Genomic DNA, 57,671 nt, shown 5'->3' with positions numbered 1-57,671 from the left:
ACGTGGACGTGCGCGAACAGATCACCGTGAAAGCTGGCCCTGGGTGCCACGCGCCTGGACAACAAGACCGTCTTCCTGATGCCCTGCAAAGAGGCATAGGTATAAATGTGCGATAGCATAACGTGTCCGGATGTTTGTCTGTAAAGTAAAGATCATCAATTATTCAGACAATACAAAAAATCCATTATTTTACAAAATATCCAACGTTATGCTATCACACCCCATGAATTGCCGAGGGAGATAACCCACTGCACTTTTTTTTCTGTTTATTTCTCCCGGAAAGGTCCCTGGCAGCCGCCAGCCTTCCGGGCATTTTCCAGGGCGGCTGCACTATCATATCAACATCAACAAATTAAATTAAAATCATGAAAACAAATAATTCCATGAACATTCAGAACGGAGTTTCCTCCGTTCCCGTCTACCAGAGGTGGTATTCCAGCCCCAAAATGGTTCAAGCAGCCCGTGGAAGAGCCATGGTTCTGAATGAGGAACCCGAACCTGAACCCAAACCCTGGCATGTTATCTGGGATTTCTCCTCTTCCGGCAGCTACTATAAGGGAGGGCCGTCCGACAGCGGTGATCATATGGAGACCGTTGATTTCTCTTTTACGGTACCCTCCGCCCCCGTTCCCGAGCCAACAACGGAGAATCCTGTCCCCGAATCCCCGGAACCGCTGGAAGCGACGTGCAACATGACCCTTACCGTGGATGACTGGGGCAAGATGTCCGTAGGGGAACAAACCATCGACATGACTTCTGGAGGAGAAGGCCCGCAGGGAGGACATGCCAAATGGACCCAGGAAAGCGGTGAGTTCACCTTGAAATCCGGTGAATACACCTTGCATGTGGAACAGAGCAACATCGACTACGATCCCAAGGAAAAAAACCTTTCCATCTGCGATTACGATCTTAAAGCCTATATAGACAAGGAAGGCCCCGCTACCGCAGGCGGTAAGAAAAAGCCAACCTGTGATTGTTGCAATTTTGATGGTCAAGGAGGGGGCTGCCCTCCGCCCCCGGCAGGAAGATCAAGGAGCCTGGCTTCCGTTTTTGGGAACACTTCCTCCGGAGGTGAAAACGCACAGGCAATCAGCGACGCTTCCCTGATGTACTGGGGGGCTGACTTCGGCCATTTCCGCGGGCTGGGCGGCATTTCCACCGGCTCCATTGAGTTGCTGGCGACCGATTCCACCGATGGGCTGAACCATCCCCATGCCCTCTGCTACGACTCCATGCTGGCAAGCTTCCTGGATATTCCGGAAGTCGGCATTGTGGCTGGAGGCACGTTTGATATTGTCACGGGAGCCGGGCGTGTTTGCGTTCAATGTGAAGTGGACAGGGAAACGCTGACGATCGTCGGCGAGTTTACGTCTTCCGGGAACCGTGCCTTCTTCACAACGGTGGACGGTGTTTTGTGCGTCCAGTGGATGAAGACGGACAAGAGCGTTGCCGTGTATAACGCCAGAACCGGAGCCCTTGTTTCCTACACGACCAGGTGGGGCAATATTTACACAGCCGAGCAGATTGGCGCCTATCTGCGCGTCAACAGGGACAGTGCAGGAGACCTCCTCCAGGTATGGAACCTCTGGGACGGCCTGCTCAACATTGAAGCCGTCACGGCTGACGGCTATACGATTGCCCTTTACACTCCTTCCCAGATTACCGGGCAGGATGAACAGGGGCTTTACACTGTTATGGGACAACCGTTCAAGAAGTTCGTGATGGCCGGAGATGCCGCCACGGGCCGTTTCTCCGTCACCGAACAGACGCCGGGAAGGCTGGATTTCAAAACGGAATGGTGGCTTAATGGCAAAGCTTGGAACATGGCGCAGGGAACGGATGCTGAAGCCATCGTGACCCGCCGGACGCGGACGGAACTGGAGAAAGATACCTGGCAGCTCGTTACGGCGGTTTCCAGGGGAGAAGACGGAGCTGCCGCCTCCCATGTCTGCGAAGTGTACCAGACGACGGCTTATGGCGACCTGCTTCTTACCAAAGTGGATGGCTATGGCAGCGATCTTGCACAGACGACCATCTATGAATACGACTACTACGGCAGGAAGAAGAAGGAAACGCGCCCGGATGGAGGCGTATGGGAATGGTCCTACGACATGCTGGGACGCCTGACGCTGGAAAGGCAGCCCTGGTGCGGCGGCAAATCCCAGGACACGACATACCGGTATGTGACCGGGGATGGAGACAGCGAAGTAAGCAGCGATGTTGCCGAAGAACGCCGCCTCATGCGCGACGGTTCCAATAACCCCATTGAATTGTGGAAGAAAACCTACACGTACAGCCAAGCCGATCATGTCAGGCGCGTGGAAATCCGCACGACCGCTCTTGAGACGGAGACCGTCCAGCTCGAAGTGCAGGAAACGTGGCTGGGGAGCGCTCCCAACAGCTACGCGCAGGGCCGCACCAAGATGACCCAGGCCGTCAATGGCGTGCAGACCCATTATGAATATGCCGCCACGACGCAGCATGGAGCCGCTTATACGGAAACGCAGGAAACCCGCGTCAACGGAGAAGTGGTTCCGGGATTGAGCGTCAGAAAAGTCTCCTTCATTACCCCTCAGGGCAATACGGTGAGGGAAGAAAGCCATGTACTGCTTTCCGACAATACCTGGACGCTTACGGACAGCGCGGACTATGAATTTGACACAATGAACCGCTGGACGAAGCGCACCCGTGGCAACGGGCGCGTCTCCGAACAGGAATCCATCTGCGACGGACGCATCCTTTGGGAAAAGGATGAAGACGGCGTGCGGACAGACTACGGTTACGACAGTGCGAGGCTGCTGGTTGAGACGATCCGTTCCGCTACAGCGACAACTCCGGAAACCATCGTCAGTTACACGAAGGATGCCCTGGACCGGGCCACTGCGACTCGGACCGACACTGGAGCCATGAGCGTCGCCACGGAAACGGCCTACGACCTGCTGGGACGCATCACCAGCGAGACAGACTCTCTGGGACGGATAACCACTCACAGCTACAGCGCGAATGGCCTGACGGAAACCGTCACGACTCCCATGGGAGGAACGCTCATCACCCAGCGCCATGCGGATGGAACGATCCTGCGCCAGCACGGGACGGGCCAGCAGGACCTCAAGTTTGAAACCGATATGGCAAGCGACGGCCTCCGCGTGACAACGACCGTTCTCAACGGGACGGCGCGCGTTGTCCGGGGACGCGTCATTACGGACGGCTTCGGCCAGCAAATCCGTGTGGCAACGGTGCATACGAGGAATGGAAGCAATTACCGCCATCTGACTTACAACGCCAAAGGCCAGCTTGTCCGCGACCAGCTTGAAACACTGGCTCCCACCCTGTATGAATATGATTCCTTTGGCAACAAGACGAAGGAAACCGTCGCTCTTTCCGATGAACCGACCACGCTCAATTCACGGGTTATGGAATATACCTACACCCGTGAACAACGGGAAGAGGGCGTCTACGGACTTGTCACGACGACGGAATACGCAGCGGAAGGCACGCCCATTGTCCGGAAGGAAGCTACGCTGGTTTCTTCATTGAACCCCGTGCTGGAAAGCAAGGTGGTTACGACGGACGCCAGGGGGCATGACAGCGCCGATTGGACGGAATACGGGGAACCTGCCGCCAGGGTGCGGAAAGTGACCCAGCCCGGAGTATCGGATGCAGCCGTGATTCATACCGTGGACGGTTTTACCACCACTGTGACCGATTATGCAGGAATTTCCACCAGCCAGAGCCACTCCTATACGGCCCAAGGCATGACGATGGCCTATACGGACAGCCGCGGCAATACCACGACGGAAGTGTACGATACAGCCCTGCGCCTCCTTTCCGTGACGGATGCCGCGGAAAACAGCACGTCCTATGCCTACGGGCAGCCGCTGGACCAGCCTACCTGCATCACCGACGCCATGGGCAAGACGGCTTGTTATGCCTATGACGCCAGGGGACGCAAGGAGGCCGAATGGGGAACGGCGATTCAGCCAGCCGTGTTCTCTTACAACGATGCGGACCAGATCACCGGCCTGACGACGTTCCGCGGTTCCTCGGAAGCTATCACGACTGATCCGCGAGAACGAACGGATGGAGACATGACGGCCTGGACTTACAACGCCGCTACGGGGTTGCCCACCCGCAAGACTTATGCGGATGAAACCCACGAGGACACAAGCTACGATACGCTCAACCGTGTTTCCACCTTTACGAACGGAAGAGGAAACGTCATGACGCGTAGCTATGACGTCCTGACCGGGCTGCTGACAGGCGAGACTTATGGCGACGGCACTCCCTCCATCACGGCGGCCTATAACCATCTGGGCCAGCTCACCGGCATTACCGATGCCAGCGGGACGCGCATCTTCACCTACAACCAGTACGGGGAAGTGGAAGGGGAAAGCACGCTGGGACTTGTAGAAAGTTCCCTAGCGGCAGTGAAGGACGCCTACGGGCGAGCTTCAGGCTACAGCCTGCAATACGGAGGCAGTACTGTTCTGCAAACGGGCTGGGGGTATGATTCCGCAGGAAGGCCTTCCACGGTTTCCCTCAACGCGGTGGCGACTCCGTTTACCTATGGCTACAATGCCGCCAACGGATTGCTGGAGACGCTGAACTATCCCAATACGCTGAAGAGATGGTACACGCTGGAAGAGAAGCGGGACCTGGTGGTCAAGATGGACTACCTGCGCCCAGGAAGTCAGAACTACCCGGCCAAGGTGGATTACACGTATGACGCACTGGGACGCCCGGCGACGAAGAAGGATTATTTCAATACTCCTACTCCGGATCTTGTTCATACCTACACTTACAATGACCGCAGTGAAGTGATTTCCGATTCGTTGGGCAGCGGCAGAAGCTATAGCTACCATTATGACAACATGGGCAACCGGACCACATCCCTGGAACATGGCAACATGGTCATCTATGTAACCAATCCGCTCAACCAATACACGTCCGTCCGTCCTCACGTCATCATCAACTCCATTCCCGATGCGGCACCTGCCTCCCTGCCGGGAGAATTTTTCCCGGAATATGATGCAGACGGCAACGAGACCCTGGTAAAAACCGCAACCGGAATTTGGACGGTAGCTTACAACGCTCAGAATCAGGCTACAGCCTTCACCAAGGACACTAAACGCATTGAATGCGTGTACGACTACCTGAACCGACGTGTAGAGAAGACCGTCTACGACGGGAACACGTTGGTGTCCAGGAAGCGTTTCATCTACGTGGGCTATTTGCAGGTAGCGGAACTGGACGCCACCAATGAGACGGAGACGGCCTCTCCCATCCTGCGCAAGACCTATCTGTGGGACCCGATGGAGTCCGTAGCGACTCGCATCCTTGCCATGAGTGTCTTTGACGAAGCCGGTGTTTATCAGGAAGACCTGTACTACACGCACGACTTGCTCAAGAACACGACGGCCTTGTTCGGCATCCAGGGAGGAAGGCGCGCCTTGTATGAATACAGCCCCTATGGAGACATCATCAAGATGGAAGGAAACGCGGCGGAGATCAATCCGTTCCGATTCTCCAGCGAATATCTGGATGACGACCTTGGGCTGGTTTACTACAATTACCGCTACTACAACGTACTTGATGGACGCTGGATCAACCGCGATCCGATGGCGGAAAATGCCGGGTTCAATCTCTACTGCTTTGTAAGTAATAAGTTGTCGATAGATTATCTTGGATTAATTGAGCTTGATAATGTCTTGAAGCAACTTAAAGAAAGACTGGAGAAGAAGGCTCGGGCAGAAGCCCAGCAGAGATGTATTGCATTTTGTAAAAAGCATGCTCCCAAAGGAACTCCGGATGAAGTTTGTACCCAAATCGGCAAAGATCTGGAAAAGAAACTGGAAGAAATTGCCATGATGATCGCCAAAAAGGCGGAAGATAGTTTGGGGAAGACTACTTCAAAAACTGGAGGAACAGATAAGGGAAAAGGTGGCGGTGATGGCTCTGGAGACCAAGGGACTAAAATTAGTTTCACTGGCACTTTTACACACCCTATCGGAAATTCTGGATGGGGGGGATCTGCAACTGGTACCGTGAACATAGGTTCAAACGGGATTACGACAGGAGGAAATGTCAGCCCAGTCCAAGGAGCCATCCCAAGCGTTGGGTTCGGGGCAAGTGCCAGTGGTTCTTTTGGCAGTAGAGGTGGTTCATGGAGGGTTGGTGGAAATGTTAACATTCCAACTAATGGAGGACATGTAGGATATACGTTTTTTGGAGGGATAAGTATTACTTTCTAAAAAATGCTTGATATTTTGGTGTTATGATATATGTATATCGTAATGTCAAATTATCCTGATGCTATTCCATTTCTTAATCTCCCTTCTCTGTTGAAGCGAAGGGAGATTAAATTTTATATATATAACATATTTGCATGTCTTTTTTTGACTTCGGTTGCATATCCTTCCCAGGAAGCGGCTCTTCCTTCTGCCATGTCTCAGACATCTTCTTGTTCTAGTATTGCGCAGATAGATTCAATAAAAAAGTCGGCTCAACAGGGAGATGCTAAAGCCCAGTGTAATCTTGGAATCATGTATTCACAAGGACAGGGGATTGCAAAAGATGATAGGGAAGCATTCAAGTGGCTTTCAAAAGCTGCGGAGCAACAATATGCTCCGGCTCAACTTGAGCTTGGCGTGTTGTATTCTCAAGGTCGAGGGATTAAAGAAGACTTGAGAAAAGCATTTGAATTGTTTTTTTCTGCGGCCCAGCAACAATGTGCTCCGGCTCAGTACAATCTGGGCGCTTTTTATGAAAAAGGAACAGGAGTGGAGCAAAATTGGAAAGAAGCCGTGAAATGGTATACTGCTGCGGCCCTGCAGCAGTTTGCTCCAGCGCAACACAATCTTGGAGTATTGTATGCGCAAGGTCAGGGCGTTGAACAGGATTGGCGGGAAGCTTTCAAGTTGTTTTCTGCTGCGGCTAGGCAACAATATGCTCCGTCCCAAAATAATCTGGGTACTTTGTATGTCCAGGGAAAAGGAGTTGAAAAAGATTTAAAAGAAGCGGTCAAATGGTTTTCCCTTGCGGCTCAACAGGGATTCGCTGATGCCCAAAATAACTTGGGAATGTTGTATTTTCAAGGAAATGGTATTCCCCAAAACGCTCAGGAGGCTGTGAAATGGTTTTCTGCCGCGGCTCAACAAGGGCATGTGGATGCTCAATATAACCTGGCATGGATGTACCAGGAAGGCTCCGGAGTAGAACAGAATGATCAGGAGGCATTCAGATGGTATGGAAGAGCGGCCAGATCAGGGAATGCTAACGCGCAATTTCGATTGGGTGTGCTTTATCAACTAGGAAGGGGAACGGAAGAAAATGAGGCAGAAGCCCGGAAGTGGTTGGAAAAAGCGGCCCAGCAAGGGCATGAGCAAGCCCGGGATTTGCTTAAACTACTTGATAACCCTTTGTAGAGATAATTTTACATAAGCGTCGAATTAGAATATCAATGAGAGATCGGTATCATTTTCATGGTGGATTTTCTTGGAATAAATCAGTAGGATTAGGGACTGTTTCCCTGTCTCTCCATGAATATGCCTCTTCATTGCTTGCTGCTCCAGACGCCGGGAGAACTCCTGGAAGGTGAAAAAGACTTCCTCCGGCTGGGGTATGCCGTGGAAGCCTTTCCTTTCATGCAGGACGCCTCCTGCCTGGATGATGCGGAACCGGAAGAACTTCCGCTGCATGCCTATGCCCCCGGCTGGCGCCATGGCGACCTGCCGGAGGTCCGATCCCGCCGTGCTTCTCTGGTCCGGATGCTTGCCGATCCCCGCTGGCAGAAGGAGGATCATGCCCGACAATGAACCGGCACAAGTCCGCAGGAACATTCGCCAGACGCAGAACAGTAACTGCCGTTGCGCGCAGACTGTGGAAACTCAGAGGTGCAAGTCTCCGCCTGTTTCCTTTCGCTGCTGGAGGATTCTTTTCAATGTATCCGAATTTCTTCAGCAGAGCGTTGAATTCGATGGAAAGTTTGCTCGACGTATGATCCGCCTGCGCGTGACGCATTGCCGCTACCGGAAATACGTAATCGCTCGCACGGTTGGCAAGTCGTCTGTCCAGCACTTCCTTCAAAGGCAAGATGATGGGGTTGTTCATGTGTCTCTTGGTTTTTTGGGTCGTCATCGAAATGATTCCACCCTCCATGTCAATTTGCTTCCATTGGAGGGTAGCGATGTCGCCCAAACGCTGGCCTCCCGTATAAAGGCAGACGCGTATCATGTCGGGCCATTCTCCCGGCAGGATTTCGGTCAATCGTTGAGCTTCCTCGACTGTGAAAGCGCGCCTTTCGGTAGCATCGGCACGGTTGATCTTGCTGGGACGCACCCCCTTGAAAGGATTGTACGGAAAAAGCCGTTCGTTGACTGCCTGTTGAAAGGCCGCATTCAAACCGTATAGGTAAATGCTTACCGTCTTGGAACTCAGCAATTCCAAATATTTTTCCATGAACCTTTGCGCCTGGGCCTCCGTCACCGTGTCCAGGGGCATTTCCTGTTTGGGTCCCAGAAAGTCGAGAAAACACCGGATAGCCTTCCCGTAACGAAGATTGGCGCGTCGGTTGGGACGGTTCGCCAGCCATTGATGCAGATGATCCTTGACGCTGGGCATGTATTTTTTGTTTCGCAGGACGGACTTGGCCTTGTTCCCGGCGAGTGAAACGATAACATCGGCATTTAGAAGTGCCCCTTTTGCTTCCTTCTCCAGCTCTTCTGCAATGATGCGCGCCTGAAGTTCAGCTTCTTTCATGGCGGCGTTCTTCAATTTGCCTGGAGTAACCAAGGGAGTGATCTTGATGCCGGTGGTACGAACCTTGAGTTTGCCTCCAACTCGGAAACAGGCGTACCAAGTGTCTTTTCTTTTGATAATTCCAGCCATAATGTTGTGGTGTTAGCGGTTTTGAATCTGCTATGCACCGAAAAGTCGATGTATAGCATAGTGCATAACAAAACCATGTAATAGGACTGAATATCACACAATCTGCTACCAAGGGAGGCCTTGTAAAATGAGGGGTTTGCAATAACCCCGAAGGCAAAAAATGGAGCGGATGATGGGTTTGTGATAAATTACAATCAGATATTTACGTCAATCTGTAACACTTCTGTAATGCCTGTATGACAAAAAAGATGCCTGCCGGGATGCTTCGATTTCAATAACCCTTACGCGAATTGTCAAATCTACAACTGAATTGACACTCGGCAACTTGCAAAAGTCCTGTCCATGCCTCCTGATGGAGACATGCCAAATAATTACACCCTTCCCATCTCCGATCTTTATCAGGAGACCTACGACAACCAGTGGCAGGAGCAAATCCAGCAGGCCACTTCCCGCCTGGAACGCTTCTGCGTTATCAAGTCCGGTCTAACGGGCAAGCTTCAGGAGTTCAGCTTCGTGGGCACCACGGAATTGGACGAGAAGCAGGGGCGCATGCAGGACATTGTTCTGGATGAACTTGACTACTTCAAGCGTCGGATGCTTCCGGTGAGCTTCTCCAAGCACCTGGGCTACGATGAAGACGACGATATTTTCCTGCATGGTCTGGATGCCCCCGTCACCCAAACCATCAATGCCCTCAAGTATGCCGCGGCCCGCAAGATGGACGACGTACTGTTCGGCCTGAAAAAGCAGGGCGGCCTTTACGTTCCCTCCAAGGGCGGCATTTTCGGAACGGCGTTTGCCGGCAACGACGGCATGGACAAGCTGGAACTGCTGGCTGAAAATGTCGTGCCTGTCAACCACACCGGAAGCACGGCCAAGGAATGCCCGATGACGATTGAAAAGCTCAACCGGGGCATTACGCTCCTGCAGGAGAACGGTATCCTCGACGACGCTTCCAACGCCTATGGCGACCAGGTGTGCTGCGCCATCACTCCCCGCATGCGTGAAGCCCTGATCAATGACGAGCGCCTGCAGAAGACCGATTTCGGCTTTGCATCCCTGCGTAAAACGAACGGCACCCTGGACCCCATCATGGGCATTCAGTTCGTCATCGCTCCCAATCTGCCGATTGACGAGGAAGGAAACATCATCTGCCCCATGTGGATGAAGAATTCCCTGTATTTCGGCTCCTGGAAGCAGAACAAGGTGACGGTGGAGAAGCGAACCGACAAGGAAGATACCATTCAGATCGGCCTCAAGACCATCATGGGGTCCACTCGCATGCGCGAAGAAGCCTTCCTGCAGATCAAGTGCAAGCCCCTTGTTTAAAACATTCAATCCTACATTAAATCATCATGGCAACGTATCAAACAACCATTGCTGAAAAACAGCTCGCCCTGGCGGACCGCATCGGTCTGCCAACAGTTCCGCAGCTTGCGGCCATCCATACCAGAGCCGGGGTCCATGTGGCTACGGCGGAATTCACGATGCCCGCATCCGTGGCGGCCGATGACCTGATCGCCATCTGCAATGTTCCCTGCGGCGCCCGCGTGCTCCCCCAGCTTTCCCACATTATTTCCGAAGGTGTGGGGACGCTGCAGCTGACCGTAGGCACGCAGGACATGGCGGATGCTTATTCCGCCTCCCTGACCGTAACCGCGGCCGGAACCTACCAGCTGACGAAGGGTTCCCTGGCGGTTTCCGGCAAGCCGATGGATTCCACGACGATGCTTTATGCGAAGGTGGGCGGCACGCCGGCAGTAACCGCCGGCAAGAAGCTTGTCTTTGCCATTGCCTACGGCATTCAGTAATTCTTCCTCGTTGGTTTGTCCATAGGGCCGTCCCTGCAAGGGGGCGGCCCTTTTTCGCTCTCCCCGGCAAAAAGTAGTGACACTCGGCAACTTGCGCCAGCTTTCACCCTCCATTTATATTGGAAGGCAAATGAAGAGGATTTCCTTCAACGGGGGCGAGGTTTCGCCTGGGATTGCCGCGCGTCCGGATTTGGATGTATATCATCGGGGGGCGTCGGTATTGGAGAATGTGGATGTCTCCCAAACGGGTGGAGTTTCCCGCCGGCACGGCATGAAGAGGGTGATGGCCGCGCTGGAAGGGTCCATGATGGTGTCCTACGTGTATTCCGCCAGTGATCGTTATCTTGTCGAGGTAAGTCCAGCCCTGCTCCGCGTCTTGTCCGTCGATGGCGATGTGGTGGCTTCCCTTCCTTCCGTTTGGACGGCGGCCGACATTGCATCTCTGCGGCACAAGCAGGTCAACAGCATGCTGTTTCTGGCTTGTCCCTCACACGAGCTCATGGTTCTCAAGCGGGATGACGACGGCACGTTTTCCCTGGCTCCCTATGAGTTTAAGGCCCGCCCCTGGCGGTATGAGGAGTACCGGGATTTCCCGGTTCGGCTGACGCTGGATGACGGATGCTACAGGATTTCTTTCGGTGATCATTCCGAGGATCCCGATGCCGTCACCAACGAAGGGGACGTGATGCGCATCCAGGTGACGGTGCCCCAGCAGACCGGGTACAGTACAGGGGCGGTCATCCGCCAGGGCTGGGTGATTGCCAAGGCTTTTACCACGGCCAGTGCCTTCACCGCCGGCAAGAAGCTGTGCGTGAATGAGGGGAGTTACTGGTCCTGGTGGACATGCGACAAGGATTTCAACGGGGCAACCCACTACGTGGACGGCCTCACCTCTCCGGCGGATTACCCGGACCATTTCCACAAGGGTGTCATTTGCCATTCCAACACGATTACCTGCAAGGGCACGTGGAAGTTCTGGTGCAATAAAGAATGGTACGGAACCTACGCTATAGAGCGCCGCTATCCGGAAGAGGACTGGCAGCTGCTCGGTTCCTCCACTTCCAGGATTGGAGCGGCATCCAATTTACAGATTACCGGGGACGAGGCGGGCGAAGAATGCTACCTGCGCCTGATGCTCTATGAGTCCCAGCTTTCCAACGCTTCCGACCCCAGCCAGGGGTTCCCCGCTGACGCCTGCGGCAATAAGCTGGTGGTGGACGCCTACCGCAAGGACGTGGTGCTGCAGCTGCGTTCCGGCGCCCGTCCGGCCACCGTGCAGCGGTTCACGATTCCGGCAACTCCGACGCTGCGGCATTACCTGACAAGTACGGCATCCTCCATCAAGGCAAGCCGCGTGTGGGTGGATGATGTGGAGATGACGGGAGCTTCCGCCGTGCTGACGCTTGGCAAGGCCGGCATTGATGTGACGCCCAGGGGGATTCCTGCGGATGATCTCGCCGACGGGCAGACGGTCCGCTTTGGGTGGACGGAGCCACGCAAGACCGGGCGCATTGCCCTGGACGCCCGCGGGATGCGGACGGTTTACCTTCCTGCAGGAGCAAAATTTGACGTGAACCTGGGGGCGGACATCTACAACAGGGGACGCGGCGCGGTGGTCAAGCTGACGGCTTATTCCGCTGCGGATGTGCAGTACACAACGCTATGGGAGAGCAAGACAGATGTTTATACCACGCCTTCCAGCGGGTTTTATACATTTCGGATCACCCTCAATAATGGGAGCACCCTGGAGGCTGCCGAGTGCCAGGCCGAGCTTTCCGGCGTGGCTTCCGGCGTCGTCAAGCCGGAGGTCCAGGAGGATGCGCCCGCTCCGGCTTCCGTGTCCACCTGCGACGTGCTGCGCTTTTCTCTGCCCCTGGAGCCTACCGCCAAGGCTCATTTTTCCAAGTCCGGGGTGCCCTCCATCAAGGCGCTGGTGATGGATCAGGGCCGCTGGACGTTCCAAGGTTCTGTCCTCGTGGATGGAGATAACCTGGTCATCAAGCCCAAAGGGCTGACAACGGACGATCTGGTCAAAGGGCAGACTGTCCGTGTCGAGTGGGATGTGGCCGCCGAGAATTTTTCCATCGGAGCCAACCAGCAGACCGGCTCCCGATGGGTGACCCGGTTCTTGCCGGCAGGGACGGTCGTCAAATTGAAAGGGTACATCTGGATGTACGCCGGCCAGCGCAACGAGCAGGCCGCCATGGTCGGTAAGTATTTAAGTTGGACCCCCAACAGCGGTTCTCACAGCATTTCCACGCACACGACCCTTGCCGGTTCCTGGACGGTTCCGGAGGATGGCTTTTACCTGGTTTACCTCCCCTTTGTCAATGCGTTTTCCAGCGTCATCCAGTGGCCGGCGGCTTCCGCAGCGATTCCTGCTTGTGTAGGACACTTGGAGGGAGAGGTAACGGACTTGACGGCCTCCGCGGAGTATTCCTTGTGGGACAATGTGTCCACGATTCCGGAGGGCGTCCCCCCATCCGGGGAGTCCCTGATGTGGAGTTTTGCCGCGTTCCGGGACGTCTACGGGTTCCCTTCTCTGGTGGATGTATTCCAACAGCGCCTTGTCCTGGCTGCCACACAGGCCCAGCCGCAGACGGTGTGGTTGAGCAAGACCGATGACCTTAACAATTTCGAGGTGGGCAAACAGGATGACAGCGCCTTGGCTCTCACGCTTTCCACGACGACGCAGAACCGGATTTGCTGGCTGATGGCCCAGTCCAGCCGCCTGTTGCTGGGAACAGCGGATGCCGAGTGGGCTGTTTCCGGTGGTCAGGGCGTGATGACTGCCACCAACGCGCGGGCGGACAACCACGGCTTTGTGGGATCCTCCGACGTTCCGGCCATGATGGCGACTGACAAGGTGCTGTATATTGAGCGCGGTGGTGGCCGCGTGTACCAGTACGGGTACGATTACGAGTCCGACGGGTACGTTTCCCGTGACCTGACCGTGTTTGCCGATCATGTGCTGGCCCAGGGCGGCGGCGTTACTTCCGGAGATTTCATGAGAAAGCCCCATCCGCGTGCCGTGATGACTCTGGCGGACGGCACGATGGCCTTGATGACCTACAATTCCATGCATCAGGTTCATGCCTGGCACCGGCACAGGACCGAAGGCAGGATGTCCAACGCCGTGGTGCTGCCCAACGGGACCGGGGAGGATTTGCTGTTCGTCATTGCGGAACGCGAGGACGGCCGGTTTATTGAGGTGTTTGACCCGGACGGCCCGTTCGTGGATGCAGGGAGCTGGGATTACACTTCTACCGTGGTGACGAACGCGCTGGATGTAGTGGAGTCCATGGGCAAGGACAGGCAGGCTGCAGCCGTGCGCGTATTTTTTGCTTCCGACACGGCGCCGGCGGGAATTGAGGTTTCCAATGACGGCTCCACCTGGGATCGGCTGGGAAAGACCAGGACGATGGAACGCGGATGGCATGAATTGCTCCCCGCTTCCCTGTGGCGGCGCGGCGTGCAGTTTGGCATCCGGGTTTCCGGGGACCGCCCCCTTGAGTTTTTAGCTATTGATACGCAATGACAGAGCCTGTTGAGACAAGACCTGACTGGAAGGAGCTGCTGGCCGACCGGTGGTGGAGGCTGAATCATCTTTACTGGATTGAGGACAAGGACGGGCAGATGGTGCGCTTCCGCCCGAACTGGGCCCAGGAGGAGCTTTTCAATAACCTCTGGTATCGCAATACTATCCTGAAGGTGCGCCAGCTGGGGATTTCCACGTTTTGCGCCATTTACATGCTGGACCTTTGCCTGTTCGGAAAGAACCAGCATTGCGGGATTATCGACAAGACGCTTCCGGATGGACAGGCAAAGCTGCGCAAGATCGCTTTCGCGTATGAGCATCTGGATTATTTGCCGGATAATCCGACGATGGAAGACCGGGCATTGGCTGCCTTGGGAAAGAAGATCAAGGAGAGCTGCCCGCTGGTGGAGAGCCGGACCCAGCGCATGGCCTGGTCTACGAACGGCTCCGTGGATGTGGGTACGAACCTGCGCGGTTCCACCCTCCAGTTCCTTCACATTTCCGAGTTTTCCTATACGGCCCTGCACGATCCGGCCCGGGCGAAGAAGATTCGGACAGGGGCTTTGAATGCCGTCGGGAAGAATAGCGTGGTGGTGATGGAGTCCACCCACGAGGGTGGCAAGGCTGGACTGGCCTACCAGTTGATGGAACAGGCCATGGAGGTGGTGGGCAAGCCTCTTTCCAGCCTGGATTTCAGGTTTTTCTTTTTCTCCTGGCTCCAGCATCGGGAGTATTCCCTGGACGGGGTGGAGCCGAGGCTGGACGATTTTTTGAGGGAGTATTTTGCCGATTTAAAGAAGCGCTACGGCATTGAGTTGACCGAGGGGCAGAAGGCTTGGTATGCCACCCAGTACAGGGCCAACGGGCCGGAGGTGAAGCAGGAGTTTCCGACGGTTCCGGAAGAAGCCCTTCAGACTTCCGTGGAGGGCGCCATTTACGGCAGGTGGATTTCCACCCTCCGGGCCGAGGGGAGGGTAGCCGCCGAGTTTGAAGCGGATGATGTGGCCCCGATTTATGCTTCCTGGGATTTGGGATTGAGCGATTTCATGGCTATTTGGCTCTGGCAGGTGATTGGCGGGAAGTATTACGTGCTGGATTACATTGCCGGGAATAACCAGGCGATTGATTATTACGTGGGGCAGATACGGATGAGGGAGAAGGAGTACGGCCCCATTACCCTGCACCTGCTTCCCCATGATGCGTCCAGGCGGGATTATTCCAAGACTTCCTTTGATGCCGTGCTGCAGAAGGCGGGGTTCCGCACGGCAATCGTGCCGCGTACGTCCGATATATGGACCGGGATTAACGCCCTGCGCAATATGCTGCGCTACTGCACGTTCCACGAGCGGTGCAGCCGGCGCCCGGAGATCGACGGGCAGAAGTATCCTTCCGGGATAGGTTCCCTGGAGTATTACCGCAGCCTGCCGCCGGGTTCCAACGGGTGCGTGAGGGAGATGCCGTTGCATGACGCCTGCTCCCACGGCGCGGATGCAGCCAGGACGTTTGCCGAAGCGGTGAGCCACGGGATGGTTTCCGGACATGCCGGGGTGGCGGAGAAGGTGAGGAGGCCGCATAAACGCCCTGATGCTCTGAGGGGAATGCTTTATTGAGAGAAGGGTTACTTCTTTCTGGTTCGAAATACGCTTTTAGGCAATCGCTCTGGTTTACAAAAGAAGCATTTACAGTATTTTCTGCTCGTGTAGTGCCTTACTCCAACCAAATCCGAACCAACACGATCTATTCTGGATAATAAAGGCTTTAGAAGAGCGTCTTCTCCAGTTTCTGCGTATCGTTTTAACGCATAAGCACACAAGTCAGCGATTTGCACCATACCTGTCAGGGTGCTGTCGACAAAGAGAGGTGTTTCTATGATATGATGAACTCCTGCCAGGAAGGTTCCTTTTTTATGGTAGGAATTCATGTTTTTCGTGTGTTGCTGAGCCACACTTGGGTTGTTGTCATGGATAATGAGTCCACGACGTTTACCCCTTCCGTCGTCCCTGTTTGAGATGCTTTTCAGGTATTTTTCTATACGAATAACTATTTGCTCAAATGACTGTGTTTTAGGAGTCAGGGCGGGCTTTCTCGGAGTGTATTCGTTTTTATCAATTATTTCAGCAAATATTCTGGCAGACGACCATTTCCCAACCATGCAGGATAATTCCTGAAGAAACCTCTGTCGCTCATAGTAAGTAAGGTGTATATAGGATTCCGTTTGAGAATAGTTCTTTTTATATTGCTTGTAGTCCTTTCCTTCAGATTTGCGTTTTTGAATGATTTTTTCACGCATAACTGTGACAGCTTCTCTTCTTTCTGCCGGTGTCATTTTCTCAAAATCCGCTATTTCCTCCTGCTCCTGGTAGTGGCGAACCATCCACCCGACATGGATCTCAGCTTCCGAAAGGCTGTAACTGGTCTTTAGTTGATTGATTTGCTTATCACATTTTGTCCATTTATCCACCGGAATGCCGATGGCAGCCAATACAAAATGATCGGAAACTCCCGGTATTTCCGGTGTTCCGGATTCATCAACGTAAAAGAGGAACATTGTTCTGAGAGATTTTTTAAGGACTGTAATTTTACAAAAAAAAAGCGACCAGGGTGGCCTGCCTAAGCAGGCGGCGAGTCGAACCGACTCTTCCCGGACGCACATTTATTTATACATACCAATTAGTTTTTGTCAACTATTCTACTCGGGTGTATGACGCGCGCATGAGATGCCTGTAAATCACCTCCGGCAAAAAGTAGTGACACTCGGCAACTTGAACGAAGTGCGCCCTCATGCGATTTTTGAGGGATGGACAAGCTGACGTTTTTTTCACAGTGCCTTTCCCTGCTGGGGGAACAGGAGTATGTGCTTGATTCTCCTGCGGCCAGAACGTGCGATTTGTGGTTTCCCTCCGTGATGCTGGAGGCGGTGTCTTACGGGCCGTGGTCGTTTGCCACGAAGGAAACCGTATTGGAATGCCCGGAGAAAGATGGACGGTTTACAGTGCCGGAGGATTGCCTGAAGCTGTTGAAGGTGGATGCCAGGCATTGGCGCATGTCCGGCCGCACGGTAATTTGCGAGGAGAGCCATTCTCTCCTCTATGTGTGGTATTTGTCCAATGATTTGGCCCTGGCGGAGACGCTGCCGGACAATGCGCCAATGTTTGTGGAGGCCGTGAAGTGCCTGCTGGCCGCCAAGATGGCTACGACGGTGACGGGCAAGCCGCAGAATGTGGGCGTGTTCCTGGATTTGTACAGGCGCTACATTGCCGACGCCCTCCACCACGACGTGAGCCAGCGGGGAAGCAATGACCAGCATCCGTTGATGGATATTTTAAACCGTTCCATTTTATAGGGTTATGGGAAGCATTGGTTCATACGCGACGAATAAGGGCAACGCGAAGAGCGCCCTGGCGCAGGGACGTGCGGCGAGGGATGCCGCTTACGTGAACGCAGCCAATACGGAAGCCGAGTCCGCTTCCGCTCTGCGTCTCACTGCCGAGAATATGGCTACGGCCAGGCGCAACCAGACGGCCGCCACTGCTTCGGTGCGCGCCGCCCGCGGGGCGTCCGGCCTGACGACGGAGGGAAGCGGACTGCAGGCGGAGCTTACGACCGCAGAGATTTTGGAAAAACAGATTTCCGATATGTCCCTGGGGGCGGCTATCAATGACCAGAACAAGCGCCATGAGGCGGCCATGCAGCGCTGGGAGGGAGACGCCACGTTGGTGAGTGCGCAGAACCAGGCGGCGGCTTACAGGTCCGCGGCGAATGGAGCCCTGGTTTCCACGGGGATTCAGGGGTTGGGCGCGCTGGCCGGAGGCATTGGCGCCGGGATGGGAGCGTTCGGTTCCACGACAGCCGCGCAGGGAGCTTTTGCCGGGTTTAACCTGGGAGGGCTGGCCGGCAGCGTGTTTCCCGGTTCCACGGCAGACCCGCGCCTGGGCATGATGGAGCTAGGGGCCTGGGCGGCGAGTCCGGCCAAGAGTGATTTCAGTTTTTATAACTATACACAGAAGTGGAATCCTTACCGGAGCATGGGATTATGAATGCTTTTGATGCGACCGTGACCGCTTATGCGGAGGTGGGCCGGGATTTGTGGACGGATGTGAAAGATTGCGCTTCCCTGGGGCTGGCGTTTGTTTCCCCGGATGAAGTGTGCCTGGCCCTGCCTGCCGACCAGCTGGAAGAGTTGAGTTTCCCTCCCGAAGAGGTTCCTCCACTTCCGGAAGGGTGCCTGTTTGTATGGTGGGCCGCCGGGAAGCCGCGGGAACTGGCCCGCCTGGCTCGGCAGTTTGCCGGGAGAGGGTTCACGCATGTGGCCTGGCAGCGTTTTTTGCGCGGCCCGAAGGTGCATGTTTTTCCCATTGATCAACTTACCAATAACACGAAACGATGAAAGAGATTCCTTTATACGGAGGGCCGTCCCTGCAGGCGGCCAAAGCGAACCCCGGAACTGCGGCTAATGCCGCCAACGGGGACCAGGGTCAAATGCTGGGCGCCTCCATCCACAAGGCCGAACAGGGCTTGCAGGGAAGCGCCGAGGCGTTTTCCAGGATTTCCGATTTCGGAGAGATGCAACGGCAGGAGGTAGAGCTACGCCGCATACGGGACGAGTCCGACGCCGAGTTTTCCAAGTTGCTTTCCTACGCTCCAGGGACCAAGGATAGTGTTTTTGACAAGGATGGCTCCATTATCAAGGGACGTCTGGATGATCTGGCTTACAAGTTCGGACAGCGGATTGAGAATTTGGGCGGGACGTTTTTCAACCCGGAGAGCGCCATCAAGGCACGGGGTATGATGGAGTCCGTGAAGGCGAGTCTGCCGGAACGCTATTGGGGGCTGGCTGCCAAGCACCAGTTGAGTGTTGCCAGGCAGGCTTTTGATACCAATTTGAAGCTGGCCGAAGAGAAGGAAGATTGGGGTGGGTATGAGTCTTCCATTTCAAATGCAGAGCACTCCAACACCATTTCCCCTGAAAAAGCAGAACTTCTGCGTGTTAAAGGGAGCAAGGTCAGATATGAAAAGCAACAGGAGAATTTAAAGACGGCCTTGTTTTCCAGCGTTGCCGCCGACCCTGTTCATGCAGCGTCTTCCGTCAACAAGGGGCTCTACAATGACCTGAATCCTCTTGACCTGGACCGGGCCAAACGCGAGATACGCCGCCGGCTGGCCGATATAGCTACACCCGCCCCTCTAACCGCAGAGGACCGCCGCAATATTCAGGAGAAGAATATTGACGCCCTGAAAAAACAGCTTCCCAACGGAGCCACCGAACAGATGTGGAAGTGGGCCCGCAATGCTCAAAAGAACGGAGGCCGGATCACGGAACAGGACAAGGTGGAGATACGGGGAGCTTTCAGCATGGAGCTGGATAAACTGCCTGTCCCCAAGGACCGGGATGAGGCAAGACAGATTGCCACCCGAACCATACAGAAGTGGTCCAAGCTTGGCGCTTATGATGGAAATGAGGAATACATCCGCGCCGTGGTGATGGATAAGCTGGATTCCCGGCTGGATGCCGCCAAGGGAGCCCGCAGGAATGACATCGGGCTGGTGCTGCGCCATATTCCGGACGGGGCGTATATCCCGAACAGGTCCGCATCTGTTGAGGATGCGTACAAGAAAGGCGACCGAAAGAAGATTCAGGAGAAGGAGGCTGCCAGAAATTTGGTGGAAAGCCAGATTGAGGAACATGTCCGCGTCCAGATGGCATATTGGCGAGAACGGAATCCTGAAGCGAGCATTCATGATGACCGGATGCAGATTTTCCTGCTTGCCGCCGAGAAGGCCAAGGATCTGAACGAATACGATCAGCAGAAGAATTTGAGTATCGTAGATAAGTCCAGGGAGATTTCACGCGCTTTCGACAGCGAAGCACAGGTAGGAGATACCAGAGAGAGGGAACCGGATTCAGGGCAGGATTTCATCGACCGGAAGAACAAGGAGTGGAAGGACTACCAGGAGAATCAGGTTCCCTACACGCCGCAGGTGGAGGTCGGGAAAGACAGCGCTCCCCTGGCCGTGCCCATGTCCTTTGTGGCTGGCAGGCGCGCCGGGGCCTATGTGCCCAGGGAGATGTACCAGAAGCTTGTCCAGAAGTATGGAAGCCGCCCCTGCCTGAAAGCCACCATGGACCAGTCCAAAGCCTATAATGAGGTTCCGGTGGTAGGGTTTTACGAAGGCCCCAACAGGGGAATTGAGCTTTCCGGCGACGAGTACGGCAACCGCCTGATCATGCTCGCAGGAGACAAGGGGAATGCGACCGTCCGTTTCGCCCCCGAAGAGGTGCCCGGCATGATCGAGCCCGGCAATATTGATTTGAGCGCCCGCCCCGTCGTCCGCCATGCCGACGGCTCCATCAGCACAGTGCGTTCCATTTCCGTGGAGATGGACGGGAAGGAGTACCTGATTCCTACCGTTTCCGAGGACGGCAAGGTTCTTTCCGAAGACGATGCCGTGAAGCAGTTCAAGAAGACGGGTAAACACCTGGGCGTGTTCGATTCTCCGGAGGATGCCACCGCGTATGCCCGACAGCTTCACGAGGACCAGGAGAGTCTTTATGCTCCGCAGCAGGGGGCGGCCGATGTGCTGAACCAGCCCGTTTCCTCCCCGCAGAAGGCCGCCCAGGTTCTTTCCCCGGCTCTTCAGCAGTACGAGTCCGCCTTCCGGCGGGCCGGGGAGAAGTACGGCGTGGACCCTGATTTGCTGATGGCTATTGCCATCCATGAAACGGGCAACGGAACCAGCTCCGCTTTCCGGAATAAGAAAAACGCCATGGGCGTGAGTCCGAACGGTGGAGGTCCGCGGTCATTTGAGACGGTCGAGGCCGGTATTGACTACATGGCCCGGCAGCTCGCCCGCAATTATCTGGGCCAGGGGCTGACGACGATTGCCGCCATCGGCAAGAAGTACGCCCCGCCCGGAGCGTCCAATGACCCCAGAGGACTGAATTCCCACTGGGTGAAGGGAGTTTCCGAATATTATTTCCAACTTAAAGCTTAACTAATTACTATGTTTGAAACAGACTTTTTCCCACTGGCGCAGGATGCGAAGCATTCCAACCTGCTTCCCGATTCCCTTGACCATTTACAGGAGAATACCGCTTCCCCTTCCTTGCAGGATTGGGGACAGGCGCCGAGTTCTCGGAAGCTTCCGGAGTTCAGGCCCGATGAAAGCCGCCTGAAGGTATTTTCAGCATTGGCCCTGGGGGATGACGCCGATGACGAATCCAAAAGGCTGGTGAAGGCGGAAGGCTACCAAGCCCCGGCCACGCCGGACGAAGAAGCATGCCTGGGGCTGGATGTGTGCGTTTCGCTGTTTGGTCTGGACCAAGCCGCCGACCCGTATTTGTATTGGGCCCGGCAAGGCAAGGAAGCGCCGCGGTTCAAGGATATGGGGGGTGCCCACCGCGCTGTGTGGCAGGATTTTTCCGAGAGAACACGCGTGGAGGATGCCGCCTACAAGGAACGGGTGAAAAGAGTCCAGCAGGAACAGGAAGAAATTTCCCGCCGGATGGTGGATTGCGTAGCCGGGAAGGAAGGCAACTGGGATGCGTGTCCTGCTGATTTGTTGAAGTATGCCGAGAGGCCGCAGGAGGCTGCCGATTCCATCATGCGGGCGCGGCGGGCGTATGCTTTTGTCGAGAGGCGCGGGTTTGAGGATGTCTGGCGTTCCGACGCTCTGGACATGGCCGATCTGCTGACGGTGAATGTCAACGGAAATGAGGTGCTGGACCAGCAGGCGTTGAGGCTGCTGATGACCGCGGTTGACCGGAAGGTTCAGGAGAGCCAAACAGACTCCACTTCTTTCTGGCGCAATTTGTACGGGAGCTTTGCCGATACAGTACGCGGCGTGGAAAGCCTGGGCATCAAAACGGTCCAAGCCGTGCGTGATGCGCCGGGCATGGAAGGCATGGAGAACCTGTATTCCAACACCGTGGCATCCGCACTGGGCATGAAGGGGACGTTTGATGGGCAAAGGCAGCTCTACGACCGTTACGAGCAAAGACGCGGGGCGCTGAATACGATGCAGGACATCATGCACGAGTTCGGCCAGCGGATGCGAGGCACGAGTCCCGATGCGTCCTGGTATGTCAAGGCGATCAATGGATCCGGGAATATTACCGGGCAGAGCCTTTCCTATATGGCTCCCGGAGGCTGGGCCCTGGCCATGGCCGGAGATATGGGGCATGCCGGGAATACCGCCGCCCGCAACGGGGATTCCCTGGTGGATGTGACTATTAACGGACTGCGGAATACGGTGGAAGAAAAAGGGTTCGGGGTGTTTTCCGTGTTTGGGCGCATGGGCGCCATCAACAAGCTGCTGACCAAGACGGGCACCGGCACTCTTGCAAGACTGGCCGCGAAGGTACCGGGGCGCACGTTTTTTGCCGGGACGAGAACCGGCAAGATGCTTTCTGCCCCGGCATTTGCCTACGTGGAAGAAATGGGAGCGGAACCCCTGGCTGGAGAGGTGTTCGAGTGGACGGCCCGGAAGTTGTCCGGGATGACGGGAATGGAGGTGAAGCCGAAGGATTTCGAGGTGGTGGGGCCCGTGCTTCAGGCAATGGGGGATGTGGAGCAGTCCGGCGGGTGCGCGTTGTTTGTGGCGGCCATGGCCGCCGGCCACGCTCCGAGGATGAAGCAGGAGGTGGCGGCGTTCGTGACGGATGCCCAGCAGGCCCAGCTGGCCGGGTACACGAAGAAGCACGCCGAAGAGATGGCGTCTTTTTCCACCGTGGAGCACAAGGCGGCTCTGGCCCAACGTTATTTCGAGACTGATATTTTGAAGGATCCCGAAGGAGCCGCCGAACGGGCGCAGAAGGCCGGCGCCGAGCTGGCGGACCGGCAGGAGGCCCGGCTGTACCAGATGTCCGGCGCTCTGGACAAGGTGCTGGAGAAGGCCCACATTGGCCGCATCCGCAAGCTGGAGGGAACGGACAGGTACGAAGTGAGCTTGCGGGAGGGCGCTGTAGTGAACGGCGTGGAGATGGAGGAAGACAGGACCGTGGAGATGAGCGAGGAGCAGACGGATGCTCTTGTTCAAGTAGTGCTGCAAGGAGCCTATCTGAATGGGGTTCGCATGATGCAGGATGCCGTGCTTGGGAATGCCGTCGTTTCAGAAGCCGGGAAGATGGATTTTATTGAGACGCTGGATATGCTTTCCGAGGAAGCGCCTGCGGAGTACCGAAGAGCGGCGGCCGAAACCGGAGGGATGACCGTTCCCGGGTTCATGGATGTAGCCGCCCGTGCCCAAGCACGGATTGACGCGATTGTCCGGGAAGAGGGCGTGTCCCTCCAGGAGGCCAGAAGCAGGACGGATGCCGAAGTGATGGGGAAAGTACAGCTTGGTTCTATTGCCGATTTGGCGGCGGCTTTTGAGAGGCGTCTTGAGCAGGGGGTGCGTTCCGGTGAGATAACGAGGGAAAGGTCCGAGGAGATCAGGAGCGGCACGACGGCGGCCAGCGCCGCCCACCGGTTCACGATGGCGGCCGACCCGGGAAGTTCCCTGCTGCTTTACGCCGGAGGCCATGCCCGGACAGCCAACGTGATGGAGGATGTGCAGGAGTCCGCCCTGGTCCATTACATGAACCTGACCGGGAAGGACTGGCAGGATTTGTGGGAGCATTTGCAGGCGGCGGACGCCGTGCTGGGAAGGTATGGCGTGAGTCTGGGGACGTATGAAGGTCCTGCGCATGATGCCTCGGACGTGGTGGAGAGTTTTTCCAGCCTGTCCCTGTCTTCCTCTCTGGCGGATATTGAGAACCTGCCCGTGCCCCAGTGGGTGAAGGACACCGCAGAGTTCGCTCTGAAAAATCTGGAGGATTCCGCCCGCATCATGCGCGTTGGAGAACAATGGAATGAGTTTGCAGCTACAGACGAGGGAAAGAAGTTCATGGAAGAACATGGAGGTTTGGCAGACGCTCTAAAAGCTGTGGGCGTGAGTACGGAGAGCGTTTTCCGCCAGGCGCGGATGGATGCCGCGCAGGGGCTGGATGTGGAGATGGTGCACGCGGACCTTGCTTCCCGCAGGGCTCCGGGGGATTTCACGATGACGCTGGGTGAGCTGGAGGCGCTGGAAGAGTCCATGGCGCAGATGGATGCCGCGGAGGATGTGGAAGATACCGCGGAAGAGGAGGCGGGAACGGATCCCGTGACTGGCATTACCGGGAATCCAGCATCCCCCGCTCCACTGGTGGAGGATGCCGGAGGCGCCCTAGAAGGGGTGGGAGAAGAGGCCGAACACGATGAAGAGGCTGGCGCTGGGTTCCGCGACCATGCGTTTGTGCGGGTGGCGCCGGATTGCGTGTTTGCCCAGGTGCGGGTGGATTCCCTGGCCCTGGCTCCGGACGTGGAACAGTTCAAGCAGGGAGATCATAATGAACGCGGAGCCGTGAAGGGGCGCGAACTCCAGGGACGGTTCCGGGAAGATGCCCAGCCCATTTCCGTCTGGCGGCGCAGGGATGGAGCCCTGCATGTGATTACCGGACGGCACCGGTTTGATCTGGCCGCACGCGACGGGGTGGAGTTTATTCCGGCCTATGTGTATCAGGAAGATGAGACGCATGACGCCACCTGGGCAAAGATGCACGACGTCGGCCAGAATATGCTGGACGGCCAGGCGTCCGCGCTGGAAGTGGCCTTTTTTGTCAGGAATTCCGGAATGAGCCGGGAGGAGATGGAGGCGCAGGGGTATTTGCGCCCCGGGTCGGCCAATGTGATGGGCTGGGATATTGCCACCCTCGCCGGAGATGAAGTGTTTACCCGCCTGAAAAACGGGGTGATTACGGATAACGAAGCATGGAAGGTATGCCACTTGTCCGGAATGGAGGCGGGGCAGATGCTTGCCATGCAGTTGCGCGAGAAGGGGAAGTCGTGGGATTACGTGGCAGCCTATGTGAAGGAGGCTGACCGGGTGGCTGCGGAGAAGTCCCGGGAGGGTGAGGCGTTTGATCTATTCGGCAACGATACGTCCTGGCAGGAGGATTGCGAGAAGGTAGCCCGCTTTACGGCCCGGGGGATTGCCCTGATTACCGAACGCCTGTCCCTCCTGAAGAAGTCCAGAGGAATCAGCCGGCGGAAGGATTTGGCGGGCAGGATGGGCATCCGTCTGGAGACGGACGCAGACTTGAATGCGGCCATTCATGATTTGGAAAGAGCCAAGGGGGCATGGCAATCCCATGACCCGGCGCTGCGCCTTCATGACCGCGCCCTTGCCTGGGACGGCACGAGTGAAGTGAATCCGTTCGAGCATGTGCCCGTTTCCGGGGCGACGTTTTCCGTGGTTGCCATGGACAGTTCCGGATCTGTCCTGGGGCCGGAGACGTTCGTCACCCGGGAAGACGGAAGTCCTGATTGGTTTGTGGTTCCGCGTCGTAAGGGGCAGCCCGCCATGCCGGTGCGGCTGCTGGTGGGGTCCGATGTTGGGGAACACCGCGGTTATGGACTGACCCATATCCTGGCTTCCCGCGGGTTTTCTTTCTGGCAAGACCGTTCCCCGGAACGCTATATCAGTTCCATTCTGACGAATGTGAGCGAGCTTTACGAGGTGGCGCCCGGTCGTGAGCTACTGGTCAAGGGCAGGCAGCCTTCTTCATGGATGCTACTGCAATTGGACCGGAAGGACGGGTTTTATTCCATTGTCTCGGCTTATCCAGTGCGGCAGGGCAAGAAGCCACTCGGAAAGAAGCTCCCCCTTGCAGAGCGACAACCTGCAAACGCGAATAGCGGCACCGCGCGCCTAGGTCCAGGATCAGCAAGCAAGGCCGCTCTGCCGTCCCAATCCGCTGGCGGGGGAGATGTTTCTTCCTTACCACAAGGGGCCAAGGTTGTCAACGTGAATGAAGTGGAATGCCGGTTTGACGACGGCGCCATTGTTCCGGCAACGTTTTCCGTGGTTGGTTCGAATGCCAAGACATGGATCAAGTACACCAACCGTGCTTTTGAAGGGCGTGACGACGGCAAGATGCGGGCGGAGATTGATGCGAGTCAGGCAAGCTTGAAGACTCCGGAGGGTTTTTCGTTCTTGAGCATGTTTGATGAGTGGTCCAAGGGAATGGGGTACAGGAAGAATCCCGTATGGCGCGGGCGCCTTGAGGATGTACTGAATTTTGATGAGCTGTATGAGGCTTATCCATCTTTGCGGAAGATGTATATTTTGGCGTACAAGAATAGAAAGGATTCAGCCCGTGGTTATTATGATTCCGAAGAACGCTCCATTGCGATCAATCTGGCCCACATCGGGCCGATAGGGACGCAGCTTTCCACTCTTTTGCATGAGGTTCAGCACGCCATTCAGGATATTGAAGGCTTTGCCAGAGGGAGTAGCCTGGATGAGAGTGGGAGCCTTGATGGCTATGCGCGTTCCGCTGGTGAGATTGAGAGTCGGAATGTGCAGAGGCGTATCCTGTGGGACGGAGAACGCAGGGAGTCAAAGCCGTTCAATGAAACACTGGAATATCCTGGTGAGGCGATTGTGTCTTTCTCTATCGCGAATGCGCAGGAGCAGGGTCTGTTCCGGGATGGGCATCTGGAAGCAGGAAATGCAGTTATTACAGAACCGGGTGTGACGTTTTCCATTACCGCCCTGCATGCCTCCCCTTATTCTTTTCGGAAGTTCACCACGGAGGAAATGGGGAGAGGCGAGGGAGCACAGGCGTATGGATGGGGGCTGTATTTTGCAGAGCATCAGGAGGTAAATAAAGCCTACATGAACCAGTTTGCGCAGGATGTGGCGACATGGAGGTTCAAGGATTTGGAGGCTTCCAACGTGGATGATATGGCACGAGGATTACGCGATAGAATCAAACTTCCGGAGAATATCAGTCGTGTAGCTATGGATAGTGCACTAGATACGGTGTATGCCGTTCTTGGCGATTTATCTGATGCCAGAGGAGACAAGAAGAAGATAGATGCCATTAAGGATAAATTGAGGGAGGATATACGCGTTAATGAGAATTATACGAAAAATTACCCCGATACGAAAAACCTGAACGATGCAGAAAATGTAGTTTGTCAGTTTTTGGTTGACCATCTGGATGAAATAGAAGTTGCTGCTGGCAGTCCGTCCAACTACCGAGTAGAACTGAATGTTGATGAGGGTAGTTTGCTGGGCTGGGAGTACATGGAACGCGACATTGAAGAGTTGTTGAGTTCCTCTCCGGTGGAGGCGGTGAGGTACGCCGTTGAATATGCCAGAAATGTGGCCGGTGCCCGTGGCGAGGATGTAAGCGGCAAGGGTATTTATGTCGCGCTGGTTGACGCTTTCTGGGATGGAGGGGATGATACTAAACAGGATGCTAAAAAGGAGGCGAGTCTTGCTTTGCTGGAGGCCGGAATCAAAGGGATTAAATACGCAGACAGTCTATCCCGCGGAAAGTTGCAACAGACGTATAACTATGTGATTTTTGACGAGAATGACATCAAGATCACGGAGTTTGCGGATGAAAGTACGGGTGGCGCGTGGAAGGGTTACACAGATCCGGAGGCAACTTTCTCTCTTGCTACAGAAGAGAGTATTTGGGTGACGCTGGAACGGGAAGCGCGGAAGAACCGTCTGGAGGTGCTGTGCAGCCAGACGGCAAAAGCACTGGAGACATGGCGCCGGGTTTGTGCGTCCAACAAGTTGAAGCCAGGCGACGGAGCGGAGGCTTTCGGGAAGGTGATGGCCGTGGTGGCGTCCATTTACAAGACGTTGCCGGAGGGGTACAGGTTCGGCCTTTATCCCTACATGAAAGCCGCCGAGAATCTTGCCACCCGTCTGGAGGACGGACAGACATGGCTTTCCGATGAGCTGAAGAAGGAGACGCTGATGGACGATACCAGCGAGCGCATGGATGCCGTGATCGACAAGCTGCTGGCCCGCACGCTGGAACAGGCGGACCGGTATGCCATCGACCAGATGCGGACGGAGATGGTTGCCCGCATCAAGGCCGTGCAGCCGACGAAGAAGGCCAGCGGGAAGTTTAACAAGGGCAAGTTGAGCGCGGAGGATTACAGGCATCTGCACGGGATAGTCGCCATGATGAATACGGACCAGGAGGCGAAGGAGAAGCGGATGCTGGAGCTGGAGGGCGTGCTTTCCAGCAACCAGTCCACCGAAGAGGAACGGGATGCGGCCGAGCTGGAATTGAAGGATTGGCACACGTTCGGGCATTTGGCCGGGATGGGACTGGAGCAGACGCGCGCCTGCGTGCGCGCCCTTGCCCTGTTTATTACGACGGGGCGGACAGCCTGGTCCGCCAGGCTGGACGAGGAGAGGCGGCGGACGAAGTTCAAGGCCGAGAAGATTGTGGAAGGGCTTGGGCAGGCCACGCCCCAGGGAGGGCGTGACGCGGAAGAGGATGCGAAGGCGTCCACGAAGACGAAGGTAGCCAAGTACCTGAAGTACGGCTTGCAGTCCTATTCCCAGATGTTGAATGGATGGAGGAAGATTCCCGCCCTGCGCGCTCTGGCGCATGCCGAGGTTACTGCGATTGCCGAAGCAAATGTGGCGTTGAGGAATATGAAGCATACCCGGGACCGGGAGGTGACGGCCCTGGTCAAGCGGTGTTTTGGCGTTCAACGCACCAGGGACGTGGCAAGAGTTCTTTCTGATTTCAAGAAGACCGGGGATTCCGGCGTGGTGTTGAATCCGCTGGTGAAGGTGGAGCGCACGGTGAGGATCGCCGAGGCCCGCGAGTGGGTTGGTCTGTCTTTTGAAGAGAGGGAGGAGCGCCGCAGGGCGATCAAGAAGGAGTACAATGACCGGGGGCTTTCCGACGATAAGGCATCCGTGCCGGAAGCGCTTATTCCGGAGATGCGCCGACAGCTTGCCGAGCTGGACGAACTGGTGAAGGCCGGAGACGGACGGGCCAGGAGAAGGAAGAATATTACGGCGAAGGCGGAGGTAGTCCGTCCGGGCAGGAAGGGAGAGACGTTGAAGGTTTCCCGTGCCCAGGCGATGTATGCCATTTTACTTTATGAGCAGGCCGAGTACGTGGAGACGATGCGGAATGAAGGCATTGGAGAAGCGGAGGTTGCCCGCCTGCGCGAGTTTGTTGGCGCCGAAGGGCTGGCGTTCGGCTATGGTCTGCGGGAGCTGATGAACCGGCAGGGAAAGCTGCTGGCCCGCGTGTATGAGGAGCGGGAGGGGGTTCCCTTCCCCGCGGTGGAGAATTATTTCCGGGCCGTGTTCCGGGCGGACCACAAGCTTGATACGAAGGCGTCCTTCGGGGAGCAGACGAATGCCGTGGCCGGCGGGGCGAAGTACGGGATGCTGATTCCCAGGCGGAAGCACAATTTACACCTGGCCTGGAATATGGATTGCGAGGCCGTGTTCCAGGCAGCGAGCGCCGAGGTGGAGAATTATATTTGCACGGCGGATATTACTTCCCGCTGGCGCGGCATCCTGGCGGACAAGGAGGCGGCAGCGTCCTTGAAGGAGCATATGGGACGCCACGGGATTGATTCGCTGCGGCACTGGCTGGACGTGATCGACGGGGCCGGAGTGATGGAGGGGGGTGCCCTGCTGGCCGGGGCCCAGGCGACGAGCCGCTTCCAGAGCGCCAAGGCGGTGGCTCTTCTGGCCTGGAACGTGCTGACGATGATCAAGCAGACAAGCGGCCTGATGCACGGGATGTTTGCCGGGGAGGTGGGCATGGGTAGTTTCCTGCTGCATCTGGGGCAGACGATGTCCATGACCGGACGCATGGGTGTGTTTGAGATGATGAAGACGGAGGCTTTCCGGGCGAGATCCAATGACGCGCAGGCGGAGCTGGTGAGCCAGTTGATGGGGTATGCTTCCGACCAGAATTACACCGGAGCGATTCGGTTTTCCATGGCCGGCATGAGGGCTATTGAGAAGATGGACGTGTGGAGCAATGCCGTGTCCATGGCTGCCCTGTATAATGCAAAGTGGGCCGAGCTGGAGGAGGCCGGTAGAAGGACCGGCTCCCCGATGACGGAGGAAGAGATGCACGCCTTGTGCATGCAGAGCGTGACCAGGGCGCTGGAGCTGGTGGCCCAGCCGCTGACGCAAAGCCAGAAGAGCATGCTGGGGACTTCCACCAGCCTGTTTGCGAAGATGGCCTGTTTCATGAGTTCCGAGGTGCTGAATAAGGTCGGGATGATCGTGTCCCATGTGAGCGCCGGGAATTGGGGGCAGGCTCTTGCTCTATATGGTGTGATGTCCGTTGCCGAACAGACGGTGATTGCCCTGTGGCATGCCCTGCTGGATGACGAGGACGAGTGGGAGAAGAACGGAGGATGGTTTGGTGCCATGCTGGGGGCTCCCGTTGCCATGATTGGTGGCGTGCCGATGCTGGGCGCGGCGGTGGAGTTTGGCTACAAGCAGGCGACTGGCCAGCGCATTTACGTGGGCACCGCATCCGGAGTGATTGATTATTCCGCGATTCACCGGGCGGCTAGGAATACGTGGAAGACTGTCACCGGAGACAAGAAGATGACGTTTGCCGATTGGGCGGAATTGATTCTGCTGGATGCCAAGGCAGCCGCCTATGTGGCCGGAGCGGGCACCGGGAGCCGAAACAAGGCGGTTGATTCCGTGGCCTCCTGGCTACTGTCCGTGGCTGGAGTGGCGAATTTATCCAAACCTGGGTTCAAGTTGGCGGAATAAGATTGAATATTAAGGAGTGTACGGTGTATGTAGAGTTTACCATGCGCGCTTTGCTCTACACTTTTTCCATACTTTTTACTACTTTATCCCACGGAATAGATCGTCCTTTGACAGACTTTTTCCCACTGGCGCAGGATGCGAAGCATTCCAACCTGCTTCCCGATTCCCTTGACCATTTACAGGAGAATACCGCTTCCCCTTCCTTGCAGGATTGGGGACAGGCGCCGAGTTCTCGGAAGCTTCCGGAGTTCAGGCCCGATGAAAGCCGCCTGAAGGTATTTTCAGCATTGGCCCTGGGGGATGACGCCGATGACGAATCCAAAAGGCTGGTGAAGGCGGAAGGCTACCAGGCCCCAGCCACGCCTGACGAAGAATATGATTTAGGAATAGGCGTATTCACTGCTTTATTTGGAGTAGAGAACATTAAATATCCATGGCTTTATTGGAAGGGCCAAGGAAAGGAAGCTCCTATATTCAATAACTCTAAAGAAATTTTTCGTGCTGTTTGGAATGACTTTTCAAACAAAGTGCGAAATGCTCACAAAAGACGTATTAATGATGTATGGAGGCGTATTAAGCAAGAAAAGTACAATACGGAATCTCCTTCTGAAGCTCTTATGTTGCATTTTAAAAGTGTCGTGAAGAATAACCCTGGGCAGGCATGGCTGGATATTCAGTCTGGCGCATATCGCCAATTTGGAAGCACTTTCAAGGAGAAAGCAATTCGTGAAATAGTTACAGAAATAAAATATCATATTAAAACTGATGAAAAGAAGAAAGCCATGCTTGACGCAGTAGCTTTAGACGCTCTAAAGCCACGCAATCTATGGAAAGATGAAACAAAATTCTTTGAAAAGCATCGAGATGTTGCAGGCGTTTTTGTAGTTAAAGTTATACTTGGAGATAAATTTTTAGACTATCCTTATTGCTATTGGATTATGCAGGCGAAACCTATTCCTGAATATGAAACAACATATCACGCACTGGCTGATATATGGGAAGATTATAAGCAACAAGTACAACTATTAGATTTGAAGAAAGCGCAATAATGCCATTTCATAAAAAAGCCCCCTGGCCCGAAGGCCAAGGGGCGAAGCAATCTAACGTAAAGGTGTGTAATATACCATAAAAGATACAAATTGCAACACGTTTATCATTATTTCGGTATTTACGCCTTTTCCCACTTGTCGAGGGTCTCCACGTACACGCCGGATATCTTCCCGCCGTCCATCGGCTCGATGTCGCCAAACTCCGGATTGAGTGGGTGCAGGGTGTACTCCAGCTTCCCTGTTTCCGGATTCTTTTTCCGGACCAGCTTTTTGAGAGTGACTCCCCGTTCATCATAATATTCGACAATGGTTCCGACCTTGGGGATGGGCGGTATAGTGTGCTTACGCATTACAACCAGGGAGCCGTCCATGATGATCGGTTCCATACTCTTGCCTTCTACTCGCAGTATGTATTCATTTTTACCAAGCGGCCGCGTTGATTTGATAGCATAGGGAACAGTGTCTCCTGCCTGTAGGCCGCCGGCGGCGATATTGCCAATCACGTTCAGAGAGTAACTTTGGTTATTTATGGTGGCCACAGCTGGCAATGAATCAACCGGGGAAAACTGCTTAAGGGAGACCACTTTTTCTTTGATTGCGTTTTGGAAATACTCCTGAGCGGCGTTTGCAAGAGCCTGATTAACAAACTGGATGAAGGTTTGCTTACTGGAAGCCAGTATCTTAGAAATAGCTTCCCATTCTTCATCCGTGAAATCAATTGTGATACCTGAAATAGGGTTTCTCCCACTTACTTCATTCATTAGGCGTTGAATGAAAAGGAACTTAGCTGTGGGAATGTGTCCCTTAGAAAACCAGTTTTTGACCGCCCCTTCTGAAACGTGGCATTGTTCGGCAAGCCATGAGTAATGTTTTTTTTGGGACTTGAGCCAGCTTTTCACTTCTGCGAGGTCTTGCTTCATATGAAACAAGAGTAATATTTTTATGACTAAATGTCAATCTATTATGGGGAAAGGTAATAAAAAACAACTTTCCCTCTTGATTAGAAGTCATCTTTTTATTACTTTGAGTTCACCAACTCTGAGAAAATGTGAAAACAAACAACCACCATAGCGGACTTTTTAATAGTGGAAAACTATTGCCTACGGTACGGCATAGTCGTGTGAAGATGCAGCGTAGCATCAAGCCATTCCTCTGTCGTCAGACCCCGTCTGGCCGCCTCAATCTGGATAAGCCGGTAACGCTCATTAGATACTCTGATATGGACGTCTGTTTCCCTGTATACTTTGGCGTAGTGGCTATCAATGAGGTTGTCCAGCAGCCGTTGCTTGTCAGCGGGGATAGGGACTGTAGACAGCCATTTGTCTATCATGCCTTTTTTGACAGCACAGCGGTGCGCCAGTTCTTCCCGAGTCATGCGGGTGTCTTTCAGAAATACCCTGATTTTAGCCTTGAGGTCATCCATACGTGCATTTTTCGCATACAGGAAATCTTGGCAAGGCTTTTCTTGGATATTTTCTCCAATGGGAAATATTTATTGACTTTTGTTAGATATGAGAGAAAAAATGTTTTCGCAATCCAATAAAAAACCAAGTTATGAAGATAACAACCCAACACCACCACATACCTGGCTATGAAAGAGCCTTAGTCTGCGTCCTGTGTTTTGCGCGGAGACCGGGAGCCCTGTTCCCCTGCCATGTGAGCCACCTGCACCGCCCATTTGGCAATACCGTCCGCCGTAGGTTCAAATCCGCTTTGCGCAGCCCAGGCAGCAAATTGACCGTAGGTTTCAGCGTCCAGTTTCAGAACAAGGTCCAGGGCACCACGGCATTCACCAGTCACGCCTGGAGACAATGGCTCCATCAGCTTTTTAATCAACTCCGCTTTGGCAGGAGGAATTTTACCAGCAGTAGAAAGCCATGCGTCCACAGTTCGTTTGTCAACAAAAAGCTGATCTGCTAACCACTTCCTGCTTTTCCCGGTCACTTTGAGCCATTCCTGAATCTCCTGCTTTAGGGCGTCCATGCCCTTAACAATACGAGATTTTTAGTAATCTGCAAGTCCTTTTTGCGAGCGTTATACAAAATATTTTGAATAATATCGTTGACAGATACATTTTTTTTCGTAATACAGAAACCAGAAACACGATTTACAGCCATGATCGAAATCAAAATCCCCATCGAAAAAATTGCCGCAGACAAGGCGGCAAGCAAGGCACTCATCCAAGAGTGCGTTGAATCCGGGAAGGCTCCGGAAGACGCCTTCCTTGACATTCTCAAAAGGCGCGGGCTTCCCTCAGCCCAGAAGAAGAACCCCGAACCCAAGAAGCCCGCGGCATGAATAGGCCTCTTACAAGAACAGACCTGATGATGCTCCGAGAAGAGAATCCGGAGACCTTTTATCAGTTAATGCCTGCAATGCGTATTCATGTATTGCCTGGCAAAGTGAGTAAGGTCGAAAGGGCCTCTGTAAGTTACGAGATCGTCACTAAGGAGGGCATCCCCTGTCCTGCAGATGACGCAGTAGGAACGCAGGTTTTTAACAAGTGGATCATAGACGTTAAGATGCGTATTGGGAGTTTTGTGAAGAGCCATGAGAAGTTTATAGTCATCGCTTTCCGGAGCTTTGAGGATGCGCTTTATTTTTTTTACTGCCGTTCTTTTGAGGTAGAACTTGCTCAAATGGGGGTTGAGGTATCTGCACCCCATTGTGAAGGAGGAAACAATGAGACAGGCAGTACTAAACAAAGCGATCAGGTCCAGCATGTACATGTTTTTTTGGCAGAATGCCGTGAGCTGGACGAATTGAGAAGGGCATGCAGTCGCGATGTGGAGAAGTACCCAGGTTACGCAGATGATGGCTGCGAGCTTTTTACTGCCGAGCAGTTTGAGAGCCTGCTGAATGAACGGGTGCCAATCCATGCACAAGAGTGTACCCGATAACCAGGAACCATTCAATTCTAACAATGATTATCGAATACGACACCGAAGACCGCTGCATCCGCGTGGACGACGTAGCCGTGAGCCACGCAGACGCTGAAAAGCTGATGGCGGAGCACGAAACCGCAGTGGCGGCCCTCGAAAACGCCCTGGTGCAGTACGAACGGGATCACGCCACGACGGACAACCCTGACGGACACCATGACTGACCTGGAACCCGAACTGATTGATGTGCTCAAGCTACTCGGCTGGCACGAACTGTAACCTAATGAAATACTATGACCTACCCTGAAACAGAATTTTACGACTGCAAGACTCTTGCTCTCCTGTACGATTCCGACCGGGATGTGATCAAGAAGACCGTCCATGAGTTGAAGGACAAGGGGCATGTGATTGAGGTCCTGTACTGGGGCAAGCAGGGCAAGATGAAGGTGCACGGCAAGCAGTTCCGAAGAGCGCTCCTGCGGGAATATGGAGAAGGAGGAATGAGCAAATGAAGGCGTTACTTCGAGCCTTGGCCATTGGTACATGCCGCCTGATTGCTGGCGGTGCCTGTGGTTTGCTCATTGCCGGTACAGCGTGGCTCATCGTGGAAATGGACAACAACGAACTACAGGCGGGGAAGAGTCCGCATTCCGGATTCACGCCCGACTGCCCGAAAGCTTTTGACGGCTTCGCAAAACCGTCCCGCCCCTCGAGGTTCGAGGAAAGCAATAACCAATAGAAAACCAATACAATGGATAATACCACCGAAGAAAAGAATACGCAGCCCTGGCCCTGCACGTCAGACGAAGCATGCTGCTGCGATCCAGTAGCCGAACAAGCACCCGTCACCGTGGATATGATTGAAGAAGCGTATAACCGCCTGGAAGAGCTTGTGAATCAGTGTAAGACCCCTGTCATTCTGCATATCAAGATTGAGAAGGGTGAAAGTGTGAACAGCAGGACTTCTACCTGCAAAGCTGTTACGAAAATGGCCGGCGCAAAAAGTACGGAATGGCTTGCGGCTCGTGGCTACTTGGAAGCCTCCGGAATTTGTTTCTCCGGCAATCCCGAAACTATTTCTTTGGGAGTGAAGCTTGCTTTTAAGGAAGCCCACAGGAGAGCTGGCTTAAATCCCATTGCAGACATGCTCGGAATCGCGGGCTGCGAATGCGAGGAATGCCAAGACTGATTCAGTTGGCCGGGGCCAGCGCCAACTGGTCCCCGGCCTGTTATCAATAACTAACCCAATAGAATACTAATAACGTGAATACGAATACAACAAACGAACTCACCAATCAAGCACCAGGCAATCCTTTTGCCGTTCAGGCTCCCGCCAGTGGCGGAGCCCTGGCTGCCATGACAAGCAATGCAGCCGTTACTTCCGTGCTGGCTTCCATTTGGATCGCCAAGCAGTTTCCGCGGGATTTAGCTGAAGTGACCTTGAGAATGAAACAGGCTTGTGCTCAACCGAAGTTGGCGCAATCCGCCACTTATTCCTATCCCCGCGGAAATACGACCGTGACGGGCCCTAGCATCCGCTTGGCGGAAGCGCTGATTGGCGCATGGGGCAATGCGGAAGCCGGATGGAAGGAAGTTGCCCGCCATTGGGACCCGAAGGGAGCAGATGGAAACGGCTGCAATGTGTCCGAATGTCTTGCCTATTGTTTTGACAAGGAGACCAATGTTCGCCGGGAAATTGCTTTCTCTGTACCTCATACCCGCGATAAGAATGAGACTGATTCCAAAGGGAAAAAGACTGGAAAAATGCTGCGTGTCGCCCTTGATAACGAACGGGATGTTTACGAACTGTGCGCCAATATGGCTTCTCGCCGCATCCGCGCCTGCATCTTGCAGGTACTTCCCGGCTGGTTGACTGATGAAGCGCTGGAAGCCGTAAAAAATACGCAGGAGAGTGGATTTAAGCGTGATAAGGCTGATATTCTCCGATCCCTGGAAGCTAATTTTTTAGCTTATGGAGTGACGCGCGCCCTGCTCGAAACCAAATTGGGGCACAAGCTTGAAGAAATGACCGTAAATGAATTGCGAGATTTAAGCAATATTTATAACGGCATTGTTGATGGTATGGTGCGGGTGAAGGAAGTGTTCCCGGATGACGACCAGCCCGCCAGGAAACCCGACCTGCCGAAGACTCCTGTATCTGCTCCCGCTCCCAAGGCGGCCCCCAAGACGACGCAGGCCCCGCCGCCTGTAACCGCTCCGGCGCCGGAAGACGGTATTCCCGGCCTGGATGTACCGGAGGATGCGCCCTCCTTTGGCACTTTTGAACATTAACCCCTGACTTACTGACCTTATGTTTGATACAGAGATCATCGAGGACGAACGGCAGGGGCTGCCCAGCGCCAGCGGGATGCAGAGGCTTTTCCTCTGCCCCGGAAGCTGGAATGCAGAAAGGAAGTGCCCGGTGGACGAAGAGAGCGATGATGCCGCCCTGGGAACCATGCTGCATGTCCACATGGAGCAAGGGACAATGCCGGAGGACCCGGAGGACGCCGAAGCCGTGGCTTGGTGCCGCGAGACGGAAATTTCCCTGTGTGAGAAGTACCTGGAAATGTCGGATTTCAGCAAGGATTTGTTGAGAGAACAGTTCATGCGCGAAGTGCGGTATTTTGAAAAGGATGGAATGTTTTCCGGGAAGCCTGATCTGGTAGTTTACTGGGGCCGCAGAGCGCTGGTGATTGATTACAAGTTTGGCCACCTGCCGGTGGCGGCTGCCGAGTGCAATTTGCAGTTGAGCGCCCTGGCCGTGCTGGTGGCAGATTCCAAGTGTGGCTACAGGTTGCCTGAATTTGAAATGATAGATGAGGTGTTTGTTTGCATTTTGCAGCCTTATGCGAGCCGGAAGGAACCTGCCGTGTGCCGGTACACTCGCGAGAGCGTGGAGCAGGCACGGGCGTTTTTCCAAACCTGCATCAAGCTGGCGCAGGACGAACACGCTCCGCTGAAACCCAGCGAGAAGGCTTGCCGGTATTGCCGGGCCCAGTCTTCCTGCCCGGCAGTGTCTCTGGCCCTGGTGAACGTCACGTCCGGGGATTTAACGGCTGCCTGGGAGCAGTGGACCCCCGAAAAGCGTCGGGAAGCTTATGACCTCGCCAAGCTGGCGAAGAAGTGGGCGGCTTCCGTGGAAGGTAAAGTGAAGGCGGATCTGAAAGCCGAAGTGGATATTCCCGGGCTGGTTCTGGCCCCCGGCAAGAAGGCGTTTACGATCACGGATGCCGCGGCGGCCTTTCAAATCCTCAACGGTTTGTTCCCCGATGGCATCACGGCACCGGCGTTCACGTCCTGCTGCAAGGTGGGGATTACCGACCTGGATAAGCTGGTGCATTCCGTGCGGAAGGCCGCGGATGCTGGCGCCAAGGTAGCCGAGTCCAAGGATTGGCTGCGGAAGACGCTTGCAGGGTGCGCAGAAGTGAAAGTCTCTGATGGCTCCGTGAAGGAGATAGGGGGAGGTGCGGCATGATGACCACGCTGACCATTACCTTGCCCCATACGCCGCGCTGCCTGTCGCCCAACGCCAAGGCCCCTCTCACGCAGAGGGGGGCCATTGTGGCCGGCTACAAGAAGACGTCTGCCAAGCGCCGCGCCCGAACAATGGCCGGTGCCGTGACGCAGGAAGCCCTGAAGGGCCACAAGATGCAGCCGACGCATTACCGGGTGATCTGGTACTTCAAGGGCAACAAGCCGGACGCGGACAACTGCCTTGCCCGCTGCAAAGCGTACCTGGACGGAGCCTGCAAGGCCATGGGGATTGACGACAGGACGCTGGATTGTGCGGGGATTGACCGTGTGCATGACTTGGCGAAGGCAGGGCAGGTAAAAATTGTGTTTGAAAGGAGGTTCCCATTCAAAAAATCGTGTGCAAACTGTGAAATGAACGAAGGTGATTATTTTTGCTACACCCACGGAATCATAAGCGATCTAAAAAACTGCTGTCGTGATTGGACCCCTACCAAGGAGGAAGAAAATGACGCCTGAGCAGAAAGCCTGGTTTGAGTATGGGCGCTCCCGCGGCTGGCTTAAAGCCCACAGAAGCAAAAAGTATTTCGCGGATGTGCCCGATATGGGGCTTTCCTTTTGGCATATGCAACGCAACATGTGCGGATTAAATGCACTTATCCGCGACACATGGCGGAAGCGGGCCGCGTGCAGGGCGTGGATGTCTTTAAAGGAGCGAAATTGCAAAAATTGCATGCACCTTCATCGCGACATGAAATCTGGTTCCCCTTGTTTTTGTTGCACAGGTATTGACGACGAAATTCCCAATAACTGGGAGCCGAGAAAGGAGGGAGAATGAACACGTTTAACACTCCAAAAACCGAGAAAACCACGAACGTCTGGCTCACTCCGCGCTACGTATTGGATCTGCTGGGGCATTTTGATGTGGACCCCTGCGCCGCTACTGTGCGCCCGTGGGATTGTGCCCGTGTTAACTACACCGTGGAGGATAACGGCCTTCTGATGCCATGGGAGGGGCGCGTATGGCTTAACCCTCCTTATGGGAATGAAGCAGAAGCGTTCATGGAGCGCATGAGTATGCACCAGGGCGGAGGGCTGGCGCTCATTTTCATGAGGTCGGACACGCGCTGGTTTCAGCGGTGTGTGTTGCACCGTGCCCGGTATCTGTTCCTCTGGAAAGGCCGCATCCGCTTTTGCCGCCCGGACGGAGAAACGCCCGGCAACCAGCCCAACGCTCCGAGTTGCCTTGTGGCGTGGGATAACCAAGAAGCGCCCCTGTTGTACACATTGCAGAATCAGGGGCATGGAAAGGTGGCTGTATTATGAACACTAGAGCACCACGGAAAAGGGCTCTGGCCCGATACCTTGGAGGCAAGAACAGAATCGCCCCCTGGATTATCAGCTTTTTCCCGCCTCACAAAATCTATGTTGAACCGTTCGGAGGTTCCGGGGCTGTGTTGCTTAACAAGCAGCCTGCATGGATGGAGGTCTATAACGACCTTTATGACCGGGTGGTGAACTTCTTCGAGGTTTTGCGCGATACGGAAAAATCCGCGCGGCTGGCCAGTCTGTTGGAATTGACGCCATACGCACAAGAAGCCTATGCCAGGTCATTTGAAATCGCGGAAGATCCAGTCGAAGATGCTCTCCGCTTTGCCGTCAACTCCATGATGTCCTACGGCGGAGGTATTCACAAGCCGGGGTTCAAACGTAATGGTCTATTGAGAACAACACCCTACCCGCAGACATGGCGGGAATATCCGGCCGTAGTGCGAGAATGTGCGGCCGAACTCCGGAACCGGAATATCGAGATCAACAACATGGATGCTCTGCAGGTCATGTCCCGGTACGATACGCCGGATACACTGCATTACGTGGATCCTCCCTATGTGCAATCTACCCTCGGCAACCGCGTGAGGTACGCGCATGAGTACGACCAAGAGGACCATGAACGGCTTCTTGTTTTCCTCCAGACCTTGAAAGGCAAGGTTGTCCTATCCGGCTACGATTCCGAGCTTTATTCCGCCTATCTGGACGGCTGGCGGAAAGAATGCAAGGTCTCCCACGACACACAGGGCGGCAAGAAGATTGAATGCCTGTGGCTCAACTACAACCCCCAACTGACGCTTTTTTGATATGGCAACATCACGCATGATACGAGAAGGGTTTCTCGATTCGGAAAAGGTAGCGGCTTTGTCGTGGCGAACCGAGTGTTTCTTCCATCGGCTTTTGCTGGTGGCGGATGACTACGGCCTGTTTGACGCTCGACCAACGGTATTGAGGACTCGCTTATTTCCCCTGCACCTTGACAAAGTCAGTAACCAGGACATTCAAGACTGCCTCCATGAAACGGAGGAAGCCGGGCTTGTAAGGGCATACTGTGTCGGGGGCAAGGATTATGTGCAGATCATCAATTTCGGGCAGCGCAGACAGAGTAAGCCCAAGTTCCCGCTTCCTGACGGTGATTCACCGTGTAATACAGTGAGTCACGGTAGTTCACGGGAATCCACGGTGAATAACGGTGAGTCACGGAAATCCACCGCTTATACGGAGACGGAGACGAAGACGTATACGGAGTCGGAGCCGTGCTCTGTAAACAGGGGTGTAGAACAGTTCCCACGGAGTGCGGAGGAAGTGCGGCTTTTCATGGCGGCCCAGCTTATGACTCCCAAGGGAGACGAACTGAAACGGTGCGCAGAGTCGTTTTTTGATGATTTCAGCGCCCGTGGCTGGCGGGACAGCAAGGGGATTCCTCTTGCCGATTGGAAGCCGGCGGCCCGCAAGTATGCCCGCTCCTGGGCAACCAATAATGTGCAGCATGGGCGGCAACAAGGTCCATCTGGACGGAAGGACGCCAACGCAGGAAGGAGATACGAATGATGGATGATATTCAACACTTGGCTGGGCAAGTTGCCCTTGCGCCATCTCAAAACGGGATTGTCCGCAATTACAAGCCTGTACGGTACGATATGGGCGGCTTTGACGAGCGAGTGCACCCAGAGGTTCAAGCCATGCACCGCGAGGCACAGTGGTTCATCAACGACGTGGTGAACAAGGTTCGTCCGCGCCGCTGGCTTTCCCTGTTGGGGGCTTCCGGGGTGGGCAAGACGCATCTGGCGGAGTCCGTGAGGACTGCATTGGTCAAAGAGCGCCCCACGATTCCAATCCAGCTTTGGAAGTGGCAAAAGGTGGTTTCCATGCTTCGTTCCGGGGACTGGGCATTCGTGGAGTATCTGGTCAAAGAGGTGTACGTGCTGATTCTGGACGACATCGGAGCTGAGAACACCACGCCTTCCATTCTGTCCGCGCTGAACCGTGTTGTTGACGGACGGCTCGGGAAATGGACGATGCTCACCTCCAACCTGCTGCCGAAACATATCGGGGAACATTTGGATGCCCGTATCGCCTCCCGCCTGTACCGGGGCGAAAACGTGGTATGCAGGGTCGAGGACGCGCCGGACTACTGCTTTGAACGCTACATGAGAAGGGAGGGAGAATGAACGAGTCGTCAGTCAGAAAAGACCTGTTGCGGAACATTGTCCGCCAGAGGGTGCGGCCGTCGCAACTGCTTATCCTGATGGAGGTCCGAGATCATCCGGGAAGAACGTCACGGGAGATTGCTGACAGGTGCCATCTGGACCCCAGTAACGTGTCCCACAGGCTGGATTACCTGGCAAGGACTGGCGACGTGGTCAAAACCGGGTCACGTCCCTGTGTGCATTATTTGAGCAAGCAGGGGCGTGATTTTTTGGATGGAGTTGAGGATTCAAAGTCAGCAGGTTGATGCTATCGGCAAGAAACGTTGACACTCGGCAACTCGACACGCCGAAAAACAGGAGGGTAAAATATTGGTATGAAGAGAGAGGGTAACAAATCCAGGACGACGGAGAAGAAGAAGGAGTTTGCAAGGCTCCTGGTTGATGGAAAATTGTCCAAGGCGGACGCATACCGTAAGGCTTACAAACGCAAGGACATGAGCAATGAGGCGGCAAGTAAGGCGGCTTCCCGTTTGTCCAAAGATGCTGAAATTGTGCGAATGATTGACGAATTGAACGCCCAGTTGAATAAATCCGCCGTGCTGACCAAGCAGGAACGCATGGAATGGCTTTCCCGCGTTGTGACAACTCCCATCGGTGATATTGACAACACGTCAGAGCTTTGCCAAGAGTCTTCCATTGATGAAAATGGCATGAAATTCAAGATGCCATCGAAAATTGCAGCCATTGCCGAGCTCAACAAGATGGATGGAGCCTATGCACCAGAGAAGATGAAAGTAGATGCAGGAGAGAACTTTATGATTCTTTTGGCGTCCCTGCCATTTGATCCTCCCGTAAAGTCCGGCAAAAAGTAGTGACACTCGGCAACTTGAGATTTTTCCGGGTTTGCCTCATGAAGGAGGCATGCTTAATTTTCTGGGGATTACACGCCATTTGTCCACGACAGCCGGCTATGCCAAGCGCATAGGCTGGCTTTTGCGTGAGGACGTGACTCAATCTCCGTTCCCGGTAACGGGCGTTTCTTTTGCGGGCACCGTGAAAACGGAGGAAGGAGAGCTGCCCATCACAATCGAGCATGGCGAACAGGAGAATTACCTGGAGCTTACCTTTCCCGCCCTTCCTATTGGCCGCTGGCCGTATGCCATCCATGCCCAGGATGAATCCGGAGAGGATTTACGGCTATTTGCGGGTTACATCGGTGCCGTGGAGTCGGTCCCCCCCATTGAGGCTTCCACGGTATACGATATTCCGGTGATGGGCATTGCGATTCCTATCGAGGCAGGCAAGACCATCAAGGCGCAGTGGCTTTCCAACACGGCGGCTTCCCTCGCCGCCCAGCAGGCACAGCAGGATGCTTCCAGTACCCGCACGGACGCGGAAACAGCGAGTCAGGCAGCCACGACGGCAACCGGAGCAGCCACTACAGCCACGGAACGGGCCAATGAAGCGGAAGGCTATGCCGGCGCCGCTCAAGCCTCCAAGGTGGCGGCTGGCAATTCAGCGGCCTCTGCCAGCACGTCCGCTGCTGATGCAGCCCGTGACGCCAGGAGCGCCAATGACGCCAAGGCAGCCGTGGAAGGGATTGTTTCAGATTTTACGCAGACGGTCAGCAACGGAGAACAGACGATCAGCGCGGCCAGGGAAGAGGCTGTTTCCGCCATACAAGCCAAGCAAGCTGATTCCGTTCTTGCTGTAGGGCGAGCGCAGAAAACCGCCACGGACAAGGTAGCCAGCGCACAAGGCGCTGCTGTCACAGCCGTGGAAACGGCAAAGACGGAAGCCGTGCAGGCAGTGCAGACGGTCCAGGCGGAAGCCATGGAGGCAATCACGCCCTTTGTCGAACAGGCTGAAACCGCCAAAGGGGAAATAGACCAGGCGGAAGGCAGAATCAAGACGGCGGAAACCAATGCGGCAACCTCCGCCAAGAATGCCTCTGACTCCGCCACCGCAGCCCAGCAGGCCCTTGCCGCCATCCCGCAGGTGGACGCGGCGGGCAACATGACGCTGGCCGGCGGTCTGACTGCGACGGGCACCGTTACTGCCAACGGCGGCGTTCGCGTGCCGCTGCCTGCCACGGCCCAGGAGGCTATCTCTTACGAGGCGCTGATAGAGCAGCGGGCCGCAGATGATTGGCGGCGGATGGGGTACTACATGGAGACCCTGATCCCCTCCTGGGTAACTACCATTGTGAGGCAGATGCAGATGGCCGACGCTTATAATATGGGCACGGCCAACGCATCCATTAAGGAGGCGGTGTATACCAACGATCTGCACGATTTTTTGGTTACCATGACACCAGCCGCCGGGGTCTCTTTGATTGGACGCTCTACAGGCGCGTGGAAATTTGCCAACTACATGGGCAATAGCCGTAATAGAGATTATGCCGCCGCCTCTGTGTGGCGCATCATCGGCTCTGACAAGGTGTCTATCCTGCTGGGGAGTACGGCGCAAGGCTATTCCTCGGCGCCCAATCCGGCGGCGGATTGTTATGCGCATCCCATCCATTGGGTAGATTATGCCTGGGATAATGCAAATTACAGATACCCGCTGATCAACTCTGTCAACGGCGCAACCAGCAGAGACATGACGCCCGCCTGGCAGGTGACGATCTACCCCAAGGGCTACCTGGGCAGCAGCACGTCCTGCCTGTTGCGCGGCACGGATTATGGGCGGGATGTAGGTGATCAGCAGTATATGTGGGCATTGGCGCCCAGCGTTACTTATCTTTCTGTGGCGATAACTCCCCGGCAATCGGCTGACCACGCCAATGTTGAGAATCGCTGGGAGATGTTTGTGGACGGCCACTACGTGATGCCGATGACGAGCCTGTTTTGCGGGAGCGGCAACACGGCCTGCTTCACGGCTAAAGCCAAGGCGCACGAGGTGAGCAGCACGTATCAGGTGGGGCTGCGGATGGGAGGCATGAGGATTGACACAGCCCCTGCGCTGGGCGTCACCGATGTCTGGCCGATCATGGAGCGCGTTGTGATGCGTGATGCGACGGTCAAGCCCGTGCCGGATGTGACGGCCTCTGCTCTGGAGGTGCCTGCGGCGGGCGGCGAGGTAACGCTGACGGTATCGTCCACGCTGGCGGAGGCTATATACGTCATCAACGACACCATGTGCGGGCACGATCCCGCCGCCGTGTGGTGCAGCCAATCCGCGGAGCAGATACCAGCCGGAGGCGGCCAAGTTGTCCTGACGCTGACCCCCAACACGACCGGACAGCCCCGGCAGGCGTGGGCGTTTGTGGGGCACCACTATGCCCAGACCGCTGTCGTGGAAATCAACCAATTAGCGCAATAACACCATGCAAGAGATACATTTACAGTTTCCCACCCTCGGCGACTGGCAGAAATTAACCCTGACGGCCATTTACCAAGATGCGGAGGGCTACGCCCACACGGACCGCTACACGCAAGACGACATCCCCGCCGACCAGGCCCCAGCCCTGTCTTCCGTGGTGTCCGCTCTGGTTGGCATGGCCGAGCCGTGGCAGGCGTCCCAAGTGTGGGCGAGGCTGGGGCATGTAACCGCCCTTGCTCCGGATGAGCCATTTGAGCCCGCGGAGATAGAGATTGAGGCCGTAGAGCTAACCATCGAGGCCATTAATCCCCAGGGAGGGCGCAGGCTTTTCACCATTGCGGACTACCCGGAATTCACGCTGACAACTCTTCCAGTCGTCGCATTTTTCAAACACTTCACTAAACAATAACATAATCATATGACTACTAATAATCAATGCAATCACGCCTTGGAAATTGCCAAGGAGATGTACATGACCTACCAAAAAGAGCAGAAAGAAGCCTGGCTTGTGTGGGACGGTCTAAAAGCCGACCAGCGGAACGGATGGCTCGCTGTCGCTAAACAAGCTCTCCCCATCATCGGCAAGCACGCCCTGGGGGATGTCCAGGATTACCTCACAGGACAGGCCAAAACCTCCACCGGCTGGTGGAAAAAGGCCCTGTATGCAGCCGGAGCGGTTGCCGCTGGTGCCGTCCTTGGCGGCTTGGGAATGTCCCTGTCCGGCTGCGGGCACAGCGTAGACGTTACGCCGGACCGGACGGAGGTATGCAAGGACGGGGCCTGTCTCGTCATTGAGCAGGGGCATATCTCCTATTCCCAATCCCAGCCCGTCACCGACGTGCCGCCCGTCGTTCAAGCCTCCAAGAAGTAAGACCATGTGCAAACTCTCCGAAGTGCCGGCACGTTTCCTTGAATTCGCCAAGGCTTCCCCCATGTTCGCTTGCGTCATTTTGTCGCTGTCTATTTGCGGCGGGGCGTGCTGGTACATCGGGGAAGTCATGAGCCATCACAATGACCGACTTTGCGATCTGATGACCATGCAGACGCAGGCCCAGGTGGAGACGGCCAAGGCAATCCAGCTCCTTGCTCTCCGAGTGGAGGACATTGAGCGGAAACTTGAGAAATAGGCAACTGTAAAGTTTTTCTTACAAGTTCAACCTCCGAGGATTCCTCGGTAATTCTAACCACTTCTAACAAAATTAAGTTATAACTATGAATATCGCTTTAGACATCGGACACGCCAATAACACCGGCAGCCGCGGCAACGGCCTGGAAGAACACGCCACGGCCAAGACCATCGCGGACCATCTCGCCCCCATGTTGCGAGCCCAGGGGCACGCCGTCACCATCATCGACTTCCCTCGCATGGACAACGACGACGATCTTGCCGCTACGGTCAAGGCCATCAATGCCGGAGGCTATGATATTTCCCTTTCCCTACACTGTGATTCTGCGGGATCAGCTACCGCCTGCGGGGCCCATGTCTGCCACCACCGCAACTACCACGACGACGGTTCTTACACGGATTCCCCTTCCGGCAAACGTCTGGCCGAAGCCATTGCCGGGCCTCTCTGCAAGCTCATGCCGGGCCGCGCTGACCATGTACAGGCACGTCCTGACCGTTCCTGCAAGCCCAACAAGACCAGCCTGTATGTGCTCCGCAAGACCGTGCCGCCTGCTGTGCTGGTGGAGTGCGGCTTTTTGTCCAACCCCGGAGACGCTTCCGTGATGCACGACACCCCCGGCGCCATTGCCCGTGCCATTGCGCAGGGCGTAGACGCTTACACCCTCAACCAGTAAATTACCATGGGATCCATTTTCAAACCCAAAGTCACTCAAGCCCCGGCCCCGCCGGCAGTGGAAGAACCTCTGAACCCGGCCGCCACGGAGAAGTCCGTTTCGGACGCATCGGAGGACGTGCAGACCAAGAGCAAGCGCAGATTGAAGCTGTCCGACACGGTAAATAATCCGAATCTGTCCGGCGGCCTGTCCACGCTGCGCAAAACCCTGGGATAACAGTCATGGAGGTACGCGATTACATTGCCCTGGCGGATAACCTGCGCACGGAACGCGCCGCCTTTGAAGGCGGCTGGGATGAAATGCGCCGCATCATCATGCCCAGAGCCACAGGCAATGCCCATCCAGACAGCGTACCGGACAACGGCGGCGGACTGGAGCACAGTGATGTTGCCAATAACAGCCTGAAAAAGCTGGCTTCCGCCCACCTGACGTACATCACGCCTTTGGACAGGCGATGGTTCACGCTGCGCCCCGTTGGCTACAAGAAGGATGGGAATCAGACCTTGAATGACTGGTACAACAAGGCCACGGAAGTGATGGAGCGGGAGCTTGCCGTTTCCAATTTCTATTCAGTCATGCACGAGGTATATCTGGACCGTTGCCTGACCGGGACCGGCTGCATGTTCTCCGAGATGAATCTCAACAAACAGCTGATTTTTAGGCACATCCCCACGGGCACTTATGCCATTGCAGAATCGGAGTCCGGAGACGTGGACACGCTGGTGCGCTGGTTCAGGCTGACAGCTCACCAGGCTGCACAGAAATGGGGAGAAGAAGCCCTGGGGGCCAAGGTACGGAGAGCTCTCAAGGATGCAAAGCGCCGGTATACGGATTCTTTCGAGTTTGTTCAGTGCGTGCTTCCCAATCAGGCTGGCAGGCTGCTTTCCAATAATTTGCCAGCCAAGAAGAGGCCGTGGCAGGACGTGATTATTTCCCTGGACGACAAGAAGATTGTGTTTGAGAGCGGTTTTTACGAGTTTCCGTTCCTGGTAACACGCTTCCTGCGCTGGGGCGATAGTCCCTACGGGGTGAGTCCTGCGTGGCACGCACGGCGCACCATTCGCATGGCTATCGACATGGAGAAGATTCTGTACACGCTGGGACAGACGAAGGCTTACCCAAGGCTTTTCCTGCTGGCTTCACAGTACGGTGATGTAGACTTGCGCGCCGGCGGCCAAACCACCATTTCTGCCGAAGCGGCCAATCTCGGGCTCCCACGCGAATGGGGTACACAAGGGCAGTATGATATTGGACTGGAATACCTGCGCGGACTGTACGCCAAGATTGAAGAGGCTTTTTACGTTCCCATGCTGGAGACCGTTTCCCGCATTGACCGCCAGATGACGGCCACGGAGGTAGCGGCCCGGGAAGCTGAAAAGGTGCTTGGATTTACCCCCTCTTTCACGTTATTCGTGAGCGATTTCCGGATGATGTGCCAGAGGATTATGGCATTGTTGTATCGCGCAGGCAAGCTGCCCGACCCGGTGCCAGGCGTGTTTGAGACCAACCGTCGGGGAGTCCCCACGCGTTTGGCTGTTCCGCAGGTGCTGTTTATGGGCAAGATCGCCCAGGCGATTGCCCGGACGCAGACGGACGGCTTGATGACGGCCCTCGAATCCATCGGCACCCTATCCCAGATGACCGGACGGCCGGAGTTGCTGGATATTGTGAACCTCAACAAGGCCGGAGAGCTGATTTACGATTCCAAGGGCGCTCCGATGGAGTGCAAGGCGTCGGAAAAAGAGATGCAGCAGAAGGAGACCGAGAGGAAGCAGCAGCAGGAAGCGGCCACGCAGGCTGCCCTTGCGGAACAGTCCTCCGTGGCAAACAGGAATAACGCCCAGGCGCAACAAGCTTTACAAACAGCATGAAGACAAATCCCCAGGATGAGTACGAAAAGCGCATGAAGCACCGCAGAAGGATTTTCCGGGAAGCTTTCAGAAATCCGGAAGTTCTGGCGGAGCTGAAGAAACATTTCCAGACCGACCTTCCCTGTTTCCAGGGGGCGGCCGGTTCCTACGACCCCCTTGACGCCATGCGCCGAGATGCCTACCGCGAGGTGATTTTGTTCATCGAAATGGTAGTAGGCAACAACAACGAACCAGAAGAAGAAACCACAGAGTAACCACTATGTCCTTATTCAGATTATACCACAACCGATTCCTCCGTGAAGAAGCCCCTGATAATGGAGGCGGAGGGAATCCTAACCCTCCCGCTGCGCCTGGCCGCCCCAGTCTGGCCGACCCCGAGCCGGATCCAAACACGGCTCCCGCCAATCCACCGGCTGACCCGCCTCCGGCAAATCCGGAGCCTGGGAAGACCGAACCTCCCGCCCAGGAGGATTACGTGCTGGCCTTTGACGAAACGTTCACTGGTGACGAGACGCTGCAGAATCTACTGACCGAAACCGGCAAGGCTCACGGGCTGCCCGTCAAGGGGCTTTCTGCGTTCATCAAGGATATGGACACCCGCATGGCGGCCAAGGCGGCCGAACAGCAGCAGGCCCATGAGGCAGCCATGAATGAGGCGTGGAGCAAGCTGGACGGCGAATGGGGCCGGGACAGCGACGCCCGCCAGATGCGAGCGGTTCAGATGGCGGGGCGTCTGTGCCGCATGGCCGGGGTCGAGCAGAGCGTGTTCAATGAGATGGGCATTGCCGATCATCCGGCCATGTACAAAATTCTGGATGCGGTAGGCAGACTTTTGGATGAACCGGCTCTTCCTGTGCCACCTGGACGACAGGAGCAACAGGCCCGCGGGGAAGCCCAGCGTATGATGCACGACCCGGAACACCCGGATTACGCAGCCTTCCACAATTCTGACGATCCGCGCTTTGCCGAGGTAAGAACCAAGTACATGCGCCTGATGGGTGCGTGAAGTCAACCCGGCTTTTTACCTGCAAGCCCTGTTCCTGGTCTGGGAGCAGGGCTTTTTTAAGGCAGGAGTTCCGGCAGGGATTCAGCGGCGGAACGCAACTGGTCCGCGGAGGGGCGGATGTATACGCTATGCACGGCGGTGGAATCATGCCCCACCAGTTCCATAGCCAGCCCCTGGGAAACGCCGGAAGCCTGCAACATGGTGGCGGCCGTCGCCCTGATGCTGTGGAATGACTTGCTGTTCATTCTCCGACGGCGGCCACCGGCAGCTCCGTGCACCACGCCGATGCCGTGCGTTCTCAATAACAACCCGAACTGGGCGGAAGCCCCATCCCCTAACGCAAGGAGCGGGGCATGAAGCAATGCGTCCGCTGGTTCCCCCTCTTCCTTCCAGCGGGCAAGCGCCCACTGGTAAAAGCCTTCTCTCATGGGTTGGTCCATCCAGCGCCCCGTCTTGCCTGTGTCAAAGCGCACGACGCGGCGCTCCCAGTCAAATTGACTCCAATTCAACCTCAAAATATCCCCCAGCCTCTGGCCGAAGGTCTCAAATGAGCAGCGTACCGCGGAACTCCACAGGGGAGGGAAATGCTCAATCATGTAGCGTATCTCGTCAAGAGTGAACGCTTCCTTGTGCAGTTTCTCGCCCGCGCGGTCCGGAGGTATGGAAACGCCGGTGCACGGGTTGCGGTCAATCACTTCGGAATCCACGGCGTCTGTGAATGCCTGGGAAAGGGCGGCCAAATCCTTGGCCACCGTCTTCTGGCGCACCTCTTCACGGCGAGCTGCCACGAAGCCCTTGATGTCCGCCTTGGTGATCAGGCGTAGCGGGGCATCAGCCCGACCGCCCAGATAAGCGTAGAAATGCTTGTAGGCCGTCCTGGCGTTCCGTGCCGTGTCTTCCGACACCAGCGCCGCCTTGCGCCTCACGTAGTCGTCGCACCAGGCCCGCACGGAAACATTATTGTGCGCCTGATATTCTTCCGCCTCCGCACAGGCAATCTGCACGCCCCGCTGGTAGGCGAGCCGTTCCGCCAGCTTGGCTGTGATGCGGTCGCCCTCGAACTCACCGCCATTGACGGGCACCTTGGTGGAGCGCCGCCGCATCTTGCCGTCCGGTCCCTGGAATGTTACCATCCAATAGGGAGAAGATTTTTCCTTGTTGATGGACAGACGGCCGCTGTAGAAAGGCTTGCTCATACCTGTAATATTTCCTGTAAGGGTTTTGTAATATGGTTTACGTAAGTTTTCTTACGTGTACTTTATTTATAATCCCTAGCAATATCAAGGTTTGCGTAGGTTTTCTTACAGAAACTTTTGGAGCGGATGATGGGATTCGAACCCACGACATCAACCTTGGCAAGGTTGCGCTCTACCCCTGAGCTACATCCGCTTTGGATGACCGGAGCCTTGCGGCATCCGTGTGGCAGAAAATATATAGGGTTATCCGGATTTGGCAAGATTTTTTTAGAGAAAAATTCATGTTCACCGGAATAGGGCCATGCTGCCGTACCTTTTAAAGAGGACTGATGCTTCTGTGGAAGGAGCGGGGAGGACGGGAAGGTGCCATGCTGCTTTTTCCGGTTGTTCCGGTTTGACTTCGGGGAAGGCGGCGTTTTGTTGCTCGTTCAGTTCCGAGGCCGTTTTGGCTCCATGTTTCAGCAACAGTTTTTCCTTGGCGGCGTCATGGCGGTTCCTGGCGTGGTCCAGCATGGAAATCGTCCCCTATGTACGGCATTGACGTTGGCTCCCTGTTCCAGATAAAATTAACCTGCTCCGTATTGCCGCGGCAGATGGTGTTCTTGAGCGCCGTATCTTCGTTAACCGATCGTTTGCAGCGTGGTTCCGTAGGTTTCAGCAGTTGCTGGGCCTGGGGCATCCGGATGACGGTAAAGGCGTACGGGGTGAATTCATCCGGCTCCGGGGCCAGGCGGTTTTCCGCCACGGCGCGGACGAGCCGCTTGACGTTTTCCGCCAGCAGGTCTTCCGAGTCCAGGCCGGTCTGCGCTTTCAACCGGGCGAAGGCCAGCAGGTTGTCCCTTTTGTCCCGCCATCAGGGGACGCAATCCTCCAAGGGATGACTGTGGTCGGCATCTCGGTGTGGTCTTAACCGGAAGAGCATGTATTTATCCCTTATAACGGCAGAATGGCGTCGGTGTCCGAAATGAAGCGGTTTTTGCGGAAAGAATGTGTAAAATCTTGAAGAACTCCCTGTTTCCATAAAAAACGGGGCTGTTTCGGAAGGCGCGTTTTCCGTGCCCTGGAACAGTCCCGTGAAGAGAGGGAGTCAATGGGAAATTAGTAGCTTCTGGCCCAGAGGACGCGGCGTTCCGTCATGCGGCCGGTGAGGATGCAGGGAGCGGGTTCCCCGCGGCCCAGTTCGCCGAGCGGGATGCAGCGGATGGAGATGCGCAGGCGCTTGGCGAGTTCCTCTTCCTCTTCCGGGGAGCCGTCCCACGGCACCTGGAGCCAATCGGCGTCTCCTTCTCCGGAGAAGTTTTCTTCCAGTTCCCGAAGGGTGGAGGCGGGGCGGATGTGGGCGTCCCGGAAGGCGATGGCCCGCTGAAGCAGAGTATCCTGGATGTTCTGGAGAATGTCCGTGACGGTCTCAACCAGTTCCTTTTCCGGAACAAAGGATTTTTCATTGACGGGCAGGTCGCGCCGCTGGAGGCAGACGGAGCCTTTTTCCAGGTCCCGGGGGCCGATTTCCAGGCGCACGGGCACTCCCTTCTTCACCCATTCCCATTTCTTGGCGCCGCCGCCCAGGTCGCGCCTGTCCACCAGTACGCGGAGCGGCTGGCCATGGAAATTCTTGGCGCGGAGGGTGCGTGCCAGTTCCTCGCAGTGGTCCAGAATGGCCTGGCGGCTTTCTTCCTTGGGCGTAACGGGGATGATGACGACCTGCTGGGGAGCCACGCGGGGCGGGCAGACCAGGCCGTCGTCGTCGGAGTGCATCATGATGAGCGCACCGATCATGCGGGTGGAGACGCCCCAGGAGCTGGTCCAGGCGAACTGCTGGGTATTGTCCCTCCCGGCAAAGCAGATGTTCTGGGACTTGGAGAAGTTCTGCCCCAGGAAGTGGGAGGTTCCGGCCTGGATGGCCTTGCGGTCCTGCACCATGGCTTCCACCGTGTAGGTCTGTTCCGCGCCGGGGAAGCGTTCCGCCTCCGTTTTTTCCCCGGGGATGGTGGGAATGGCGAGCACATCCCGCTGGAAGTCCTCGTAAACCTTGTGCATGGTGAGGGTTTCCTCAATGGCCTCCTCCCGGGTTTCATGGGCCGTGTGGCCTTCCTGCCACAGGAATTCGGCCGTGCGCAGGAAGATGCGGGGCCTCATTTCCCAGCGCATCACGTTGCACCACTGGTTCACCTTGAGGGGCAGGTCGCGGTAGCTGGACGTCCAGCGGGCGAAGGCCGCGCCGATGACGGTTTCCGAGGTGGGGCGGATGACGAAGGGCTCCGTGAGCTCCCCGGTGGGAATCATGCGGGTCTTTCCGGTGGCTTCATCCTTCTGCGCTTCCAGCCTGTGGTGGGTGACCACGGCGCATTCCGTGGCGAAGCCTTCAGCGTGTTCCGCTTCCTTTTCCAGATAGGAAATCGGAATCAGGAGGGGGAAGTAGGCGTTCGTATGGCCGGTGTCCTTGAAGCGCTGGTCCAGGTCCTTCTGGATGAGTTCCCAGATGGCGTAGCCCCACGGCTTGATGACCATGCAGCCGCGCACCTCGGAATTCTCCGCCATGTCGGCGGCCTTGATGACTTGCTGGTACCACTCGGGAAAGTCCTGGGCGCGGGTGGGGGTGATTGCAGTTTGTTGAGACATATTGGATGGTATGTTGAATGGAGCGGGCGCGGCCCGCAAAGGAAGCTCGGAATATTAAAAGGGGGCGTTTCTGTATTCCCGGTAATTGCTGTAGGCGAAGAGGGCCATGAATATGGGAATGAAGTAGCCGTGGAAGAGCTGGAAGCTGAGCAGCCCGATAATGATGGACGTGATGAATCCGGTCATGAACACTTTTTTGGGGGAGCGGATGAATTGGGCGATCAGCTGGCCGCCGTCCAGGGGGTAGATGGGCAGCAGGTTCAGGATCGTCCACCATTCCCCGATCATGATGAGGCAGGAGAGGATGTAAAGCTGGGGGGAGATGGCCGCCGCCGTGAAGGGGCTGATGGCCAGGTCCCAGAAGGTCAGGTTGTGCGCGGTCATGACCGGGGCGACGATGTTCCAGGTAATCCACAGGCTGATGATGCCCAGCAGCAGGGTCATCATGGGGCCCGCCAGAATCATGAGGGCCCTTCCTCCGCGGGTCAGCTGCATGCCGTGGCTGCTCGTCAGGCCGCCGAAGAGTTCCAGAACGATCGTCTGCTGGCCCCCGCCCAGCCTGCGGCCCACCAGCGCGTGCCCCATTTCATGGGACAGGATGGCGACGAAGCCGGCAATGACGAACAGGGCCGGATAAATGAGGCCTTCCACACTGTTGATGCTGAGAGCGCCGCCGAAGATGGCCAGCACCACCCAGAAGCTGGGGCGGATGTAAACAGGTATCCCGAACAGGGTGAAATGAATCATGCGCGAGAGGGTAAGGGCAGATTCCCCTTTTGCCAAGCCCGGAGAATGTGCATGCACCGTTTTGGCGTTGGTGCGGTGCAGGGGATTGTGTTAAAAGGCCTTCATGAGGCTGTTTCCCATCATCCTGTGCTGCGCCGTGCAGGCCGTACGGGGGTATGACGGACCCCCGCCCCTGACGGAGGTGGACGGCCGTTCCCCCATCCGCATGGGTGGGGAATTGCTGGGCGGCTACCGTTCGGACTACATCCACCGCGGGGAAAAGATGGGGCCCAATTCCGTGGAAGGCCAGATTTCCGGCGGGGCCTCCCTGTCGGATTCCTGGGCGGTCAGCGGGGAACTCTTCGCCATCCGCAACTGGCAGGGGCGCAATTTCAGCCAGACCACCCTGCACGGGGAACTTCAGTATTACCTGGCGGACGAGTGTACAGCCGGACTGTTTGTCAACGGGCAGTGGTATGATTCCTGCCCCCTGAAAACCGGGACGGAGCCCGGCCTGTCCCTCAAGTGGAACCCCATGCCGTCCTGGTCCTTCAGCGGCTCTTTCCTGTATGATTCCGGGCAGGAGGGGATGTACTCCCAGTGGGGCGTTACCTGGCAGCCCCTGCTGTGTGAATCCGTCGCCATGGTGAATACGGTTTCCCTGGGGTTTTCCCATGATTACCTGGGGAGAAACGGCTTGAAGGAACTGATGGTGCGCACGGGCGCGCGGTGGGCCGTTTCCGGCAGTCTGCGGTTGGAGCCTTTCCTGGGGTGGTATTGCGGCTACGGGCGGGACGATTTCAAAAAAGTGGTGCTGGGCCTTTGGTGCTCTTACGTTTTTTAACGGGCGGATTTCTCCGGTTTTCCGGCATTTTCCAGTTGCCAAACGGGGAGGCTTGGTCATAATGACCCGCGTATTATGAAGCCTACACTTCTTGTTTTAGCAGCTGGTATGGGTAGCCGTTACGGCGGTCTCAAGCAACTTGACCCGATGGGTCCCAATGGTGAAGTCGTTCTCGACTATTCTGTTTATGATGCCATCCGGGCCGGTTTTGGAAAAGTGGTATTCATTATCCGCCGTGACTTTGAAGATATTTTCAAGGAAAAGGTCGGCAGCCGCTTTGCCGGCAAGATTGAGGTGGATTACGCCTTCCAGTCCCTGGACGACCTGCCTGAAGGCTTTTCCGTGCCGGAAGGACGTGAAAAGCCCTGGGGCACCGCCCACGCCCTGCGCGCCGCCCGCCACGTGGTAAAGGAACCCTTTGCCGTGGTGAACGCGGATGACTTTTACGGGGCGGATGCCTTTGTGCAGGCCGCCAAGTTCTTGACCTCCACCACGGATGAACCCGGGAAGGCCCATTACGGCATGATCGGCTATCCGCTGAAGAACACCCTCTCCGACAACGGGGACGTGAACCGCGGCATCTGCTCCATCAAGGAAGGCCTGCTGGACGGCGTGGAGGAATTCGTGAAAATCCAGGCTGATGAAGACGGCGTGGTGCGCGGCAACAACCTGAAGGGCGAACGCCTGCCCGTGGACCCCGGCGAACTGGTTTCCATGAACTTCTGGCTCTTCTCCCCCTCCTTTATTGAGCTGACGGAAGACCGTTTCATTGACTTCCTGAAGGAACACGGCCAGGAACCCAAGAGCGAATGCTTCATTCCCACCGTGGTGGACGCCCTGATTCATGAAGACCGCGCGGACTGCGCCGTTCTTCCCACCTCCTCCACCTGGTTCGGCATGACCTATCCCGGGGACAAGCCCATGGTTGTGGAAGGCATCAACAAACTCATCAAGCAGGGCGTATACCCTGAAAAGCTCAACTAAGCCTCTTTTCCCATGCACGATCTCAAGGCTGTATCATCCCTGTTCGATCTCCGGGGCGACTTCGTCCACGGTTACTCCTACGGCAGCGGCCACATCAACGACACCTACTGCATCTGGGTGGACCAGGCGGGGCAGCGCCTCCGCTACATCCTCCAGCGCGTGAACCATAACGTGTTCAAGCAGCCCATCCCCCTGATGGAAAACGTGAAGCGCGTGACGGACCACGCCCTGAAGCGCCTGAAGGAGGAGCAGTGCCCGGAAGCCTACCGCCGCACCCTCACGCTGGTTCCCTCCGTGGACGGCAAGCCGTACGCCCTGGACGCGGACGGCAACTGCTGGCGCGTGTACCCGTTCATTGAACGCGCACGCACTTATGACCAGATTGAAACCACCAGGCAGTGCCAGGAAGCGGCGCGCGCCTTCGGCGAGTTCCAGAAGCTCACGGCGGACCTTCCCGGTGAACCCCTGTTTGAAACCATCCCCGATTTCCACAACACCACTTCCCGCCTGGCGGCTCTGAAAGAAGCCATCCAGTCCGACCCCCTGGGCCGCGTGAAGGAAGTGCAGAAGGAAATAGACTGGTACCTTTCCCGTGAGGCTGACTGCCATCTGGTGGTGGACTACCTGAAATCCGGCGAACTGCCCCTGCGCTGCACGCACAACGACACCAAGCTGAACAACGTGATGCTGGACGACGTGACCGGGGAAGGCATATGCGTGATCGACCTGGACACTACGATGCCCGGCTCCGCCATTTACGACTTCGGGGACATGATCCGCACGGCCACGTCTCCCGCCGCGGAAGATGAAAAGGACATCTCCAAGGTCACGATGCGCATGTTCATGTTTGAGGCCCTGGTTCAAGGTTACCTGAGCTCCGCCAAGAGCTTCCTGACGCCCCTGGAAAAGAGCCTTCTGCCGTTCTCCGGCAAGCTGCTCACGATGGAATGCGGCATCCGCTTCCTGACGGACTACCTGTCCGGAGACGTGTACTTCAAGATTCACCGCCCGGAACATAACCTGGACCGCTGCCGCACGCAGATGGCCCTGGTGGAATCCATCGAGGCGCAGATGGATGAAATGAAGGCCGTTGTGGACCGCTACTAACCAATACCTACCAACATCGGAAAAACACATGAAGATTCTCGTAACCGGCGGCGCCGGATTCATCGGTTCCCACATTGTGGAACACTATCAGGACAAGGCGGAGGAAATCCGCGTGCTGGACAACCTGCGCACGGGCTACCTCAAGAACCTGGACGGGCTCAAGCACACCTTCATTGAAGGCTCCATCTGCGACCGCGAACTGGTTCGCCAGGCGGTGCAGGGCGTGGACTACATTTTCCACATGGCCGCGCTCGTCTCCGTGCCGGAATCCATGAGCAAGATCAGCGAGTGCATTGACATCAACGTCAACGGCCTCCTGAACGTGCTGGAGGAAGCTTCCGCCGCCGGGGTTAAGAAAATCGTGCTGGCGTCTTCCGCCGCCATCTACGGGGACAACCCCACCGTGCCCAAGCTGGAAACCATGTACCCGGAACCCAAGAGCCCCTATGCCATCACCAAGCTGGACGGGG

The 57,671-nt window shown here is 55.9% G+C and carries 49 protein-coding genes and 1 tRNA gene (2 of these 50 only partly in view); 38 read left to right on the top strand and 12 right to left on the bottom strand.

Annotated features, from left to right (window positions below; translation table 11 throughout):
* From M8N44_RS14120 to M8N44_RS06825, 3 genes are all read left to right on the top strand, one after another.
* A protein-coding gene (locus M8N44_RS14120) for a phage capsid protein (protein ID WP_309557185.1) crosses the window boundary here: on the top strand, positions 1–116 show its end. The gene continues 247 nt to the left of window position 1, outside the view; the window shows 116 of its 363 coding nt (coding positions 248–363); the start codon falls outside the window, past its left edge; it ends in the stop codon at positions 114–116.
* A 249-nt stretch (positions 117–365) separates the two neighbouring features.
* Positions 366–6,251, top strand: coding sequence for an RHS repeat domain-containing protein (locus tag M8N44_RS06830; protein ID WP_102728019.1), 5,886 nt, complete (start codon positions 366–368; stop codon positions 6,249–6,251).
* Between the two features lie 192 nt (positions 6,252–6,443).
* A complete protein-coding gene (locus tag M8N44_RS06825) occupies positions 6,444–7,424 on the top strand; it encodes an SEL1-like repeat protein (RefSeq protein ID WP_180975136.1) in 981 nt (326 codons plus the stop codon).
* Between the two features lie 217 nt (positions 7,425–7,641).
* Here M8N44_RS06825 and M8N44_RS06820 read toward each other — a convergent pair whose 3' ends face one another.
* On the bottom strand, positions 7,642–8,886 hold the full coding sequence (locus tag M8N44_RS06820; RefSeq protein ID WP_102728022.1) for a tyrosine-type recombinase/integrase: 1,245 nt from the start codon (positions 8,884–8,886) through the stop codon (positions 7,642–7,644).
* Positions 8,887–9,246: 360 nt separating this feature from the next.
* Here M8N44_RS06820 and M8N44_RS06815 point away from each other — a divergent pair, with 360 nt between their 5' ends.
* The 4 genes from M8N44_RS06815 (at position 9,247) to M8N44_RS06800 (ending at position 15,845) form a co-directional block, all read left to right on the top strand.
* Positions 9,247–10,215, top strand: coding sequence for a phage capsid protein (locus M8N44_RS06815; RefSeq protein ID WP_215709491.1), 969 nt, complete (start codon positions 9,247–9,249; stop codon positions 10,213–10,215).
* Between the two features lie 26 nt (positions 10,216–10,241).
* A complete protein-coding gene (locus M8N44_RS06810; protein ID WP_102731746.1) occupies positions 10,242–10,697 on the top strand; it encodes a hypothetical protein in 456 nt (151 codons plus the stop codon).
* A 271-nt stretch (positions 10,698–10,968) separates the two neighbouring features.
* A complete protein-coding gene (locus M8N44_RS06805) occupies positions 10,969–14,235 on the top strand; it encodes a phage tail protein (protein WP_249853062.1) in 3,267 nt (1,088 codons plus the stop codon).
* A complete protein-coding gene (locus M8N44_RS06800; RefSeq protein WP_215709493.1) occupies positions 14,232–15,845 on the top strand; it encodes a hypothetical protein in 1,614 nt (537 codons plus the stop codon). Before M8N44_RS06805 ends, M8N44_RS06800 begins: the two co-directional genes overlap by 4 nt.
* Before the next feature lie 8 nt (positions 15,846–15,853).
* Here M8N44_RS06800 and M8N44_RS06795 read toward each other — a convergent pair whose 3' ends face one another.
* Entirely contained in the window at positions 15,854–16,783 is a 930-nt protein-coding gene (locus M8N44_RS06795; protein ID WP_215709494.1) for a DUF3800 domain-containing protein, read from the bottom strand.
* Positions 16,784–17,032: 249 nt separating this feature from the next.
* On the opposite strand from M8N44_RS06795, the gene M8N44_RS06790 reads away from it, so the two are divergent.
* From M8N44_RS06790 to M8N44_RS06765, 6 genes are read left to right on the top strand one after another with little or no spacing between them, the layout of a single operon-like run.
* Positions 17,033–17,578 carry a phage connector family protein gene (locus tag M8N44_RS06790; RefSeq protein WP_215709495.1) on the top strand — a complete coding sequence of 182 codons (546 nt, stop codon included), beginning with the start codon at positions 17,033–17,035 and terminating at the stop codon, positions 17,576–17,578.
* 4 nt (positions 17,579–17,582) lie between these two features.
* Entirely contained in the window at positions 17,583–18,272 is a 690-nt protein-coding gene (locus M8N44_RS06785; protein WP_215709496.1) for a hypothetical protein, read from the top strand.
* The gene (locus M8N44_RS06780; protein ID WP_215709497.1) at positions 18,269–18,622 is read left to right on the top strand and encodes a hypothetical protein; all 354 of its coding nucleotides are present in this window, start codon (positions 18,269–18,271) and stop codon (positions 18,620–18,622) included. Before M8N44_RS06785 ends, M8N44_RS06780 begins: the two co-directional genes overlap by 4 nt.
* Positions 18,619–21,228, top strand: coding sequence for a glucosaminidase domain-containing protein (locus tag M8N44_RS14115; RefSeq protein ID WP_215833360.1), 2,610 nt, complete (start codon positions 18,619–18,621; stop codon positions 21,226–21,228). The genes M8N44_RS06780 and M8N44_RS14115 overlap by 4 nt, the downstream gene beginning before the upstream one ends.
* Before the next feature lie 9 nt (positions 21,229–21,237).
* Positions 21,238–30,840, top strand: a complete 9,603-nt coding sequence (locus M8N44_RS06770; protein WP_215833359.1) for a hypothetical protein — start codon at positions 21,238–21,240, stop codon at positions 30,838–30,840.
* A gap of 41 nt (positions 30,841–30,881) precedes the next feature.
* Positions 30,882–31,889, top strand: coding sequence for a hypothetical protein (locus M8N44_RS06765; RefSeq protein ID WP_215833358.1), 1,008 nt, complete (start codon positions 30,882–30,884; stop codon positions 31,887–31,889).
* A gap of 119 nt (positions 31,890–32,008) precedes the next feature.
* Here M8N44_RS06765 and M8N44_RS06760 read toward each other — a convergent pair whose 3' ends face one another.
* The 5 genes from M8N44_RS06760 to M8N44_RS14110 all read right to left on the bottom strand — a co-directional run bounded on the left by M8N44_RS06760 (position 32,009) and on the right by M8N44_RS14110 (position 34,768).
* Positions 32,009–32,809, bottom strand: a complete 801-nt coding sequence (locus M8N44_RS06760) for a S24 family peptidase (RefSeq protein ID WP_215833357.1) — start codon at positions 32,807–32,809, stop codon at positions 32,009–32,011.
* A gap of 173 nt (positions 32,810–32,982) precedes the next feature.
* Entirely contained in the window at positions 32,983–33,312 is a 330-nt protein-coding gene (locus M8N44_RS06755; RefSeq protein WP_215833356.1) for a hypothetical protein, read from the bottom strand.
* Between the two features lie 179 nt (positions 33,313–33,491).
* Positions 33,492–33,872: a hypothetical protein gene (locus tag M8N44_RS06750; RefSeq protein ID WP_215833355.1), complete on the bottom strand. Its 381-nt coding sequence runs from the start codon at positions 33,870–33,872 to the stop codon at positions 33,492–33,494.
* Positions 33,860–34,069, bottom strand: a complete 210-nt coding sequence (locus M8N44_RS06745) for a hypothetical protein (RefSeq protein WP_215833354.1) — start codon at positions 34,067–34,069, stop codon at positions 33,860–33,862. The genes M8N44_RS06750 and M8N44_RS06745 overlap by 13 nt, the downstream gene beginning before the upstream one ends.
* 183 nt (positions 34,070–34,252) lie before the next feature.
* On the bottom strand, positions 34,253–34,768 hold the full coding sequence (locus M8N44_RS14110) for a super-infection exclusion protein B (RefSeq protein WP_215709502.1): 516 nt from the start codon (positions 34,766–34,768) through the stop codon (positions 34,253–34,255).
* A 44-nt stretch (positions 34,769–34,812) separates the two neighbouring features.
* On the opposite strand from M8N44_RS14110, the gene M8N44_RS06735 reads away from it, so the two are divergent.
* The 21 genes from M8N44_RS06735 to M8N44_RS06640 all read left to right on the top strand — a co-directional run bounded on the left by M8N44_RS06735 (position 34,813) and on the right by M8N44_RS06640 (position 49,725).
* Positions 34,813–34,995 (top strand): hypothetical protein, encoded by a 183-nt coding sequence (locus M8N44_RS06735; RefSeq protein WP_215709503.1) that lies wholly within the window; start codon positions 34,813–34,815, stop codon positions 34,993–34,995.
* Positions 34,996–35,064: 69 nt separating this feature from the next.
* Positions 35,065–35,283, top strand: a complete 219-nt coding sequence (locus M8N44_RS06730) for a hypothetical protein (protein WP_102731760.1) — start codon at positions 35,065–35,067, stop codon at positions 35,281–35,283.
* Positions 35,284–35,522: 239 nt separating this feature from the next.
* Positions 35,523–35,960 carry a hypothetical protein gene (locus tag M8N44_RS06725; protein ID WP_215709504.1) on the top strand — a complete coding sequence of 146 codons (438 nt, stop codon included), beginning with the start codon at positions 35,523–35,525 and terminating at the stop codon, positions 35,958–35,960.
* A gap of 74 nt (positions 35,961–36,034) precedes the next feature.
* Positions 36,035–37,063 carry a hypothetical protein gene (locus tag M8N44_RS06720; protein WP_215709505.1) on the top strand — a complete coding sequence of 343 codons (1,029 nt, stop codon included), beginning with the start codon at positions 36,035–36,037 and terminating at the stop codon, positions 37,061–37,063.
* A 19-nt stretch (positions 37,064–37,082) separates the two neighbouring features.
* Positions 37,083–38,249 carry a DUF2800 domain-containing protein gene (locus M8N44_RS06715; RefSeq protein ID WP_215709506.1) on the top strand — a complete coding sequence of 389 codons (1,167 nt, stop codon included), beginning with the start codon at positions 37,083–37,085 and terminating at the stop codon, positions 38,247–38,249.
* Positions 38,246–38,764, top strand: a complete 519-nt coding sequence (locus M8N44_RS06710; protein WP_215709507.1) for a hypothetical protein — start codon at positions 38,246–38,248, stop codon at positions 38,762–38,764. The genes M8N44_RS06715 and M8N44_RS06710 overlap by 4 nt, the downstream gene beginning before the upstream one ends.
* A gap of 315 nt (positions 38,765–39,079) precedes the next feature.
* Positions 39,080–39,571 (top strand): DNA N-6-adenine-methyltransferase, encoded by a 492-nt coding sequence (locus M8N44_RS06705; protein ID WP_215709508.1) that lies wholly within the window; start codon positions 39,080–39,082, stop codon positions 39,569–39,571.
* The gene (locus M8N44_RS06700) at positions 39,568–40,380 is read left to right on the top strand and encodes a DNA adenine methylase (protein ID WP_215709509.1); all 813 of its coding nucleotides are present in this window, start codon (positions 39,568–39,570) and stop codon (positions 40,378–40,380) included. The genes M8N44_RS06705 and M8N44_RS06700 overlap by 4 nt, the downstream gene beginning before the upstream one ends.
* Before the next feature lies 1 nt (position 40,381).
* Complete coding sequence (locus tag M8N44_RS06695) at positions 40,382–41,125, top strand: hypothetical protein (protein ID WP_215709510.1); 744 nt, start codon at positions 40,382–40,384, stop codon at positions 41,123–41,125.
* Between the two features lie 131 nt (positions 41,126–41,256).
* Positions 41,257–41,745 carry a DnaA ATPase domain-containing protein gene (locus tag M8N44_RS06690; protein ID WP_215709511.1) on the top strand — a complete coding sequence of 163 codons (489 nt, stop codon included), beginning with the start codon at positions 41,257–41,259 and terminating at the stop codon, positions 41,743–41,745.
* On the top strand, positions 41,742–42,029 hold the full coding sequence (locus M8N44_RS14105; RefSeq protein ID WP_215709512.1) for a MarR family transcriptional regulator: 288 nt from the start codon (positions 41,742–41,744) through the stop codon (positions 42,027–42,029). Before M8N44_RS06690 ends, M8N44_RS14105 begins: the two co-directional genes overlap by 4 nt.
* Before the next feature lie 69 nt (positions 42,030–42,098).
* Positions 42,099–42,596, top strand: coding sequence for a terminase small subunit (locus M8N44_RS06685; protein WP_215709513.1), 498 nt, complete (start codon positions 42,099–42,101; stop codon positions 42,594–42,596).
* A gap of 49 nt (positions 42,597–42,645) precedes the next feature.
* Positions 42,646–45,048 carry a hypothetical protein gene (locus M8N44_RS06680; protein WP_249853061.1) on the top strand — a complete coding sequence of 801 codons (2,403 nt, stop codon included), beginning with the start codon at positions 42,646–42,648 and terminating at the stop codon, positions 45,046–45,048.
* 4 nt (positions 45,049–45,052) lie between these two features.
* Positions 45,053–45,457 carry a hypothetical protein gene (locus M8N44_RS06675; protein WP_249853060.1) on the top strand — a complete coding sequence of 135 codons (405 nt, stop codon included), beginning with the start codon at positions 45,053–45,055 and terminating at the stop codon, positions 45,455–45,457.
* A gap of 9 nt (positions 45,458–45,466) precedes the next feature.
* Positions 45,467–45,919: a hypothetical protein gene (locus M8N44_RS06670; RefSeq protein WP_249853059.1), complete on the top strand. Its 453-nt coding sequence runs from the start codon at positions 45,467–45,469 to the stop codon at positions 45,917–45,919.
* A 4-nt stretch (positions 45,920–45,923) separates the two neighbouring features.
* Entirely contained in the window at positions 45,924–46,175 is a 252-nt protein-coding gene (locus M8N44_RS06665) for a hypothetical protein (RefSeq protein ID WP_102722411.1), read from the top strand.
* 85 nt (positions 46,176–46,260) lie between these two features.
* Positions 46,261–46,848: an N-acetylmuramoyl-L-alanine amidase family protein gene (locus M8N44_RS06660; RefSeq protein WP_249853058.1), complete on the top strand. Its 588-nt coding sequence runs from the start codon at positions 46,261–46,263 to the stop codon at positions 46,846–46,848.
* 6 nt (positions 46,849–46,854) lie between these two features.
* On the top strand, positions 46,855–47,064 hold the full coding sequence (locus M8N44_RS06655) for a hypothetical protein (RefSeq protein WP_249853057.1): 210 nt from the start codon (positions 46,855–46,857) through the stop codon (positions 47,062–47,064).
* Between the two features lie 5 nt (positions 47,065–47,069).
* The gene (locus M8N44_RS06650) at positions 47,070–48,719 is read left to right on the top strand and encodes a portal protein (protein ID WP_249853056.1); all 1,650 of its coding nucleotides are present in this window, start codon (positions 47,070–47,072) and stop codon (positions 48,717–48,719) included.
* Complete coding sequence (locus M8N44_RS06645) at positions 48,716–48,973, top strand: hypothetical protein (RefSeq protein WP_249853055.1); 258 nt, start codon at positions 48,716–48,718, stop codon at positions 48,971–48,973. The genes M8N44_RS06650 and M8N44_RS06645 overlap by 4 nt, the downstream gene beginning before the upstream one ends.
* A gap of 5 nt (positions 48,974–48,978) precedes the next feature.
* The gene (locus M8N44_RS06640; RefSeq protein ID WP_249853054.1) at positions 48,979–49,725 is read left to right on the top strand and encodes a hypothetical protein; all 747 of its coding nucleotides are present in this window, start codon (positions 48,979–48,981) and stop codon (positions 49,723–49,725) included.
* A 56-nt stretch (positions 49,726–49,781) separates the two neighbouring features.
* Here M8N44_RS06640 and M8N44_RS06635 read toward each other — a convergent pair whose 3' ends face one another.
* From M8N44_RS06635 to M8N44_RS06615, 5 genes are all read right to left on the bottom strand, one after another.
* Positions 49,782–50,921 (bottom strand): tyrosine-type recombinase/integrase, encoded by a 1,140-nt coding sequence (locus M8N44_RS06635; RefSeq protein ID WP_102733282.1) that lies wholly within the window; start codon positions 50,919–50,921, stop codon positions 49,782–49,784.
* Between the two features lie 118 nt (positions 50,922–51,039).
* Positions 51,040–51,114 (bottom strand) — tRNA-Gly (locus M8N44_RS06630).
* 291 nt (positions 51,115–51,405) lie between these two features.
* Positions 51,406–51,735 (bottom strand): hypothetical protein, encoded by a 330-nt coding sequence (locus tag M8N44_RS06625; protein WP_102728024.1) that lies wholly within the window; start codon positions 51,733–51,735, stop codon positions 51,406–51,408.
* A gap of 284 nt (positions 51,736–52,019) precedes the next feature.
* On the bottom strand, positions 52,020–53,540 hold the full coding sequence (proS, locus tag M8N44_RS06620; protein ID WP_102728025.1) for a proline--tRNA ligase: 1,521 nt from the start codon (positions 53,538–53,540) through the stop codon (positions 52,020–52,022).
* A 54-nt stretch (positions 53,541–53,594) separates the two neighbouring features.
* Positions 53,595–54,287 (bottom strand): site-2 protease family protein, encoded by a 693-nt coding sequence (locus M8N44_RS06615; protein WP_102721397.1) that lies wholly within the window; start codon positions 54,285–54,287, stop codon positions 53,595–53,597.
* Between the two features lie 103 nt (positions 54,288–54,390).
* Here M8N44_RS06615 and M8N44_RS06610 point away from each other — a divergent pair, with 103 nt between their 5' ends.
* From M8N44_RS06610 to M8N44_RS06595, 4 genes are all read left to right on the top strand, one after another.
* Positions 54,391–55,110 (top strand): hypothetical protein, encoded by a 720-nt coding sequence (locus M8N44_RS06610; RefSeq protein WP_102728026.1) that lies wholly within the window; start codon positions 54,391–54,393, stop codon positions 55,108–55,110.
* 75 nt (positions 55,111–55,185) lie between these two features.
* On the top strand, positions 55,186–56,094 hold the full coding sequence (locus M8N44_RS06605; protein ID WP_180972565.1) for a nucleotidyltransferase family protein: 909 nt from the start codon (positions 55,186–55,188) through the stop codon (positions 56,092–56,094).
* Between the two features lie 12 nt (positions 56,095–56,106).
* Positions 56,107–57,201: a phosphotransferase enzyme family protein gene (locus tag M8N44_RS06600; protein ID WP_102728027.1), complete on the top strand. Its 1,095-nt coding sequence runs from the start codon at positions 56,107–56,109 to the stop codon at positions 57,199–57,201.
* 28 nt (positions 57,202–57,229) lie between these two features.
* Positions 57,230–57,671: the 5' portion of an NAD-dependent epimerase/dehydratase family protein gene (locus M8N44_RS06595; protein ID WP_102728028.1), read on the top strand. It continues 485 nt past the right edge of the window; only the first 442 of its 927 coding nucleotides appear in the window; its start codon is at positions 57,230–57,232; its stop codon lies off the right edge, out of view.

This window comes from Akkermansia massiliensis (genome assembly GCF_023516715.1).
Taxonomy (GTDB): Bacteria; Verrucomicrobiota; Verrucomicrobiia; order Verrucomicrobiales; family Akkermansiaceae; genus Akkermansia; species Akkermansia massiliensis.
Note: the sequence above shows the minus strand (reverse complement) of the source record. Positions and strands in the feature narration are given on the sequence as shown.

Excerpts from the sequence above, each read along its gene's own strand:
- M8N44_RS06600 (WP_102728027.1), top strand. The coding sequence starts at position 56,107 with ATGCACGATCTCAAGGCTGTATCATCCCTGTTCGATCTCCGGGGCGAC.
- M8N44_RS06640 (WP_249853054.1), top strand. The coding sequence starts at position 48,979 with ATGTCCTTATTCAGATTATACCACAACCGATTCCTCCGTGAAGAAGCC.
- M8N44_RS06750 (WP_215833355.1), bottom strand. The coding sequence starts at position 33,872 with ATGGACGCCCTAAAGCAGGAGATTCAGGAATGGCTCAAAGTGACCGGG.
- M8N44_RS06830 (WP_102728019.1), top strand. The coding sequence starts at position 366 with ATGAAAACAAATAATTCCATGAACATTCAGAACGGAGTTTCCTCCGTT.
- M8N44_RS06665 (WP_102722411.1), top strand. The coding sequence starts at position 45,924 with ATGTGCAAACTCTCCGAAGTGCCGGCACGTTTCCTTGAATTCGCCAAG.
- M8N44_RS06810 (WP_102731746.1), top strand. The coding sequence starts at position 10,242 with ATGGCAACGTATCAAACAACCATTGCTGAAAAACAGCTCGCCCTGGCG.
- M8N44_RS06825 (WP_180975136.1), top strand. The coding sequence starts at position 6,444 with ATGTCTCAGACATCTTCTTGTTCTAGTATTGCGCAGATAGATTCAATA.
- M8N44_RS06660 (WP_249853058.1), top strand. The coding sequence starts at position 46,261 with ATGAATATCGCTTTAGACATCGGACACGCCAATAACACCGGCAGCCGC.
- M8N44_RS06745 (WP_215833354.1), bottom strand. The coding sequence starts at position 34,069 with ATGAGTGCCTTGCTTGCCGCCTTGTCTGCGGCAATTTTTTCGATGGGG.
- M8N44_RS06805 (WP_249853062.1), top strand. The coding sequence starts at position 10,969 with ATGAAGAGGGTGATGGCCGCGCTGGAAGGGTCCATGATGGTGTCCTAC.
- M8N44_RS06705 (WP_215709508.1), top strand. The coding sequence starts at position 39,080 with ATGAACACGTTTAACACTCCAAAAACCGAGAAAACCACGAACGTCTGG.
- M8N44_RS06800 (WP_215709493.1), top strand. The coding sequence starts at position 14,232 with ATGACAGAGCCTGTTGAGACAAGACCTGACTGGAAGGAGCTGCTGGCC.
- M8N44_RS06770 (WP_215833359.1), top strand. The coding sequence starts at position 21,238 with ATGTTTGAAACAGACTTTTTCCCACTGGCGCAGGATGCGAAGCATTCC.
- M8N44_RS06645 (WP_249853055.1), top strand. The coding sequence starts at position 48,716 with ATGAAGACAAATCCCCAGGATGAGTACGAAAAGCGCATGAAGCACCGC.
- M8N44_RS06700 (WP_215709509.1), top strand. The coding sequence starts at position 39,568 with ATGAACACTAGAGCACCACGGAAAAGGGCTCTGGCCCGATACCTTGGA.
- M8N44_RS14105 (WP_215709512.1), top strand. The coding sequence starts at position 41,742 with ATGAACGAGTCGTCAGTCAGAAAAGACCTGTTGCGGAACATTGTCCGC.
- M8N44_RS06710 (WP_215709507.1), top strand. The coding sequence starts at position 38,246 with ATGATGACCACGCTGACCATTACCTTGCCCCATACGCCGCGCTGCCTG.
- M8N44_RS06690 (WP_215709511.1), top strand. The coding sequence starts at position 41,257 with ATGCACCGCGAGGCACAGTGGTTCATCAACGACGTGGTGAACAAGGTT.
- M8N44_RS06790 (WP_215709495.1), top strand. The coding sequence starts at position 17,033 with ATGGACAAGCTGACGTTTTTTTCACAGTGCCTTTCCCTGCTGGGGGAA.
- M8N44_RS06755 (WP_215833356.1), bottom strand. The coding sequence starts at position 33,312 with ATGGATGACCTCAAGGCTAAAATCAGGGTATTTCTGAAAGACACCCGC.
- M8N44_RS06610 (WP_102728026.1), top strand. The coding sequence starts at position 54,391 with ATGAGGCTGTTTCCCATCATCCTGTGCTGCGCCGTGCAGGCCGTACGG.
- M8N44_RS06815 (WP_215709491.1), top strand. The coding sequence starts at position 9,247 with ATGCCAAATAATTACACCCTTCCCATCTCCGATCTTTATCAGGAGACC.
- M8N44_RS06785 (WP_215709496.1), top strand. The coding sequence starts at position 17,583 with ATGGGAAGCATTGGTTCATACGCGACGAATAAGGGCAACGCGAAGAGC.
- M8N44_RS06760 (WP_215833357.1), bottom strand. The coding sequence starts at position 32,809 with ATGAAGCAAGACCTCGCAGAAGTGAAAAGCTGGCTCAAGTCCCAAAAA.
- M8N44_RS06605 (WP_180972565.1), top strand. The coding sequence starts at position 55,186 with ATGAAGCCTACACTTCTTGTTTTAGCAGCTGGTATGGGTAGCCGTTAC.
- M8N44_RS06765 (WP_215833358.1), top strand. The coding sequence starts at position 30,882 with ATGCGCGCTTTGCTCTACACTTTTTCCATACTTTTTACTACTTTATCC.
- proS (WP_102728025.1), bottom strand. The coding sequence starts at position 53,540 with ATGTCTCAACAAACTGCAATCACCCCCACCCGCGCCCAGGACTTTCCC.
- M8N44_RS06715 (WP_215709506.1), top strand. The coding sequence starts at position 37,083 with ATGTTTGATACAGAGATCATCGAGGACGAACGGCAGGGGCTGCCCAGC.
- M8N44_RS06635 (WP_102733282.1), bottom strand. The coding sequence starts at position 50,921 with ATGAGCAAGCCTTTCTACAGCGGCCGTCTGTCCATCAACAAGGAAAAA.
- M8N44_RS06735 (WP_215709503.1), top strand. The coding sequence starts at position 34,813 with ATGATTATCGAATACGACACCGAAGACCGCTGCATCCGCGTGGACGAC.
- M8N44_RS14115 (WP_215833360.1), top strand. The coding sequence starts at position 18,619 with ATGAAAGAGATTCCTTTATACGGAGGGCCGTCCCTGCAGGCGGCCAAA.
- M8N44_RS06655 (WP_249853057.1), top strand. The coding sequence starts at position 46,855 with ATGGGATCCATTTTCAAACCCAAAGTCACTCAAGCCCCGGCCCCGCCG.
- M8N44_RS06615 (WP_102721397.1), bottom strand. The coding sequence starts at position 54,287 with ATGATTCATTTCACCCTGTTCGGGATACCTGTTTACATCCGCCCCAGC.
- M8N44_RS06725 (WP_215709504.1), top strand. The coding sequence starts at position 35,523 with ATGGATAATACCACCGAAGAAAAGAATACGCAGCCCTGGCCCTGCACG.
- M8N44_RS06795 (WP_215709494.1), bottom strand. The coding sequence starts at position 16,783 with ATGTTCCTCTTTTACGTTGATGAATCCGGAACACCGGAAATACCGGGA.
- M8N44_RS06685 (WP_215709513.1), top strand. The coding sequence starts at position 42,099 with ATGAAGAGAGAGGGTAACAAATCCAGGACGACGGAGAAGAAGAAGGAG.
- M8N44_RS06680 (WP_249853061.1), top strand. The coding sequence starts at position 42,646 with ATGCTTAATTTTCTGGGGATTACACGCCATTTGTCCACGACAGCCGGC.
- M8N44_RS06730 (WP_102731760.1), top strand. The coding sequence starts at position 35,065 with ATGACCTACCCTGAAACAGAATTTTACGACTGCAAGACTCTTGCTCTC.
- M8N44_RS06650 (WP_249853056.1), top strand. The coding sequence starts at position 47,070 with ATGGAGGTACGCGATTACATTGCCCTGGCGGATAACCTGCGCACGGAA.
- M8N44_RS14110 (WP_215709502.1), bottom strand. The coding sequence starts at position 34,768 with ATGGATTGGCACCCGTTCATTCAGCAGGCTCTCAAACTGCTCGGCAGT.
- M8N44_RS06695 (WP_215709510.1), top strand. The coding sequence starts at position 40,382 with ATGGCAACATCACGCATGATACGAGAAGGGTTTCTCGATTCGGAAAAG.
- M8N44_RS06675 (WP_249853060.1), top strand. The coding sequence starts at position 45,053 with ATGCAAGAGATACATTTACAGTTTCCCACCCTCGGCGACTGGCAGAAA.
- M8N44_RS06670 (WP_249853059.1), top strand. The coding sequence starts at position 45,467 with ATGACTACTAATAATCAATGCAATCACGCCTTGGAAATTGCCAAGGAG.
- M8N44_RS06780 (WP_215709497.1), top strand. The coding sequence starts at position 18,269 with ATGAATGCTTTTGATGCGACCGTGACCGCTTATGCGGAGGTGGGCCGG.
- M8N44_RS06820 (WP_102728022.1), bottom strand. The coding sequence starts at position 8,886 with ATGGCTGGAATTATCAAAAGAAAAGACACTTGGTACGCCTGTTTCCGA.